Source organism: Bacteroides sp. AM16-24, assembly GCF_003471885.1.
In the GTDB taxonomy this organism is placed as follows: domain Bacteria; phylum Bacteroidota; class Bacteroidia; order Bacteroidales; family Bacteroidaceae; genus Bacteroides.
This window is the reverse complement of the sequence record NZ_QRKI01000024.1, coordinates 1-57,671: the sequence shown is the minus strand read 5'-3', so window position 1 is coordinate 57,671 and position 57,671 is coordinate 1. Positions and strand designations below refer to the sequence as shown.

Here is a 57,671-nt window from a genome sequence, read left to right as displayed (position 1 = left end):
GTGGCGTTGGAGGTAAGAGCCATCTTTTTTGAAGATAGTTTTTGATGCTACCAATTCGCCGTTCATCACCTGATTTGTTATGAAACCATCCTGAGCTTTCACTTCGGAGTTAAGAACACTTGCTATCATAATAGCTACCAATGCGACTGCTTTAAATAAACTTGTAGTTTTCATAATCTTTATTTTTAAATTGTTACTAATTCTATTTGGTTTTCGCTCTTATCTGTTAGACGGAACTACTTGCTGAAAAGTGGCAGTTAATCTTTATTTTTTTGCTGACCGCTTTCGCTTAATAGAAGTCAATTCCTGTGCCAAAGTGATAATGCGTTGATAATCAGTGGTTATTTAAGAGTGCAACCTGTTCATTATCGGACAACTGTCCGCTCATTATCGAACAGTGATCAGAAATAAATCGAAATATTTATTCTTTTTGAAACATGAGTTTAAAACATATAGCATGTAACCAATAACTCTTTATTGGTTACATGCTATATGCTATGAAGGATTTCTATTTGATTACTCCCCGCTCTTTTTCACTATGATTTTCGCTGCATATTGTGTAGCGACATTTTTGCGGAAATCCATGAAGTCTGTATTATCTTCTTTGGGATAATTTCCTTGATGGAACAATAGCCGGTGCACAATAAGAATATTTCCACCTTCTTCTAAGGTGATGGAAGAATGAAATTTGCCGAATTTAGTTTCCATATCTGTAGTTTTAGGTAGTGATTCTATTTCGTATCCTTCCGGTAACCGGATGTTGAGGCTGTCTATATCAAGATAACCGTAATTGATTTGAATATCTTGAGTACGCTCACCTTGATTGCTTGGGCTATAAAAGCCTTTATGGAATATGTTGACGGGGATGAACAGACGCTTTCCGGTTTTATTTCCATACTGGCTGCTTTCGATGGTGTAATGAATATCCAGTTGAGGCTCTTTTTGTTTGGTCTCTTTGAAGCGAATATTATCTACTTTAGCTTGTACAAGACTGATGTCTGAGCGTAGCCAGTCTTTCTGCCGGGCAGGTTCTATGTTTATGATATCTGCTTTATCTTCATATTGAAACAGGCGTGAACTTTGTTTTACTTCGATTTTGGCGCTTCCATCCGGTTGAAGGGAGATGAGAGCGTCGTTGACTTGGGTGCTCAAGGAATCGGCATAGGTCGGTAGTCGGTAAAGTGTTCCGCCATCAGGGCCGATAAGTAAAGCATCATGTCCGGCTATGGAGTGATGTACATAACCCAAGGGCAGAGTAGGGTTAGTGCATTCGATCCAAAGTGTATCGTTAGGTAACGGCACTTGCAGGATGACGTGGTTATTCTGGTTGGCACTGGCAAAATCGGCTAACAGGCGTCTGTTTGTAGTACTGATTACAGTATAGGTAGATGGAATTCCTAACTCTGTAAGCATGGCACGCATATAGTTGGATAGTCCTTTACAATCACCGAATCCGGTACGGTGTACATCGGCAGCGGCAATGGGCTGTAGGCCACCGATACCGAGCTGTATGCTGACATAACGTGTAGTGGATGCAAGATACTGGTATACTGCGGCTATTTTCTCATAAGGGGTATTGCAGTTTGCTGTCCGCCTTTGCAGTTCTTCTTTTAGTGCCGGGGGAATCTGATCTCTGCCGCTTAGTAACTGATATTGCCATGCACCGTATGTTTGCCAGTTATCCATACTTCCTTTAGTTCCTTCAAAGGAGAAATTCCGGGGAGTGAAATAGATGCGTGGCAATAGTTCGGAGAGGGCAGGGCTGTAAGGCTCTTTCTGAATGGCGGGTAGGGACTGAACTTTAACTTCCGTCAGCCAGTTTCCGTCCGTCGTTTGCTTTTGGCTGACCTCTGCCTGCATATTGATTGTACGGTAACGACAGGGATTATCGGCCGGAGTGAGAATGCGATAACTTGCTTGTGCGACGGACTGGTTATAATTCTTTTGTGGTAGGAAACTGGGATAGCCGATGAGACCGTCGCTGTTCTTTATTTCCCATTCATAGGTGATGGTTATAGGGTATCGCGATGGAGTGTATTCAAAGAAATAATAATAATCGTCGCTAACAAGTTCATCCGAGTATTCGGTAACTTTCAGCTCGCTCTTTTTTATCTTACGGATGACGTTGCCGGAGGCATCGCGGACTTCTCCGGAGAATTTCTTTAAAGAGGAAAAGCGGTCGCACATACAGACAAAAGAGGCATCCCCTTTCCCTTTTCCATCCAGTATTTGTATTACGCGTTTCTCTTTCTGAATGGCATCGGTAGGAGAGGTACATACAATATCCGTTACGGCATCCTGTATGATGGAATAAGCATTGGCATGTAAATCTGTTTGGGCGTGCAGACCACTGGAACAAACGGTGGCTTGTAACAGAAATCCGATCAAGAACTTGTTTGTTTTCATAAATCTCTCTATTAGAGTTTCTTTAAAACCATTATTTCATTATTCTTCTTTACTATTATTTCCCATAATTGCTGCAGTTCGGGATAATCGGTATTCAGGAATAATAGCTTTTGCAACCTGAAAAGGTATCTGAGAGTGACCTGATTGTTTTGCTGGGTGATGGTATACCGGCAGAATACTTTCTCATCACCTGTTTGCACCCTTAGACCTTCCGGCTTCTCATCTACTACATATCCCTCTGGGATAGTCAGATTAGCGGTCAGTGACAGATGGTCCGTATAAGGAAATTCTACAGGGAGCTTTCTTTCTGATTGTTTGAAAGGGGATTCGGAAACATGCAGGAATACAAGCGGATTGACGTAAATAAACTGGTCGTTAACTGTAGATTGTTTTTCGAATTCCATTACTTCACGTACTTGTGGTGAGAAGCCGTTTCTTCCTTCTATCCGGAGTGACTTGACCTGGATGTTTTCTTCGGAAGCCAGCTTGTTGACAAAGTCGGTGCTGTCCTTTGCCGTGCGGAACTTATTCCGTAAGCGGGAAGCATACTGACCTGCATAAAGTGTTTCGCGTGTACCAGAAATGGTACCTTCAGGAGAAATGCTGGCAATAACGGCGGATCTCAACTGGTTTGTTCCGAGAGCTTCCAGATTAACCCATTGACTGTGGTTACCCGGAATGATGACCCGGGCGCGGTTGGTCATAAGTAGAGGAGGCAGTACATTGAGGTAGCCGTCTTCTACTGAACTGTCCAGATAAACCAAGGTGGTGTCTGTGTGGGCAATACCTACGATGAAAGTATTTAGTTTCTGAAGGCTGGGGTGGGTCAGGGGGAGTATGCCCATATTCCGCCGGCTCATTACTACCGGATAGGCAGGTATTCCGGCATCTGTCAACATACTGATGAGGATGAAGTTTAAATCAGCATTGCTTCCTGTACCCTCTTTCAGTATTTGCTTTGGGGCTTTACCGTATAAGTTGTATTTCTCATTCCATTTCACCTTATTTTTGAGTAGAGTGTAGATGGCACATATCTTTTCTTCTGTTCCTTTCATCTGTTCAAGATGTAGTGCATTCATCTCTTCTTTAAGAGGATTGCTCATTTTCAGTCTGCCACCGAATTCATTGTCTTTGAGCAATGCTTCATCAATTTGTTCCCAGCTTTTTGTGAACGATTGATAGAGAGAGCCGGGAAAATCAATTCCCAGTAGTTCTAAATTTACCTGTGTACAGTAGTCATCTGCACACCACACGTAACTGTCGTCTTTCAAGGCGGGTAGTTGAGTTCCCCGAAAATTCATGTGTGATCCGGTGCATTGGAAGAACTGTCCCCCGATAGAGAGACTGAGAGAAGTGGATTCGCTTTTTGTCTCCAGACTCTCCATGCCGCGCATGTCTGTATTGAACTTGAAATATTCGGGAATGATTATATCGTATTCAGCATATAAAGTAGGAATGTCACTTTGTGCTTTCCAGCTGTCGATGGTGAAGAAGAAGTCTGATTCTAACCGGTATTCATATTCTATCAAAGTCCCTGCTTTTACTTGCGGGATGGAGAATTTCAGAGTCATCTGGTTTTCGTTAAGGCGCTCTTTGAATACCATATCTTTTTTCATTTTGGTACGTACCATTTTCCCGTTTTCCATATTATAAGCGCTGGCATCCAAACCGATGATATTTTCTTTCATGGTGTTGTTGGCCAATTCATAGTAGGGAATCGTAACATTGGCGTAAGATGTACCTTCCGGTTTGAGTACTTTGATTTTTACTTTATACTCAGAAACGAGGCGGAAGCTTTCAAGCCCCCATTTGTAGCTGACATTGGTCAGTTTACATAGAATAACGGCGGTGGCATTAGAGTCGGGCGCATAGGTAGTCATGGTCAACTCTTCCATGGTAGGTTTTCCAAACTTTAGATTGGGAATAATTGTTTGCTCGTCGGCAAATAGTTGGAGACAGCAAAGATAGCATAGTAAAGTCAATAAAGCGTTTTTCATATAGTTTTGAATTGAGTGTTGTTGTTTCCGCAAATATATGTTTTTTTCATTTAAAACAAGCGTTTATTCCTCTCTTTTATTAAAACTCCTTAAAGAAAGCCCGTAGCGTCACTTTTTATTTGTTATTTTGCACCAAATTCGGGTATAGTGTGGTCTGATTGATTCGGACTGCACTTCATTATTGCATAATGTTCAATGAATAAACTCACCATAAAAGTCTGTCCGGTATGCGGTAGTGCACATATAGAGCGTGCTATGACTTGCATAGACCATTATGCTTCCAGCGAAGCATTCTATCTGTGTCGTTGTCAGGATTGTAGCTTTCTCTTTACGCAGGATTTTCCTGTGGAAGCCGAGATAGGCAGATATTATGAAACTCCCGATTACATTTCCCATTCCGATACGAAAAAAGGCCTTATGAACAGGGTGTACCACTGGGTGCGTAGCTATATGCTGGGCCGTAAGGCGCGCTTGGTGGTTCGCGAAGCACATCGTAAGGAAGGACGTCTGCTGGATATCGGTACGGGAACAGGATATTTTGCCGATGCTATGCAGAAGCGAGGCTGGCAGGTGGAGGCAGTGGAAAGGAATGCGCAGGCACGCGTATTTGCTAAGGAACACTTCAATCTGGATATAAAGCCTGATACCGCATTGCAGGATTTTGCTCCCGGCAGCTTTGATGTCATTACTTTGTGGCACGTTATGGAGCATTTGGAACATTTGAATGAGACGTGGGATACATTGAATGAACTCCTGACGGAAAAGGGTGTACTGATTATTGCAGTGCCTAACTGTTCTTCTTATGATGCTAAGAAGTATGGTGCACATTGGGCTGCTTATGATGTTCCGCGCCATTTGTGGCATTTTACGCCGGGTACCATTCAGAAGTTGGGTGCCAAGCATGAGTTTATATTGGCTGCACGCTATCCGATGCCATTTGATGCATTCTATGTATCGATGTTGAGTGAAAAGTATATGGGACGTTCTCTGTCTTTCTTCCGGGGCATGCTTAGTGGTACGCTGGCATGGTTCAGTGCATTGGGAAGCAAGGAACGGAGCAGTTCGATGATTTATGTATTCAGAAAGAAACAGAAGTAGGGGGATAAGATAAAAGGTGATAGGGTGGTAAAGTGATAGAGTGATAAGAAGGTGATAAAGGAAGAAATGAAGGTATGAAGACGAAAAGCAAAAATAATTCCGTATCCTATTTTGATATGCAGTTCATTACCTCCAGTATCAGTACTACGTTGGTATTGCTGTTGTTGGGGTTGGTGGTGTTTTTCGTGCTGACTGCCCATAATCTGTCTGTGTATGTGAAGGAGAATATCAATTTCTCTATTATCATTAGTGATGATATGAAGGAGGCAGATATTCTGAAGTTGCAAAAGAGGCTGGATAAGGAAGTGTTTGTACGGTCTACGGAGTATATTTCGAAGAAGCAGGCGCTTCGCGAGCAAATTGAAGCAATGGGAACAGACCCGCAAGATTTTCTGGGTTATAATCCGCTTCATGCATCTATCGAAGTGAAGTTGCACTCTGATTATGCGAATACCGACAGTATAGCTAAAATAGAGAAACAGATAAAGAAGAATACCAATGTACAGGAAGTGCGTTACCAGGAAGATCTGATAAACATGGTCAATGAGAATATCCGCAACATAAGCCTGATGTTACTGGGGTTGGCGGTATTATTGGCGTTCATATCCTTTGCATTGATTAATAATACCATCCGGTTGACAATCTATTCCAAGCGCTTTCTCATTCATACAATGAAATTGGTAGGGGCGAGTTGGAGTTTTATCCGCCGTCCGTTCCTGTGGCGTAACTTTTGGATAGGTGTATTGGCTGCTGTCATTGCCGATGGGATTTTGTGGGGCGCTGCCTACTGGTTGGTGGTATATGAGCCGGATCTGATCAGTGTTATTACGCCCAATGTCATGATGCTGGTTTCCGTATCGGTGCTTGTGTTCGGGGTGTGCATTACGTGGTTCTGTGCATACCTGTCCATTAATAAGTTCCTGCGGATGAAGGCAAGTACACTGTATTATATATAATACCGGACAGTATAGTTGCTTCAATCGGAACTATACATAAATGGAAAAATAAGAGACGTTTTGAATGAAGTTAAACCGTAAATAATTAAATCATAAATAAAGAGATGAGTAAACAGAAATTTGCTTTCGATAAAACCAACTTTATCCTGCTTGCAGTTGCAATGGCGGTAGTGATTATCGGCTTTATCCTGATGACCGGTCCGGTGTCTACACCGACGCACTTTGAACCGGATATTTTTAGTGCAAGACGTATTAAAGTTGCTCCGGTGGTTTGCCTTGCGGGCTTCTTACTTATGATATATGCAGTGTTGCGTAAGCCGCGTGACAAGCAAATGGATAATGGGGTAATGAAAGAATGAAATGCTATGTGTGGGAGGATGGCCTTCTATCATAAATTATAAATCATAAATAAACTACATGGAATGGTTTGAGGCGCTCATCCTTGGGATAATCCAAGGTTTGACAGAGTATTTGCCGGTAAGTAGTAGCGGACATTTGGCTATCGGTTCGGCATTATTTGGTATTGAGGGAGAAGAAAATCTGGCATTTACGGTAGTAGTACATGTGGCTACGGTGTTCAGTACGCTGGTAGTTCTGTGGAAAGAGATAGAATGGATTTTCAAAGGGCTGTTTAAGTGGCAGATGAATGAAGAGACGCGCTATGTAATTAATATCTTGATTTCTATGGTACCTATCGGTATTGTAGGCGTGTTCTTTAAAGATGAGGTGGAATCGGTCTTTGGTTCAGGTTTACTGATCGTAGGCTGTATGTTGCTGTTGACGGCTGCTTTATTGTCTTTCTCTTATTATTATAAGCCGAAACAGAAAGAGAATATCTCTATGAAAGATGCATTCATTATCGGTTTGGCTCAGGCTTGTGCTGTACTTCCCGGACTTTCACGTTCCGGAACTACAATTGCTACAGGGTTATTGCTGGGTGATAATAAGGCAAAGTTGGCTCAGTTCTCTTTCCTGATGGTGATGCCACCCATATTGGGTGAAGGCCTGTTGGATGGTATGAAGTTGATGAAAGGCGAAGATATTGCTGGAAGTATTTCAACCTTGTCATTGTTGATAGGCTTCATTGCGGCTTTTGTATCGGGTTGTTTGGCTTGTAAGTGGATGATTAATATTGTGAAAAAGGGGAAACTGATATACTTCGCGGTTTATTGTGCGATTGCCGGTATTGTGACCCTTGTACTTTCACAAATGCAAGGATAGCAGATGAAGTTTAAAGAAGGAGAAGTACTCTATTTCAATAAACCGTTGGGATGGACTTCGTTTAAGGTTGTGGGACATGTGCGTTACCACATCTGCCGACGGATGAAAGTGAAGAAATTGAAAGTAGGCCATGCCGGCACACTCGATCCTTTGGCTACGGGGGTGATGATTGTCTGTACAGGTAAGGCTACGAAGCGAATTGAAGAGTTTCAGTACCATACGAAGGAATATGTTGCCACCATTCAGTTGGGCGCCACCACTCCTTCCTACGATCTGGAACACGAGATAGATGCCACTTACCCTACGGAGCATATTACGCGGGAGTTGGTGGAAGAGACGTTGAAGACATTTATCGGTGAGATACAACAAGTGCCTCCCGCCTTTTCAGCCTGTATGGTGAATGGCAAACGTGCTTATGATCTGGCACGTAAAGGTGAAGAGGTAGAGTTGAAGCCGAAGTTGTTGGTGATTGACGAGATAGAGTTGCTGGAATGTAACTTGCCGGAGATTAAAGTCCGCGTGGTGTGCAGCAAAGGTACGTATATCCGTGCCTTGGCACGTGATATCGGTGAAGCGCTGAATAGTGGTGCTCATCTTACGGCTTTGGAACGTACTCGCGTAGGTGATGTCCGATTGGAAGATTGCCTCGACCCGATGAATTTTAAGGAGTGGATAGATGCTCAGGAGATAGAAATTGAAGAATAACTTAAAGAAAGAATAGATATGAAACTGTCGCAATTTAAATTTAAGCTTCCGGAAGAGAAGATTGCTTTGCACCCTACAAAGTATAGAGATGAATCGCGCCTTATGGTGCTTCACAGAAAGACAGGTGAGATTGAGCACAAAGAATTCAAAGATGTTCTGAACTACTTTGATGACAAAGATGTGTTCATCTTCAATGATACGAAAGTATTCCCTGCCCGCCTGTATGGTAATAAGGAAAAGACCGGTGCCCGTATCGAGGTATTCCTTCTTCGCGAGTTGAACGAAGAACTTCGTTTGTGGGATGTATTGGTAGATCCTGCCCGTAAGATACGTATCGGCAATAAGCTGTATTTCGGTGACGACGATTCTATGGTAGCTGAAGTTATTGACAATACGACTTCGCGCGGTCGTACGCTCCGTTTCCTTTATGACGGTCCGCACGATGAATTCAAGAAAGCTTTGTACGCACTGGGCGAAACCCCACTGCCGCATAGCATTATCAATCGTCCTGTAGAACCGGATGATTCAGAACGTTTCCAGTCTATCTTTGCTCGCAATGAAGGTGCGGTAACGGCTCCTACTGCCAGTCTGCACTTCAGTCGTGAACTGATGAAGCGCTTGGAAATCAAGGGTATCGATTTTGCTTATATTACTCTTCATGCCGGTTTGGGTAATTTCCGCGACATTGATGTGGAAGACCTCACGAAGCATAAGACGGACTCTGAACAAATGGTTGTGAACGAAGAAGCCGTCAGCATTGTGAACCGTGCCAAGGATATGAACAGACAGGTTTGTGCCGTGGGTACTACCGTGATGCGTGCTATCGAGAGCACCGTAAGCACAGACGGACATCTGAAACCGTACGAAGGCTGGACGAACAAGTTCATCTTCCCTCCTTACGACTTTACAGTGGCAAATGCGATGATTTCCAATTTCCACATGCCGCTTTCTACTTTGTTGATGATTGTTGCTGCTTTCGGTGGATACGATCAGGTAATGGAGGCGTATAATGTGGCTCTGAAGGAAGGTTACCGCTTCGGTACGTATGGCGATGCGATGTTGATTACGGATAAGTAATGCACGTCTATTTCAGTTTAGGGACTAACTTAGGCAATAAGGAGCAGAATCTCCGTCTTGCCGTGCAATATATTGAGAAGCGGATAGGGAAAGTGATTTCCCTGTCCGCTTTTTATGCTACTGCCCCGTGGGGGTTCTCCTCGGACAATGCTTTCCTGAATGCTGCTGTCTGTATAGAAACCACGCTTTCTCCCTTAGAGGTACTTTCTGAGTCGCAGTCCATTGAGCGGGAGATGGGACGTATTCATAAATCTGTAAATGGTGTGTACAGTGACCGTGTGATAGATGTCGACTTGTTGTTGTATGATGATCTTATTCTGGATACCCCTACATTGAAACTTCCCCATCCGTTGATGCAAGAACGTGCTTTTGTGATGGAACCATTGGCGGAAATTGCCCCTGATGTGATGCAGCCTGTATTGGGGAAAACCATACAGGAACTTTATAGGACACTTGTGTCTCAGAAATAGAATACTTGTGTTACAAAAATGAAATACTTGTGTTGTAGGAATAGAATGCTTGTGTTATAAAAACAGTATGAAGAATAAATATCGCAACTTGTTCTTGCTTTTTGGCGTGCTGGCTATCGTTCTCATGCTTTGCACGATGGATATGGATTATTCCGATATATGGGAGAATCTGAAGCGCGTGGGTTTTTGGTTTCCTGTGATCATGCTGTTGTGGTTCTTTGTCTATCTGATAAATACATGTTCATGGTATCTGATAATCAGGGATGACCGTAAGTATCGCGTTCCTTTCTGGACGGTCTGCAAACTGTCGATCACCGGTTTTGCCATCAATTATGCCACGCCCGGCGGGCTGATGGGAGGCGAACCGTACCGGATTATGGAGCTGGCTCCCTATGTGGGTGTAAGTAAGGCTACTTCTTCCGTCATTCTGTACGTGATGATGCATATCTTTTCTCACTTCTGGTTTTGGTTTCTTTCCATATTCTTATATATCTTCCTGTATCCTGTGAATACCTTTATGGCGATTTTACTCACTGCAATAGGAGTATTCTGTCTGCTGGCTATCTGTTTCTTTGCCCTTGGATATAAGAATGGAATGACGGTGAAGACTTTCCGGTTTCTGCAGAAGGTACCGTTTATCAAACGGTGGGCACATCGTTTCATTGTGAAACAAAGAGATACTCTGGAGCAGATTGATAGTCAGATAGCCTTGTTGCATAGCCAACATAAGACTACTTTCTACAGTTCGCTGTTGTTGGAGCTTTCGGCACGCATATTCTCCAGCCTTGAAATATACATCATTCTGCGCGTCTTCACCCCGGAAGTGAGTGGATGGGATTGTGTGTTGATATTGGCTTTCTCTTCGTTGTTCAGCAATCTGATATTCTTCTTCCCGATGCAGCTGGGCGCGCGCGAAGGTGGACTGGCACTGGCTGTAGACGGGTTGCACATATCTCCGGTACTGGGTGTTTATGTAGGGTTGATAACTCGGTTGCGCGAATTACTGTGGATAGCTATCGGAATGATTCTGATTAAAATAGGCAATAGAAAGTCGTAGAAATTTTCGTTAATACTTCATTGATTATATGCCATATTCACAGAAAACCTTTATCTTTGCACCCGAAAAATGAATGTGGAAAGATTTGAGTAGCTTGCAACCACAGAAAAAAATGCTAAAACAACATCCTTTTCTGACGGCTCTGTGCTGATGCTTCTACTCACATTTATCTCTACTGCCTTCATTTTCTAATTTTTAATTTCTAATTTTTAATTTGAAATGGGATATTTATTCACATCCGAATCGGTGTCTGAAGGACACCCCGACAAAGTGGCCGATCAAATATCGGACGCTGTGCTTGACAAACTGTTGGCTTATGACCCCAGTTCGAAAGTAGCTTGCGAAACTCTGGTAACTACGGGACAGGTAGTACTGGCTGGAGAAGTGAAAACCAAAGCGTACGTTGACTTACAACTCATTGCGCGCGAAGTAATTCAGAAAATCGGCTATACAAAAGGCGAGTATATGTTCGAAAGTAACTCGTGCGGTGTATTGTCCGCTATTCATGAGCAAAGTCCCGACATTAACCGTGGCGTAGAGCGTCAGGACCCTATGGAACAGGGTGCAGGCGACCAGGGTATGATGTTTGGTTATGCTACTAACGAGACTGAAAATTACATGCCTCTTTCTCTCGACCTGTCACATCGCATTCTGCAAGTGCTGGCCGACATCCGTCGTGAAGGTAAGGAAATGACTTATCTCCGTCCCGATTCTAAGAGTCAGGTAACCATTGAATACGATGATAACGGCACGCCCGTACGCATCGATACGATTGTAGTTTCTACTCAGCATGATGATTTCATCCAGCCGGTTGACGACAGCGAGGCTGCCCAGTTGAAAGCAGATGAAGAAATGCTTGCCACAATTCGTCGGGATGTCATCAATATCCTGATGCCGCGTGTCATAGCTTCCATCCATGCAGAGAAAGTTTTGGCATTGTTTAATGATCATATCACTTATCACGTCAATCCTACCGGAAAGTTTGTTATCGGCGGACCTCATGGAGATACCGGTCTGACAGGGCGTAAGATTATTGTAGATACATATGGTGGCAAGGGTGCTCATGGTGGTGGCGCTTTCTCAGGTAAAGATCCCTCGAAGGTAGACCGTAGTGCTGCTTATGCTGCCCGTCACATTGCTAAGAATCTGGTAGCTGCCGGTGTAGCCGACGAGATGCTGGTACAGGTATCTTATGCTATCGGTGTGGCACGTCCCATCAATATTTACGTTAATACTTATGGACGCGGTCATGTAGCGATGAGTGATGGTGAGATTGCAAAGAAGATTGATGAACTTTTCGATCTTCGTCCGAAAGCCATTGAAGATCGTTTGAAGCTCCGTAATCCGATTTATCAGGAAACTGCAGCTTACGGCCATTTGGGACGTGAACCACAAGTAATCACCAAGCACTTCAAATCTCGTTATGAAGGTGACAAGGATGTAGAGGTAGAGCTCTTCACTTGGGAAAAACTGGATTATGTGGATAAAGTGAAGGCTGCTTTTGGTCTGTAGTATTTTCCTTTCAGTTAGTAATCAGCGTAGCTTTACAAGCTATTTATATAGAAGCCGTTTTTCTTCATTCCGTTTTGCGGGGGGGGGAGAGGACGGCTTTTGCTATTCTTCTTGCTACATTTGCACTTTTTAAAATTATTCTGTTTGACAATGAAACATTTTCTTTGAATAAAGAGTTATTTATATGGTTGCAAAGATATAATTTATTTGTGATTTGTCATTATCTTTGTAGGTATTGGAATAATGCCAGCGGTATTATTAAATAATTGAAGATACACTTTTGAACTGATTAAGAATGAGCAATATCTTTAAAAAAATATTCTCTTTAACGAGAGATAATGAAAGCAAACCGGATTTTCAGACTTGCTGCACTCCTATGGAAGTATTTGATGAACAGAAAGTAAAAGCTATTGTAAAACACTGGCTTTTGTCCATTGATGAGTATGAGACTATCCCGGATGATATCGTTGCATTGAACTTCAATCTTTGGGAAGCTGTTGAGGAGGATGGTGAGAGTTGCTATACGCTTGAGTTGACGGGTGCCAAACAGTATGATGCAGAAGATGATGACTGGGCATGCGAAGAGGATTTTGATCCAAGACTAAGAAACTGTGATACATTGCAACTTTCAAGTGCAATCCCATGGGAGGATATATTGAAAGGGCTGGTAGAAGTCTTGAAAGAACTGAAGGCTGAGTTAGCGGAGATAAATCTCTTTCAGGTGGAGCATATAACTGTTGGATTTACGGAAGGGGATCTGGAAGTTATAAAATAATGCATAAATGTTACTCAATGGTTATATTATCCTTCCGACGTCTCCAACATATCGATCAGTTGTACCCGCTGTATAGAGAAGCTATTGCTTTCTTTTTGTACATACTTGAGCAGTGCAAGTCCATCCTGGCGAAGTTTGGATTTTCGAAGAAGATCATCTGTTCCCATATCGTCGGATATCTTCAGCATGGTCATAGCGGCAAGCTCCGTCTTCCCCATTTCATTGGGGTCGCCCTTGTACCGATCAATTAATTCCTCTATATTCATTCCCAGCAAATTTTCGGAAGGGAAACCCAGTATTTGTCTGGTCAGATCGTCATATTCAGTCCATTCACTCCAGCGGTATTTCTTCTTCTGGAGCAGGGCGTTCACAATTAAAGAAATGATTTCCTGGATCATTCGTATCAGATAATCTTGTTTAATCATATATTCCTCCTTTTAATAGTGTTAGTTGAAAAGAATGAGAACAGGTTACAAAGTTAGTGATATTTTTAAGATATCGCTGAAAATCTTTACCTTTGCACTCACTAATGATATAAGGTATAGCAATTTCCATGAATAAGATAACTTCCGTATGTGTATATTGTGCTTCGAGCACTAAAATCGATTCCGCCTATTTTGAAGCAGCCCGTGAACTGGGTACTCTGTTGGGGCAACGTCGTATCCGACTGATAAATGGTGCTGGTGGTATCGGACTGATGAGTACTACTTCTGACGCCGTGTTGGCAGCAGATGGAGAGGTGACTGGTGTTATTCCTCATTTTATGGTGGAACAAGGATGGCAGCATAAAGGGTTGACAGAGATGATAGAAGTGGAAAACATGCACCAGCGTAAGCAGAAAATGGCAGATTTAAGCGATGCTATTATTGCTTTGCCCGGTGGATGCGGTACATTGGAAGAACTGCTGGAAATTATTACTTGGAAGCAATTAGGTTTGTATCTGAATCCTATTGTTATCCTAAATACCAATGGATATTTTGATCCCTTGTTAACCATGTTGCAGCGTGCCGTGGATGAAAACTTTATGCGCGAGCAACACGGTGCTATCTGGCATGTGGCAAGTACACCGCAGGAAGCCATTGATTTGATACATACCACTCCCATCTGGGATAGTTCCATACGTAAGTTTGCGGCAATATGATCGGGCTACTGCTGACATGGATTGCGGGATTCGAGGGAATGCCTATTCCCTATTCTCCTAAATTGGATGACGGAATCACTATGCTCCTGTTGTGCTGCTTTTTCATATCTGCCTATGTCTTATCTCGTAGTCGTAAGTTTCTGGTGCAGCTGGTGAAAGACTTTCTGCTCAACCGTGAGCGGACCAGTATCTTTGCAGCCACCACGGCGGCGGATATGCGTTATATGTTGCTGTTGATCTTGCAGACTTGTGTATTGGGAGCTGTCTGTACCTTCAACTATATTCTAGATGTCCGGCCGGAACTGGGAGAACGCATTCCTCCTTATATCCTGCTTGGAGTATATCTTGCAATAGCTTTACTTTATCTTTTCTGGAAGTGGGTGACTTACTCTTTCCTGGGTTGGATTTTTTTTGACGGAAACCGCACAAGCCTCTGGATGGAGTCTTATTCTACACTGCTTTATTACCTTGGATTTGCCCTTTTTCCCTTTGCTTTGTTCCTTGTTTACTTCGATTTGAGTTTATTTGCAACTGTGATAATTGGTTTATTTCTGATGTTTTTTACTAAAATATTGATGTTGTATAAGTGGGTAAAGCTTTTTTGTAACAATTTATATGGCGTTTTGCTTTTAATTTTGTACTTTTGTGCCCTTGAAATCATACCTTGTTTCATTATATATCGAGGTGTGTTACAACTAAATGATTATTTGATAATAAATTTTTAGGACGTTGAAAATTAAGAAAGTACTTGTGTCGCAGCCGAAACCGGCATCAGAGAAATCTCCTTACTACGACATCGCCCAGAAGTACGGCGTGAAAATTGATTTTCGCCCGTTTATCAAGGTGGAAAGTCTGTCTGCTAAAGAATTCAGACAGCAAAAAGTGTCAATCCTGGATCATACCGCTGTTATCTTTACATCGCGTCATGCCATCGACCACTTCTTTCACCTGTGTACAGAATTACGCGTTTCCATTCCGGAAACTATGAAGTATTTCTGTGTGACAGAGGCTGTTGCATTGTATATCCAAAAGTATATTCAATACCGTAAGCGTAAGATCTTCTTTGGTAATACAGGAAAGTTTGAAGACTTGTTGCCTTCTATCATCAAGCATAAAACTGAGAAGTATCTGGTTCCGATGTCTGATGTGCACACAGACGAGATCAAAAATCTCTTGGAAAAAAGCAAGATACAGCATACGGAGACTGTTATGTATCGTACAGTAAGTAATGACTTTACTGCGGAAGAAGAATTTGATTATGACATGCTTGTATTCTTTAGTCCTGCAGGAGTAACTTCTCTGAAGAAGAATTTCCCGGACTTCCAACAGAAAGAAATCAAGATTGGTACCTTTGGCTCCACTACAGCACAAGCTGTACGCGATGCCGGACTCCGTCTCGATCTGGAAGCTCCCAGTGTACAAGCTCCGTCTATGACGGCAGCGCTGGATATGTTTATCAAAGAGAACAATAAAGGAAAATAAATTTAGAGTTACGAGCTACAAGCTACAGGCTACGAGTGCCATGCGGAATAGCATGCCATTTATAGCTTAAACTTGTAGCTCGTAACTTGTTTACTGCGGAGCTACTTGTAGCTTGTAGCCCGTAACTCGTAGTTAAGAATGCTTAATACCCTGCATAAGACCGAAAGGCTGGATAAGAAGAAAGTCATCGATAAGATGTTTTCAGGCGGTGCGCGCTCGTTCTCCGTCTTCCCTTTGCGTGTGGTATATTTGCCGGTGGAGGAGTTGGAAGCTCCTGTTTCCATACTTGTCAGTGTATCAAAACGCCGTTTTAAGCGGGCGGTAAAGCGTAATCGTGTGAAACGTCAGATACGTGAAGCGTATCGGAAAAACAAGCACGGACTATTGCAGGCGCTTCAGGATAAGGAGCAGCAACTTGCTGTGGCTTTCATTTATCTTTCCGACCGGTTGACTGACTCGATGGAAATTGAAGAAAGGATGAAGATTGCCTTGGCTCGTATCACGGAGAAAGTAGCCTCCTTATGAAAAAGCTGCTTTCATACCTGTTGTTGCTCCCTATTTATTTTTATCAGAAGTGCATTTCACCCCTGACTTCTCCTTCGTGCCGCTTCACTCCCACATGTTCGCAATATGCCGTTGAGGCGATTAAGAAACATGGCCCTTTCAAGGGATTGTATTTGGCAATCAGGCGCATACTGCGTTGTCATCCCTGGGGAGGTTCCGGATATGATCCTGTTCCATAAAGACATAATATCTTTGCTGTATGATAATCCCTGCCGATATACACACTCATCGCCAACCGGAAGTGCCTGGAGAAGCTATTGTGAATTGCTTTCCCGAAACATTTGTTCCGCAACAGGGAGGGTGGTATTCTGTAGGAATACATCCGTGGTATATAGCTTCTTCTACTGTATCTCTGGCTGATAAAAAGAGATGTTTGGAGGAGCTATTGTATCATCCTCAGGTTTTGGCTATAGGTGAAGTAGGACTGGATAAATTGGCTGATGCTTCTCTGCCTTTACAGGGGGAAGTTTTCGAATATCAGGCACGGCTGGCTGAAGAAACTGATAAGCCGCTGGTTATTCATCTGGTGAAGGCTGTAGATGAACTCTTAAAATTGAAACAGAAGATACGTCCGGTGGAACCGTGGATTATTCATGGGTTTCGCGGAAAAGCAGTGCTGGCAGAAGAATATCTCCGACACGGTTTTTTTCTTTCTTTCGGGGAAAAGTATCAGGAAGAAGCACTGCGAATCGTACCATCTGACAGGTTGTTCATAGAGACAGATGAGAGTATGGCTTCTATTGACGCGCTCTATGAGAGGGCGGCTATGATTCGTAAGGTTCCCTCTTGGGAACTTCGGGAAACGATTCGGAAGAATGTGGAGGGAATCTTTTTTAGGCGATAAGAGTTGTTTGTTCAGATAAAGAGTCGTACTTTTGCAATTACAAAGTATATCAAATATTTAAATAGTTAATCATTCGATGAATTTTGTAGAAGAATTGAAATGGCGTGGCATGCTCCACGATATGATGCCTGGTACGGAAGAACTTCTGGCTAAGGAACAAGTGACCGCATACATAGGTTTTGACCCTACAGCGGACTCATTGCACATTGGACACCTCTGCAGTGTAATGATACTGCGTCATTTCCAACGTTGCGGACATAAGCCAATGGCATTGATTGGTGGTGCTACGGGTATGATTGGTGACCCTTCCGGCAAGTCGGCAGAGCGCAATCTGCTCACAGAAGAGATTCTGCAACGCAACATGGATGGTATGAAGAAGCAGTTGAGCAAGTTCCTGGATTTTGAATCTGATGCTCCCAACCGTGCAGAACTGGTGAACAACTACGACTGGATGAAGAACTTCACATTCCTTGACTTTGCTCGCGAAGTAGGCAAGCATATCACCGTAAACTATATGATGGCGAAAGATTCTGTAAAGAAGCGCCTGAATGGTGAAGCTCGTGATGGTTTGTCTTTCACTGAGTTTACTTATCAGTTATTACAAGGTTATGACTTCCTGCATCTGTATGAAACCAAAGGTTGCAAACTGCAAATGGGCGGTTCCGATCAATGGGGTAACATTACAACAGGTGCCGAGTTAATTCGTCGTACAAACGGTGGTGAGGTATTTGCACTGACCAGTCCTCTGATTACGAAGGCTGACGGCGGTAAGTTCGGTAAGACTGAGTCCGGTAACATCTGGCTTGATCCTCGCTATACTTCTCCGTATAAATTCTATCAATTCTGGTTGAATGTGAGCGATGCTGATGCTGCACGTTACATTAAGATATTTACTTCTTTGAGCAAAGAAGAAATAGATGCTCTGATAGTAGAACATGAAGCTGCACCGCATCTGCGTATTCTTCAGAAGCGTCTGGCAAAAGAAGTGACTATTATGGTTCATTCTGAAGAAGATTATAATGCAGCAGTAGATGCATCCAATATATTATTCGGTAATGCAACTTCTGATGCTTTGAAGAAATTGGATGAAGATACTCTGTTGGCTGTATTCGAAGGTGTGCCTCAGTTCGAAGTGTCTAAGGATGCTGTGGCGGCTGGAGTGAAAGCAGTCGATCTGTTCACTGAGAACGCGGCTATCTTTGCTTCCAAAGGTGAGATGCGTAAACTGGTGCAGGGTGGTGGTGTTTCTCTTAACAAAGAGAAGCTGGAAGCCTTTGACCGAGTGATTACTTCTGCTGATCTTTTGGATGAAAAATATCTGCTTGTACAGCGCGGGAAGAAGAATTACTATCTGATTATTGCCAAATAAACGGTTAATTAATAACAGATATGAAAAAATGCCCCGAAATATTTGGATATTTCGGGGCATACTTCTATCTTTGCACCGCTTTTTAACAGAAAGCGCATAAGTTTGGACTATGGTGTAATGGTAGCACAACAGGTTTTGGTTCTGTTTGTCCAAGTTCGAATCTTGGTAGTCCAACCAAAGAAGGCCCTGAAAGAGAAATCTTTCGGGGCTTTTTATTTAGAATTACTCTGATGGCTCTCTCTATTGTATTATTTTCTGTTAAAGATTTCCTATTTTTATCCATTTGAACAATAATACTACATAATTGGGACAAAAACACAATGTTTTGACGTTTTCTTTTGCTACATTTGCATCGTGTACGTAAACGAAGTATGCCAATAACCGATTATTATAAACTTTAAAACGTAATAGGATTATGAAAACGAACTATGAAATTCGCTATGCAGCGCATCCCGAAGATGCAAAAAGTTACGATACCAAACGCATCCGTCGTGATTTCCTCATTGAGAAAGTATTTTCTGCTAACGAAGTAAATATGGTATATTCCATGTACGACCGTATGGTTGTGGGTGGTGCAATGCCGGTAGGCGAAGTGTTGAAGCTGGAAGCTATCGATCCGCTGAAAGCTCCGTTCTTCCTGACTCGTCGTGAAATGGGTATCTATAACGTAGGTGGTCCTGGTGTAGTAAAAGCCGGAGACGCTGTATTCGAATTGAATTATAAAGAAGCTCTTTATTTGGGCTCAGGTGACCGTGAAGTGACCTTTGAAAGCAAGGACGAAAAGAATCCTGCTAAATTCTATTTCAACTCACTGACTGCTCACCGTAACTATCCTGATAAGAAAGTGACGAAAGCTGATGCAGTAGTTGCTGAAATGGGTAGCTTGGAAGGTTCCAACCACCGTAATATTAATAAGATGTTGGTTAATCAGGTATTGCCGACCTGCCAGTTACAGATGGGTATGACAGAACTTGCTCCGGGTAGTGTATGGAATACAATGCCGGCACACGTTCATAGCCGTCGTATGGAAGCTTATTTCTATTTTGAAGTGCCCGAAGACCATGCAGTTTGCCATTTCATGGGTGAAGTTGATGAAACCCGCCATGTATGGATGAAGGGCGATCAGGCTGTATTGTCTCCTGAATGGTCTATTCACTCTGCTGCCGCTACTCACAACTATACCTTTATTTGGGGTATGGGCGGTGAAAACCTGGATTATGGAGATCAGGATTTCTCTTTGATTACCGACCTGAAGTAATATATTGAGTAAATCACGACTCTGAATCGTAAATTAGAAACAAATAACTATTAAACCTAAGTAAATAAATTATGGTAAACTTTTCATTAGAAGGCAAAGTAGCACTTGTAACCGGTGCTTCTTATGGAATTGGTTTCGCTTTGGCAACTGCTTACGCACAAGCCGGTGCCAAAATCGTGTTCAACGACATTAAACAAGAATTAGTAGACAAAGGTTTGGCTGCTTACAAAGCTGAAGGTATCGACGCTAAAGGTTATGTATGCGACGTAACGAATGAAGAGCAGGTGAATGCTATGGTTGCCCAGATTGAGAAAGAAGTGGGCGTGATTGATATTCTGGTAAACAACGCAGGTATCATCAAGCGTATTCCGATGCACGAAATGTCTGCTGCTGAATTCCGTCAGGTGATCGATGTAGACTTGAATGCTCCGTTTATCGTATCAAAAGCCGTTATTCCTTCTATGATAAAGAAAGGTCACGGCAAGATTATCAATATCTGCTCTATGATGAGTGAGTTGGGCCGTGAGACTGTATCTGCTTATGCTGCTGCTAAGGGTGGCTTGAAGATGCTGACTCGTAACATCGCTTCTGAGTACGGTGAATACAACATCCAGTGTAATGGTATTGGTCCGGGGTACATTGCTACTCCGCAGACTGCACCGCTTCGCGAACCGCAAGCTGATGGTTCTCGTCATCCGTTTGATGCATTTATCGTTGCTAAGACTCCGGCTGCACGTTGGGGTACTCCTGAAGATTTGATGGGTCCTGCCGTATTCCTGGCTTCCGACGCTTCTGACTTCGTAAACGGTCACGTACTCTACGTTGACGGTGGTATCCTGGCTTACATTGGCAAACAGCCTAAATAAGTATATGAATAGATAATGGGAAATGGATAATTGATGCTGTCAGTTATCCATTTTTCCCATTATCTATATCTTCATTATCCGTTTTCAATTATCAATTGATTAAGCAATATGAAAAAGTTATTCCTTTTACTGGCAACAGCATTTGTATGTTTTGCCTGCACCAACACTAAGGATGTGGTTACTGTAACGGTAAGTAATCCTTTAGCAATGGAGCGTTCCAATGAAATGGTTGAAGTGGCTATGAGTGATATCTCTAACCAACTGAAACTGGCTGACACAGCTCAGATTGTAGTTCTGAATGCTGACGGACAACAGGTCCCCTATCAGATTACTTACGATGAAAAAGTAATTTTTCCTGCAAGCGTAGCTGCGAATGGCACAGCTGTCTATACTATCCAGGCAGGTACACCTGAGAATTTCGCTGTAAAGGCTTGTGGTAGATATTATCCTGAACGTGTGGATGACGTAGCTTGGGAAAATGACTTGGTTGCTTTCCGTACCTATGGTCCTGCTTTGCAAAAGAGTGGTGAACGTGCCTTCGGTTATGATGTTTGGACAAAGTACAATACTACTGAACCAGTTGTAGAAGCTCGTTATGCAAGCGAATTGAACCCGGAGACCAAAGCTAAGATTGCTGAACTGAAGAAGACTGACCCGAAAGCTGCACAGGAATTGTATAAATCAGTTTCTTATCACGTAGATCATGGAAACGGCCTGGACTGTTATAAAGTAGGTCCTACACTGGGTGGTGGTACTGCTGCTCTGATGCCCGATGGTGAAATCGTATATCCTTATTGCTATGCAACACAGGATATTCTGGACAATGGTCCGTTGCGTTTCACTGTGAAGCTGGTATATAATCCGCTGAACATCAAGGGGGACTCTACAGTAGTTGAAACACGTGTTATTACGTTAGATGCAGGTTCCCATTTGAATAAAACAGTTGTGGTTTATGATAACCTGAAAGAAACGACTCCGGTAGTTGCTGGTATCGTATTGCACGAACCGGATGGTGCTGTAGTAGCTGATGCTGCTAACGGTTATATCACCTATGTAGATCCTACAGATAATGTGAATAACAACAACGGTAAGATTTTTGTAGGTGCTGCTTTCCCGGCTACTGTAAAAGAAGCTAAATCATTGCTTTTCCCTGAAAAGGAGAAGAATGAACTGCGTGGTGGTGCCGATGGTCATGTACTGGCTATCAGCGATTACGAGCCGGGTTCAGAATATGTTTACTACTGGGGTGCAGCTTGGGACAAGGCTGACATCAAGACTCCGGAAGCATGGAATGCATATATGGCAAATTATGCTCAGCAAGTACGCAATCCGTTGACGGTGGCAATTAAGTAATCGATACTGTATAGAATAAAAATGCCCTCTGAATATTTTCTATTCGGAGGGCATTTTTCTATATAACTATGTAATTAGGATTACAATAACTTAAACTCGTATCCTTCTTCTTCCAGAAAATCAAGTGCCCGTGGCAATGCATATTGCAGGTTTCCGTTATTCCAGGATTTTAATGAATCATGGAAAGTGATAATAGAGCCATTTCTTGCATATCTCATCACATTGGCAAGTACTTGCGGACCACGTAACTTCTTACTGTAATCACGGGTTACCAAATCCCACATTACGATTTTATAGCGTCTTTTTAATACGAAATATTGCCCCCAACGCATATGCCCGTGTGGTGGGCGGAAGAGGTCTGTTTTCATTAGTTCATTTGCTTTGTCTGTATTGGCAAGGTAATTATCAGACAAATACTCAAATCCGCGAATATGATTGAAAGTATGGTTGCCAATGCGGTGTCCTCGGTCTATTACCATCTGAAATACATCAGGATGCTTACGTATATTGTCTCCCACCATGAAGAAGGTGGCTTTAATATTGTGTTTATCCAATAATTCAAGTACCCAAGGGGTTACTTCGGGAATAGGGCCATCATCAAAAGTCAGGTAGACGGCTTTTTCGTTAGGGTCCATTCGCCAGATGGCACCGGGATATAACTTTCGGACAAACTCAGGAGGTTGTTCTATAAACACGATTGTTAGTAGTTAGGGATTTATATGATTAGTGATTAGCGATTAGCGGTGGGGGCTATAGTCGCTAATCACTAATCACTATCTGCTAATAACTTTATTTCATCCGGTCAACACACATTTGATATAGCTCGTTCAGCTTGCTGTCGTATACGGGAGCCAATTCTGAGTTATACTTTTGCATGAGCTTAACTTCTGTGCTGAGGATAGGCAATTGATAGTCAACAACTTCATGGCTGGACATTGCAAAGCGTTGGTCATCCAGGCTCAGATACCATGTGAGGTATTCCACAGCTTTATCGGCAAGTGCCTTCATGATGTTGTCGCCTTTCTCTATTTCACCCAACTGATAGTATGCTTCTGCCATTTGCATAGCACCGTTCTGCCAGTCATAAGGTACATTATAGGCAGGAATCATCTTCTCGGCGTACTCCAAGGCTGCTTTGGCCTTATCCGTCTTGCCTTCGCGTATCAACTGGCCAATGAGTTGCGAGAAGATACGGCGGTGAGAATAACACATACGCATAGCATTCTCATCAATATAGATACCTTCCTTGTCGATGCCACCGAATTTGAACTTGTTCATCAGGTTGTCGTACATCTTTTCGCTATCCAATTTGACACCTGTCTTTTCAGTGTCAAACGGAGTGAAGCGATAAGTCAGACCTTCCTGAACGAAGTGGTTGCCCATACCAAGGTGGTTTTCCGTACCTACGCTGACTGCCATGTAGATAGGACGTTCCCAATTGGCTTCCGCCAGCATTTCAAGCATCATTAGTTCGCTCTTATAGAGGGCGCGTTTACCTTTCAGTGAAATGTGCATATAGTCGGGGATACTGTCACCTGGTATCATCATACCGCTGCGGCGTACTGCTTCCTTGTCCACCTTCATCACGATGCTGTCTGTAGGAATCACCTTAAGGTCATCATTCTTGCTGCGTACCCAGTATTTCAGGATGTTCTGAAGTTCGTACGGATTTTCTCCGAATTCTTTCTTCACATTCACCAATGCTTCAGGATTACCGTTCAGTGCCTGCTTTTCAGCCTCAGCATAGAGGGCGTCGATGCTCTTTTTATAATCAGGCTGTACAGAGATGTATTCATTGGTTCCTTCTACATACTCCATACGGTCCCAAGTGATGGGCAGCGACGGGGAGTCGTAGGCAGGACGTTTCATCTGGTCGATGTACCAGTCCGTTTGCAAGTAGCTGAGGTTACAGGTACGTGCATCGGTACGGAAACCTTCTGTCTCCTGATTGTACCATAAGGGGAATGTATCGTTATCACCGTTAGTGAAGATAATCGGATTGCCGGTTTCTTGCAGAGACATCAGGTAGTTCTGACCAAAGTCACGTGCTAGGTAACGATCGCTGCGATCGTGGTCATCCCATGTCTGGCTTGCCATCTGTATGGGGACAAGCAGGCAGGCAACAGATACCAGTGTTGCGGCGGGAAGTTCTTTCATCTTGGCATAATGCTGCAACAGACGGACAATACCTGCCACACCCATACCTATCCAGATGGCAAAGGCATAGAACGACCCGGCATATGCATAATCACGTTCACGCGGCTGACTCGGTGTCTGGTTCAGGTAGAGCACAATGGCGATACCCGTCATAAAGAATAGGAAGAACACCACCCAGAATTGCTGGATGCCCTTTTGACCACGGTATGCCTGCCATAACAGACCAATGATACCGAGCAACAAAGGCAGACAGTAGAAGACGTTGTGTCCCTTATTGTTTTGCAACTCCTGTGGCAACAGGCTTTGATCGCCTACCAGGAAGTTATCGATGAACGGAATACCTGTGATCCAGTTACCGTGTTCTATTTCTCCACTACCCTGCAGATCGTTCTGGCGTCCGGCAAAGTTCCACATGAAATAGCGCCAGTACATCCAGTTGAGCTGATAGGTGAAGAAGAACTTGATATTTTCCCACTGTGTGGGCATATTCACCATCACCATTTGTCCGCATTGGTCGTAAGGAATGTCATTACCTTTTATGTCTACCCAAGCTTGATATTCCCTGGCGTGCTGACTGCTGTACATGCGCGGGAAAAGCATGTTCTGGGCATATTCGTATTCAATACGTCCGGGAATTTCGATATAGCTATCCTTTTCATCGGGCGTAGCTTTTTCTTTGCGGATAAATTTGGTACCACTATATGAAACGCGCGGTTCGCAATAACCGTCTTTCACATCAAGGGCAACTTTAGAAGAGAATGCTTGTCCGTAGAACAGCGGACGGGTTCCGTATTGTTCACGTCCCAGATACTCACCCAGCGTGAAGATATCCTCAGGTGAGTTTTGGTCCATCGGTGTATTGGCTGTAGAGCGGATCACGATGATGGCGTAAGAAGAATATCCGATGACGATCATCATTGTACAAAGCAATGATGTGTTCAGCGTACGTGCGGAAATGCGGTATTTCTCTTTCATGCTTGCCTGCATCTTCGGGCTGAGATAGAAGAACAGGAAAGCGATAACTATAATGCCTATTACTACAGCACTTGTTCCGTGCCCGTAGAATGGGATACCCAACAGGGCGATAGTCAGCACGAAGGAGATGGCCATGCGCATCTTGTTTTTCTCCGTGTAGCTTTCGTATATACCCCAGATAATGGAACCTGCCAGCACAATGATATAAACCATTACACCGCTGTTGAAGGACATTCCTAATGTATTTACGAAGAACAGTTCGAACCAGCCGCCTACTTTTACAATACCCGGTACCATACCATAGAGTACGACAGCCACTAAAATGCCGGAAGCAAGCAATGCCAGCAATGAGCCTTTGGCATTTGCGTTTGGCACTTTTTTGTAGTAGTAAACCAGTACGATGGCGGGTAAACAAAGCAAGTTCAGCAAGTGTACACCAATACTCAATCCGGTCAGATATGCGATCAAGATAAGCCAACGGTCGCTGTGCGGTTCGTTAGCCACATCTTCCCATTTCAGTATCAGCCAGAATACAACGGCTGTGAAGAGAGAAGAGAATGCATAAACTTCACCTTCAACGGCACTGAACCAGAAAGTATCACTGAATGTATATGCCAGTGCACCTACCAGGCCGCTACCCATGATGGTAATCAACTGTCCTTTAGTAATATTATTTTCATCTGTAGCCACAAGTTTGCGTACCAGATGCGTGATGCTCCAGAACAGGAACAGAATACAAGCGCCACTCATCAGTGCACTCATATAATTCACCATTTTAGCAACGGTGCTCGGATCTGAAGCAAATTGTGAAAAGAGGTTGGCTACCAGCATGAAGAAAGGTGCTCCGGGTGGGTGTCCTACTTCCAGTTTGTAGCCGGTAGTGATAAACTCCGGGCAGTCCCAAAAGCTTGCAGTCGGTTCTATAGTCATGCAGTAGACCGTGGCTGCAATGATGAAAGTAATCCAACCTACGAGGTTGTTTATGGTTCTGTACTGTTTCATTCGGAAATAATTCGTTATGTTTTTAAGTTATATCTCTGTATTTTAGCGTATACGGGCGCAAATATAGTGATTTAACTGCTAAAACTGTGGAAGTAATGCATATTTATTAGGATAGGTTAAAAGATATACATTGATTTTTGGTAGATAAAAGTTTCATGAAAATTCAGTTTACCCCAAATGGTAACTTTGTTCACTCCACACGGTAACTCCATTTACATACCGCGGTAAAGACCGTTACATGCCGCGGTAAAGGTCGTTACAATAAGGAGTAAAAGCCGTTACATACGGCGGTAAATGCTTTTACATTTTACAATAAACAGTCGGTAAATGCTATTTGTTGATTATCAGTAAATTAATAAAAAACTATCAGCGATCTTTAGTTCATTTCTGTGCGGATAGGAATGAAATGATGATTTATCAGTTCGCTTTTGATAGTACCGCTTAATCATTTGCTCCATTTCTTATCCATAATGAGCATAATTCAAGGCTTGATTCCAAAGATAAATATACAAATTATACATTCATGTATAATACATCTATGTATAACTTTGTTTGAAATATGTGCAAAACACTACTTTTTGTACCTGTTCTGGTAATGATTTGTATCCTTCCCTGCTTTTTCAATGTTTGCAGTTACAACATCCACATTCATCTCCGTGCTTATGTTCCGCCAATATGCGATGCGGCAGAGCTCCATGTCCCAGCAGTTCTATCGGGCAATTGAAGTTCCGTTCCAGCCATTCTTCGCTTATACCCGTATCGGGATGGTAATCTAGCGTCTCATTCACGCAGGCGATGGATTTCACCTGTTGCAGCACTGTGCCGATGTCATGGCTGACAAGAATGATAGCGCAATCATGGTTAATCTCAGCCAGCAATTCGTAAAGCCGGGCTTCGAAGCGCTTGTCTATATACGTACTGGGCTCGTCGAGGACAACAAGTGCAGGATCGGAAATGATGGCACGTCCTAGTAGGGCACGTTGTAATTGTCCGCCACTCAATGCACCGATAGCACGTTTTTCCAGACCTTCCAATCCCATGCGGGCAATCACTTGCCGGGCTTTTTCCCGATGCGTCGCAGTGAAGCGTGAAATCAGTGACTTTTGTGAACTGAGTCCTGAAAGAATCACTTCTTCCACTGTTATAGGAAATTTACGGTCAATGCTATTGTATTGAGGCAAATACCCCATTTTTAGAACGGAGCGATTGGCTGTCAGTGCCGGGCGTTGCGCTGCGCTTCCCTGCTTGTCACTTGTCACGAATCGCTTATCACTATATAAAATTTCTCCTGCTGTAGGTTTCAGCAGGCCGAGAATACACTTGATGAGCGTTGTTTTTCCACCACCGTTGGGGCCGATGATACCCAGAAAATCCCGGTCGTAAACGGTGAGGTTTACATTACGCAGCACTGTACGGCTATCATAACCGGCGCTGAGATTTTTTATTTCGATAAGTGGCGTATTCATTTCTTTACTCTATTTACAGTCTCCGATTACTTCTTAACGACCAGTTCTCTGGCAATGTTCAACATCTCTTCTTCCCAATCGTAAGAAAGCGGATTGATAGGAACTACCTTCGTACCTGTTTGTTTTGCTATGATTTCTGCATTGCGACGGTCGAATTCGGGTTGTACGAAGATGACGCGTACCTTCTCCTCCTTGCAGGTGTCTATCAGGTTTTTGAGATGGGAGGGAGAGGGCTCTTTTCCATCTTCTTCAATAGAAATCTGATGTAAACCGTAGTCGCGCGCAAAGTAGGACAATGCCGGATGATAAATCATAAAGGCACGGTCCGCATTGGGGGCAGAGAGCATGTGGCAGATAAGGCTGTCGGTATGTTCTATTTGATTGCAGAGGTTTTTATAACGCTCCATGTAGGTTTCTTCATTATTCTTGTCGATGGTACACAGGGCATTTACAATGTTTCCGGCAATAATTTGCGCATTGTAAGCGGAACTCCAGATATGTGGCTCTACGCCGAGAATGTGGTGTTCATCTTTCTGGATAGAATCGTGGGCATGCGCTTTGTCGTCGCCGTGATGGTGGTGGACGTGAGAGGAATCAAAAATCAAATCGATACCGCGGGAAGTGTCGAAGAACTGCAAATGTGGCGCATTATCTGTCAGCTTATCCATCCAGGTTTGTTCAAAACCGATATAGCCGATGCGGAAGTAAGCTTTACTCTTGGCAAGATCGACAAGTTGCTGCGGAGTAGGGTCATACGTTTCCGGACTGCTACCTTTGGGTACCATGCTGACAACGTTGAAGTTATCTCCTGCGATGGCTTCGGTGAAGTAGCGTAACGGTTCGATGGTAACAGTGATGACAGGTTTATCGTCTTCATTCTTATTTTGAACGCTGTTATTCTTGCAAGACATGGCAAGCAAAGCAGCGAGGATGTACAGGAATGTTCGTTTCATTTCTTTCTTTATTATATTTATGGTTTCCAATATTTCGTTATAACTTAGTTGTTTGTTCCCTTGGTTGCTCTCAGTATTTCCCGTTTTCCGCCCGGAGGCCCCGGAAGACGCTCCACAAGAAAACCGACAGCTTGCAACATACGGCGGATAACACCTTTGGCGCAATACGTCGTTAATATGCCCCCTGCATTCATAGATACGTAAAGTGAGTGAAATAGCTGCTCGTTCCACATTTCAGGTTGCTTTTCGGGGGCGAAGGCATCGAAATAAACGAGATCGGGATTTAATGATAAGGTACTCACTGTATTTGCATCTGCCTGTATTTTTCGCAGAGTGAAGTACGGGGATATCTTCACATTTTCTTCCCATGGTGCAGTATGTAACTGCTTAAACAACGGGTTGTCGCTATATCCCAATGCGTCGACTTCTTTCCAGGCAAGAGGATAAAGTTCAATGCCGGTATAGTGTACGAGACGCTTTTCTTGTTCGGCAGTCTCCAATGTAAGCAGGGCATTCAGCCCGGTACCGAAACCTATTTCCAGAACATGCGGCTGGGGCGCAGCCGAAGCTTTCAGCCCCATATCTATAAAGATGTGTTGCGATTCTGTACGTGCTCCTTTTACCGAATGGTAATGTTCATTCAGTTCCGGTACAAACAGCGTTGCACTTCCATCTTCCGTATGTTCTATGATTCGTTTCATAACTCTTAAAACATTGATATTACTCCTTGCAATGCCAACAGCATCAAGATGTATCGCACCAGCTTTCCGGCAAACATGGATGAGGTAGTCAGCCATACATTGCTGCGCATGAAACCCAGCGCAATGGCTATTGCCTCGCCCACAAAAGGCAGGAATGCAAAGAAAGCCATCAGAGCACCTTTTCCTTGCAGGAAAGCTTGCATCTTGTCTACTTTCTCCTTTTTTACTTTAAAATATTTCTCTATCCAGTCTATCTTACCTAAACGCCCCATGTAGTAGCACGTCATACCGCCTATTGTGTTCCCCAATGTAGCAGAGAGGACACACATGGCAGGATTCAGCCCCACTTTCACCAATGCTATCATTACCAGCTCTGAACTGAACGGAATGATGCTTCCCGCCAGTAAAGCGGAGATGAAAAGGCCGAAATAGCCCCAGTCTATCAGGAGTTGAACCAGTGAATCTACAAAAGCGTCCATATATTAAATCCGAATAAAAGTACAAGCCCTGCGAGGGCACAAATGAAAAACACATTGGAAGCCCGACTGTTCGTCAGCACCACGAAATGTCCTGTCAAGATACTGACACTTATCAGCAGCAGAGGCAGGAGATGAACCGTCAAAACCGGTTGCAACAGGATATAGGCAAAGATGCAGAAGCTCAGAAAAATAAGAAAATGCAGATAACTGCGGGTACGTATCTTATCTTCGTAACCTGCCACCAGGCAGTGGATGGAACTGACTAGGTATAATACGAACAGATAGCCCAATGTAGCTATTTCCCACAAGGGGAAGTCCCAGAGATTAATAGGGTGGAATGTTGCCAGTTCGATGAAAGGCTGGTAAAATAAGCCCATTTCATCGTAGAAGTAAGCATGTCCCAATAGAAACCAGTAGGGTAAAGCCCAACCGACCAGACTGCCGAAAAAGCTCTTTGGAGTGAGTGCCTGAAAACTGTGTGCACCTATCCAGTAGAGGGGAATAAACAGTGTCAGTTGTGGGAAGAACAGACTACCCAACCCGATAAAGAGGAACGAATAGAACATGGTGCCTGCCGGACGGGGATGTTGGTAGCCCTTGAACAGGAAGAACAGGGATATAAGAAATGCTATCGAGGCAAAGTCCCCGGCATAAACTGGATGCAGGGCCGGACAAACGGATATAAACAGGAAATAAATGGCCGTTTGTACGGATGCCCGCATACGGATGATGGCAAAAGTATTGTTTAGTTCTATCAGGAAGTAACCGACGATGCCATAGAAGATGAAACTTAAAGGTGTACTTGCCCATGCCGGAATATATCCATCTATGATAGTATCCCACAGGAGATAACTACTTTTTATTACCGGAACTTCAGGCAATAGAATAGAGGTCAGTATCCAGCAGAATAGTGACAAGAGGATGGCAACGGGCAGTGTGAAACGTCCCGCTGTGATCCGGTTCTGTAGTCGTTTACTTCGTATCATAATATTAATTGTGGTAAGGTGATAGGGTGATAAAGTGATAATATCACCCTATCACTCTTTTAAAGGTCGAAGCCGATATCACGGCGGAAATACTTCTTGTCGAATTGAATCATTTCCGCAACTTTATAACTCTTGGCAAGGGCTTCTTCTTTGGTTTCACCATACGAACATACGGCAATTACGCGTCCGCCGTTTGTTACCACTTGGCCGTTTTTCATTGCTGTTCCGGCATGGAAGAGGATGCTGTCTGTAACGGTAGCTTCTTCAAATCCGGTCATTACTTTACCTTTCTCGTAAGCTTCGGGATATCCGCCGCTGACGAGCATGACGCAAGCAGCCGTACGCGGATCCATTGTCAATGTCTTTGTATCGAGGTTCACGTCGCGTACACCTTCCAGAAGTTCCACGAAGTCGCTCTGTACACGTAGCATGACGCTTTCTGTTTCGGGGTCTCCCATGCGGACATTATATTCTATGACCATCGGTTCGCCTTTCACACGGATCAGTCCGAGGAAGATGAAACCTTTATAAAGGATGTCTTCTTCTTGCAGTCCGCGGATGGTGGGCTCAATGATACGGGTACGCACTTTTTCCATAAATACCTCGTCGACAAAAGGAACGGGAGTCACGCTTCCCATACCACCGGTATTCAGACCTTTGTCACCTTCGCCGATGCGTTTGTAATCTTTGGCAACGGGCAACACTTTATAGTTTTTGCTGTCTGTCAGCACAAATACGGAGCACTCGATGCCGCTGAGGAATTCTTCGATAACTACCGTGGCACTGGCCTGACCGAACATACCACCAAGCATTTCTTTCAGTTCCTTTTTGGCTTCTTCGAGTGTAGGAAGGATCAGTACGCCTTTTCCTGCGCAAAGACCGTCGGCTTTCAGCACATAGGGTGCTTCAAGGGTTTCAAGGAAAGCGAGTCCTTCTTCCAGATTTTCGGCATTGATGCTTTTGTAGCGGGCGGTGGGGATGCCATGACGTTCCATGAAACCCTTGGCAAACTCCTTGCTGCCTTCCAATTGGGCACCCTTGGCAGTAGGGCCAATGATGGCGATATGTTGTGTGGCGGCGTCTCCGGTAAAGCTGTCGTAGATACCTTCTACCAACGGATCTTCGGGGCCTACCACGATCATGTCTACTTTTTCTTTCAGGGCGAAAGCTTTCAGGGCAGGGAAGTCGGTAGCTTTGATAGCTACATTCTCGCCTACTGCACTGGTACCGGCATTACCGGGGGCGATAAAAAGTTTCTCTACTTTCGGGCTTTGGGCTATTTTCCATGCCAGAGCGTGCTCGCGGCCGCCACTTCCTAATAATAATATCTTCATCTTTATATTTCGTTTAATTTATTGCTTCTATTTTATTTTATAAATTGTCTTCAAAATATCTTGTTATCTTCTCATGCAGATGTACTCGGTCACGTCCTATGACATTGTGCTTATGCGTGGGATAAATGAATAAATCGGGATACGTGCGTGCATCCACACAGGCTTTTATGAACGAAAGTGTGTGTTGTGGCACACAGGTATCGTCATGGTCATCGTGAATCAGTAATAGATGTCCTTTCAGGTTGCCTGCCAGATTCTTCAGGTTGCATTGTTCATAACCTTCCGGATTGCTTTGCGGCGTATCCATGTAGCGTTCTCCGTACATAATTTCATAATATCCCCAGTCAATAACCGGCCCGCCTGCAACACCTACTTTGAATATCTCCGGATAGCGGAGCATCAGGGCTGTAGTCATGTGTCCGCCAAAGCTCCATCCGTGTACACCGATGCGGTTACCGTCTACGTAAGGCAGGCTTTTCAGGAATTCCACACCTTTCACCTGGTCTTTTCCTTCTTCGATGCCGAGATGGCGGAAGGTGACATTTTCAAATTCAAGACCACGGTTATCGCTTCCGCGATTATCAAGGGTGAACATGATATAACCTTTGTTTGCCATGTAGATGTCCCAGCCGCGTGCACCGTTTTGCCAGCCACCGGTGACCATCTGTGCGTGCGGACCGCCATATACATAGATGATGGTGGGGTATTTCTTTGCCGGGTCGAAGTCTGCGGGTTTCACAAGGCGGTAGTAGAGGTCGGTCACGCCGTCGGCCGCCTTGATGGTACCGGTTTCTATATTTGGCATAGTGAAGCCCTTGAACGGATCTTCTGCTGTAAGCAGTGTATATTCCCGATGTTTTTTCGGGTTGGCAGACATTATCTTTATGCTACGGGGGCAAGTGGGCGAAGAAGATTTGTCAATGAGATACGTACCCATAAAGCCGGATAGCTGTGCCGAATGAATTCCTTCAGAGTTTCCTAAAAGGCTTCGTTTACAGTCCTTCAGACTGACAGAGTAAATATTGCTTTGTAGAGGAGAAGTTTCGGTACTCTGAATAATGACGTGCTGCGTCTGCCGGTTGAATCCTAATACTTGTTGTACCAACCATTCGCCTTGGGTCAGTTGCTTCAGCAATTCTCCTTTTACATTGTATAGATAGAGATGATTGAATCCGTCACGCTGGCTTTGGTAGATAAACTTGTTGTTGTCCCATGGCAGGAATACGATGGGGTGTTGAGGTTCTACGTATTTGGGATGCGTTTCCTCAAAGAGAGTAGCCATTAATTCACCGGTCTCGGTGTTGTATTGGCATAGTTTGGCATGATTCTGGTCGCGGTTCAATTCGATAAGATAGATGCTTTTGGCATCCGGAGCCCAACTGATATTGGTGAAATAACGGTCTGTGGGATCACCTGTGTTCAGATAGACCGTTTTCTGTGTTTCGGTGTTATAGATGCCTACCGTTACTTTATGGCTTGTCATGCCTGCCATAGGGTAACGTACATTATTCAGTTCACCTATGCGTGCTGTGATGTCTACCAATGGATATTGTGTTACCATGCTCTCATCCATCCGGTAGAAAGCGAGCAGGTTTCCCTGGGGACTCCAATAGGTACCTTTGTTGATACCAAATTCATTGCGGTGTACGCTTTGGCCGCATACGATACCTTCAGCTTCGGTGGTTACCTGACGAGTTTGTCCGTCATTGGTCATTACGTAGAGATTGTTGTTGAGTGTATAGGCCAAGTGGCGGCTCACTTCGTTCCAATCTTCATTGGCAGCTTGGGCGGGACACGGTTGGTTCCAAATTAACTCTTTCTTTTTCCAGTCGATAAGTACGCGGTATTTACCGGTGTTCAGCAAAAGGAGTGGGTCTACTTGGAGCAGAATTCCAATAACAGCACTGTGGGGAGTATTGATGGTCTTTGCGGAGTAGAAGTTACGCAACTTTCCTAACTCTTTTTCTGCCAATAGCTTATTGGCCTCTTTCAGGGTAATGACTGTGAAATTTTCTCCTGCTTTTGCTCCTACTCCATTTACTGCCCAAATGCCTTTTATACTGTCGATACCCAATTCTAAGCATGCGGCATCACCATACCACTGATACCATTTGTTTTCAGCAATGCGATACGTTTCTCCGCCAGGAAGTAAATCTTCCAGCGTTGGTTTCTTTAAATCTTGTGCCATAACGTTTGTTGCAAAGAGAGTGGGTAACGCCAATAGCGCTATTCCCATCCATTTACAGATTATCTTCATGTTCATAGTCATTTATTGTCATTCTCTTTTCTGAATCCTTTTATTTCTATTCTGCCCATCGGAGTGCTTTTCACTTGTATTGCAGCACTCAGCTTTGCGAAGGCGGAGAAGAGCTCGTCGAATTGTTTCTCGTAACTGTCTCTGTCGGAGGTGACGTCTTCTTCCAGGTATTCAATGCGTTCTCTTAGTTCGTCAAGTTCTTTCTTTGGGGCGTGGGAGAGAAGATATTGTCGCATACGGACGAAGGCGCGCATGATGTTGATGTTGACTTCGATGGCTTTGGGACTCCGGAGGATGCCGGAAAGCATGGCGACGCCTTGTTCGGTGAAGGCGAAAGGGGAGTAGCGGGTACCGCCTTTGTTTGAGGTTGCAATTTGCAACCTCAAACTGGAAATCAGACAGTTAACTTCTTCGTTTGATAATTGGAACATAAAATCTTCAGGAAATCGCTCTGCATTTCTTCTTACCATTTGTTTGAGGTATTTTGTTTCTACCTCATACATCTCCGCCAAATCAAAGTCCAGCATCACCTTCTGACCTCTGATTTCGTATATCTTATTCTCTATAATAATTAGATCATCCATTTATGCCTTGTCCTTTTAAGGTCGCAAATTGCGACCTTATATTGTCTACCAATAAGTTATCTTCTACTTCCCTGACTTGAACTCCCAATTTGGAATATCAAGTTGATACTTGTAACTTATCTCTTTTATGTTTTGTCAGTTTGAGGTCACAAATTGTGACCTCAAACTGTTTATCAGCAACTTACTCCCCGTCTTCCCTCTTTCTCGGCTTAAACTCCCTTTTCGGCTTAAACTCTCCGCTTCCTCCCGGACGGCGTTCCCTGTCGAACGGTTTCCGTTCCCGGTCTCCATCCTTGCGGAACTCCCTCGGCTTGAACTCACCTCTCGGCCTATCTTCTTTTGAACCAAACTCACGGGGTTTGCTGTCTCTTGGTCTGAACTCCCTCGGTCTGTCGTCTCTGGATTTGAATTCGCCCGGTTTACGAGATTCTCTTGGTTTGAAATCCCGTCCTTCTCCCCTCGGTTTGAATTCTCTCGGTTCTCTAGACTTGAAGCCGGATTCTTCGTTTTCGCCTTCGCCCTCACCTTCCTGCTTCTTGAACTCCTTATACTTTCCGTCGAAAATCTCGTATTTACGGAATTCACATTCCAGTGCACCGTTGAACAAAGGTATCTTGGCGGTCGGTTTCAGTCCTATCTGGTCGAAGCACTCTTCACGGTAAGAAAGCACCCATGCCGTGTTTCCGATGAAAGCATGTTTCAGGCGTTCGCCTATCATCTGATACAATCCCAGCAGGTTGTTGGTAGAGATACGTTCTCCATAAGGCGGGTTGGTGATGATCATTGATTTCTCCGCGGGTTGCTCAAATTGCTGGAACGGCTGTAACTTCAAGACAATATCTTTCGATACACCTGCCGCTTTCACATTGTGTGTAGCTATTTCATTAGCTTGCGGGTTATTGTCGTAGCCATATATCTTATGCGTAAATTCGCGTTCTTGACTATCGTCATTGTAAATCATGTCGAACAAATCCTGATCGAAGTCATTCCACTTCTCAAAAGCGAATTCCTTGCGGAACACTCCCGGAGCAATGTTGCGTGCAATCAGTGCCGCTTCAATGGGAATTGTACCCGAACCACACATCGGGTCTATTAAGTCACATTCCCCTTTCCATCCTGTCATCAATATCATTCCGGCAGCCAGTACCTCGTTTAGCGGAGCTTCTACCGCTTCCTGGCGATACCCGCGGCGGTGCAGTGACTCGCCCGATGAGTCGAGAGAGAGCGTACAAGTGGTCTGTGCAATGTGTATATTCAGCAATACATCCGGTTTGTTGATGCGTACGGACGGGCGTTTGTTAAACTTATCACGGAAATAGTCCACAATGGCATCTTTTACTTTGTAAGAAACGAACTTGGAATGGCGGAACTCTTCGCTGAATACAACGGCATCTACGGCAAAGGTTTTTTCTACATTCAGGATCTCTTCCCAGCAGATAGCTTTGATTTGGTCATACACTTCATCGGCGTTCTTGGCAGTGAAGCTTTTGATTGGTTTTAGAATACGTATTGCTGTACGCAGGCAGAAGTTTGCTTTGTACATCATTTCCTTGTCTCCACTGAAAGACACCATGCGTCGGCCTATTTCTATGTCGTTTGCTCCTAATGCAGTCAGTTCTTGTGCCAGTACTTCTTCCAGTCCTTGGAAGGTTTTGGCAATCATTTGAAAGGATTCCATTTATTTGTTTTTGATTTTACGATTTACAATTTGATGGCTGAAGTTGTTGCAACTTCTTCTATCTTGTTGTTTTTCTTTATAATTATATATTCAATTTCTCTCTCTTCTGAAACACTTGTACTTTCCGTATGCAACACTTGTGTGGCTTTTCTGAAATACTTGTGTCGTTCTGCCGGAACACTTGTGTCCTGCAAACGGGTTGCTTTGACCTGCGCGGCGGTTATTTTTTTGCTTTAGTCTGTACAATTCTCGCTCCTGGCGGCACATTTTCCGTTACCCAGATATTACCGCCTACTGTGGCACCCTGTCCGATGGTGATGCGTCCCAGGATGGTGGCATTGGAATAGACGATAACATTGTCTTCCAATATCGGATGGCGTGGAATACCTTTGATCGGCTTGCCGTCAGCATCCAGTGGGAAACTCTTGGCACCCAGCGTCACTCCCTGATACAGTTTCACATTATTGCCGATAATGCATGTTTCACCAATTACCACACCTGTTCCGTGGTCTATGGTGAAGTGGCTGCCGATGACGGCACCCGGGTGGATATCTATTCCCGTCTCGCTATGGGCCATTTCGGTGATAATGCGGGGAATGAGAGGAACACCGAGCCTCAGCAGTTCGTGCGCAATACGGTAATTGCTGATGGCGCGTATGGCTGGGTAGCAACTGATTACTTCTCCGAAACTATGTGCGGCAGGGTCTCCATTGTAAGCAGCCGCTACATCCGTAGCCAGTACACGGCGCATTTCCGGCAGGTGGCTGATGAACTTGGCGGCAATCAGCGCAGCTTCTTCACGTTGGAGTTCGGTGCAGCAACTGCATTCGCCGTCGCCGGTAAAGCAAAGACCTGCAAGCACTTGCTCGGTCAGTAAGTCGAACAAACGTTCAACATTCACTCCGATGTGGTACTTTACGGTACGACTGTTGACTGTGGAATTACCGAAATAACCGGGGAAAAGTATGGCACGCGACAGCTCTACGATGTCATGCAACGCTTTGGCCGAAGGCAATGGATTACCGTCCGTGTGCTGATGAAACAGTCCTCTGTAAGACGAACTTTCCGATAGTTCATCGACTGCCTGTGTCAAAATGTGAGTAAAGTTCAATGGACTCATTGGGATATCCTTTTATAATAAGGTGGGCACAAAGGTAACTATTCTCAGCGAAAATCCCTCATTTATAGTATGAAAATCCCACAAATATGGTATTTCTTGTGAACCGTTATCTCGCTATCTTTGTACTTTATAAAGAAGAGTATAAATTAAAACCCAATAAGTTATGAAAAAGATAGCAAAACAGCTCACTGATCTTGTGGGCAACACTCCCTTGCTGGAGCTGAGCAATTACAATAAAGCGGAAGGTTTAAAAGCCCGTCTGATCGTGAAACTGGAGTCATTTAACCCTGCCGGAAGTGTGAAAGACCGCGTGGCATTGGCGATGATTGAAGATGCGGAAGCTTCAGGTTTACTGAACCCCGGAGCCACTATTATAGAACCTACGAGTGGAAACACCGGAATCGGGCTTGCATTTGTAGCTGCTGCAAAAGGTTATAAACTGATTCTTACGATGCCCGACACCATGAGTGTAGAACGCCGTAACCTGCTGAAAGCCCTTGGTGCCGAACTGGTGCTTACACCGGGTGCCAATGGTATGAAGGGTGCCATAGTCCGTGCTGAAGAACTGAAAGCTGCTACTCCGGGTGCGGTAATTCTTCAGCAGTTTGATAACCCTGCAAACCCTGCCATGCACGAACGTACTACGGGACAGGAAATCTGGAGGGATACGGAAGGTGTTGTTGATATTTTTGTAGCCGGTGTCGGTACCGGTGGAACCGTTAGCGGTGTAGGTGCCGCCCTGAAGAAGCATAATCCGGGGGTGAAGGTGGTGGCAGTGGAACCTACCGATTCTCCCGTACTTTCGGGAGGTGCACCGGGAGCACATAAGATACAGGGGATCGGTGCCGGTTTTGTTCCTAAGAACTACAATCCGGCAGTAGTAGATGAAATTCTGCAGGTGACGAATGATGATGCTATTCGTGCGGGTCGTGAATTGGCTAAGTTGGAAGGTTTGTTGGTAGGAATTTCGTCCGGAGCAGCAGTCAGTGCAGCTACCCGTCTGGCACTTCTTCCTGAAAACGTAGGAAAAACAATAGTCGTATTATTGCCGGATACAGGCGAACGTTATCTTTCGACGTTGCTGTATGCGTTCGAAGAATATCCGCTGTAAGATGTCTGACGGATTCTTTTAATGAAAATCTGTTGGATATTTGTTATCGGATTTCGGAGTGAAGAAGTATTCTGATTGAAAATGTCGTACAGACTGAATTTGGAATGGTATAGATAAATATTTCTTTTATGTCCTTTAGAAGTGCCTGTGGCCCTACTTTGGTAGGGCTACACCTTTTACCCCGGATAGCTACACCATTTCGTGGTGATGGCTACACCTTTAGGACGAAAGGGTGTAGCCCTGCTGGAGGGATTGTTCTGGAGGGTAGAATGGAATGATTATTATTTGACAATAAGGCTTTCTATCTTGGTGAGCTAGAACCAGACATTATATGGATAGTCTGATTGAAGACCCGAACGGGAATTCCGTTTGTTGTTCTTTAAATGTTCGGAGCATCAAGATTGATAAATAATCTCCACTTCTACTAAATATTTAAGTAAGAGGTAGGGATATATTTAGAACCGTGGATTGAAAACACTATGATTAGGTTTAGCCGAATCTACTTCATAGTGTATTATCTGCTCTCATTGCAGGAGTATCTGTTATATTTTAAGCGTATTATTAATTTACTAACGATGTTTTTTTTATTATAAATAGCAGTGATGAAATAGTAATAACTTCTGCAATTATATTAGGTAAAAAAATGAAGCTAAACATTGTGTCATAATGTGGATTCCAGATAATATGAATAATAGATGTTATTATTATAGAAGATATAATTTGCAAAATAGCATATAACAATATTTTTATTTTTTTTCAATCTCAGTTTTTGTAATATCATAATAAAGAAAAGCGTACCAATTATAAAGGATATTGATCCCAAATATAATTCAAGTGAAATTAATTCTGTTATTGAAATATTATGTTCCATAATCTTTATTTAGTTGGTTCATATCTAATAGTGCTAAATTTATTTTGATATTCTTTTACTATACTATTGGGTCTAGGGTCAATGATTGTGGGTGATTTCTTTTTGACTTCTGGGTCTTGTTTTAGTACATCTGTAGCAAAAGTACCACAATTATTGCTTGTTAACGAATATTTTTCTCTCTTAGGGTTGGAATTTTCCTTTTTCTTTGATTCCGTATAATTTTTCATTTCTTGAAATTTATCGCTTTTGATGTAGGCTCCTTCAATTTTTCCACCATGACCAGCTTTATCAGAGATTACCCTTAAAGTATTATTTAAGGATTTTTCTGTTGGAGTTCCATCTTTTCCAATTACTATATCCGGAATGGGAATAGTTCTTACAGTACCTCTCCCTTCTGGATCATATCTCCCATATTCGTAATATTTTGTAACGCCTTGTTTGTTGATTAATAAAACTCCGGCATGGCCTAAATTTCCAATTTTCCCTATTGGAGTAGATATTTTGTAATCAGGAAAAGCAATGTATACACCATCTTTGCCATCTGGATCGATTACATTGATCGGGTTATCAAAACAATAGGTGTATAATGAAATATTAAAATGTTTCTCCGCCAGCGGATCAACCCATGCCATCTTCCCAGCGCCGCATCATACATCCTCGCCCCATAATCATGCGATGTATCTGGTGTCATTTTGCATTGACGGCGACGAATACTTGTCAGTGAAGTATGTGAACCGTTCCGATGTGGAAGGTTGCATCAAGCTGGTGAGCTACAATCCGCATCATGACCCGATGGATATTCCACTCGCATCCATACAGGCGATGGCGATTGTCAAGTTTTCCATCAGAAGGAATATGATGATGTAAGTGCGCGCGGGTGTTCGCGTGCGTACGAGAGGGGCGTAAACCTATACTTCGCTAGGTCGAAGCCCGAAGGATCTGCAAGTCATCTTGTCTACCTTGATCTCCCATATTTTCACATTGCGCACGGCAGGTTCGCTATACTTGAACTCGTAGTCGACGTATTGCTGCATGATGATGTCGAGTATACGTCGCTTTTCATCCATATCCTCTATGAAACGGACGTTTCCGTGGCACATCACGCTACGCGACTTCATGCTGTAACTGCATGCCACTTGGCGATGCATATATACCAGTTCGTGCCCTTCGCAGAAGGTGATACAAACGCGCGGGTGGTGTTCTGCCATCGTCACTTTGCCGCCTTCGGGACCGGAATGCAGATAGATGATACCGTCCCGGTAAGCAAAGTTCATGGGGATTACATAGGGATTGCCTTCCGAATCGGTGATACCTACCGTACAGTAAGGGCATTTGCGGATAATTGCTTCAATCTCAGCTGGGTCGGTGATTGCGATTGTCTTCATAGGGCTGAATAAGTGTTTTTTATTTGGTGCAAAGATATAAAAACTGCTCTACAATGGAAAATCATTTTCCGTTGTAGAGCAGAGTTATTATATTATCGGCTTTGTTGGAATTACCAACCCGAATTTTGTTCTATTACAGCTCCGGTGTTCGTATCGATCACTGTCTGTGGTATCGGGAAGAGGTTCCACTTCGTAACTTGAGCTTTGTCCGATTTGAAATATCCGCCCCAGAAAGGCTGGTCTGCAATATACATTGCATGGTTGTTAAGACTCTCGATTCCTTCATTTCCCATGCGGAGTAAAGTTGCCCATCTTCTTTCTTCACCGAATAACTCACGCACCCGTTCATCGAGGATGTATTGCAGTGTTATTTCGTCTGCTGTAGCCAGTTTTGTACATTGTGCACGGTTTCTCAGTTTGTTGATGTCGGTAGCAGCGGCGCCTTTGTCACCTGCACGCAAATTGGCTTCGGCGCGTAGCAGCAGAGTTTCTGCCGAACGGTGTGCATACTGGTCGCAATACATGTTAGAGCGGTTACCGCCGTCGGCCAGATCATCATATCCCCAGTCGTCGATTGGAGCAAGTTTAGTCCAGACAGGGAAGAACTCTGTTATCTTCTGAGTATTGTAATCCAGCATTTCGTAAGGAACCGGTTTACCGTACATGCTATGCTTCGTATCCATGCACACAAACTGGCGGCGGATGTTGCAGGGTGCATTGCGTATATCATCTTCGTAATCGCCTTCCCAAACGTCACTAATAACATAAGTAGTAGGAGCCATATTGGCTACACCGCGTCCACCTACGTAGGCTGATACGTTTCCGCCCGGATATACGCTTTCGTCGATATTGCCAGCCCACGGTCCGGCTGCTGCACCGTTTTCGGCATATTCAGTCTTCCACACTACGTCACGAAGAACGGGAGACATTTCACGGGGATAACCTACAAAGTTGTTTCCGCCATATTCGTGATACACCGTATAATCGTTCTGCAAAGTCCACAGTGCTTCCGTATTTCCTTCAGCATAATCGTAGTTTCCTTGCTGGAAGAGGTCGAAGAATACATTACCATCTTCATAGTAGGCAGCTATGCCATTTTTCGTTGTTCCCCCTCCCGGGATGCTGCGTGTACCGAAACGCTCTGTCATCAACGGATGTAGTGCCATTACTTTGTCGGCATATTCGATGGATTTCCGTAGGCATTCGGTGTCATTGCTCTTGATGGTAGCCAGTGCCAGATAGGCTTCGGCCAGGAAATGGTAAGCGACTCCCTTTGACACGCGTCCGGCTTCCGATGGATAGTCGGGCAGTGCTGCTGCCGCAGCTTCCAGGTCGGTAATAGCGAAGTTATACGTCTCTTCGCGGCTGGAACGTACAAAGTCCAGTTTCAATGTCTGATAGAATTGATCTACCAGGGGAACTCCACCAAACAACTCACCCATTGTCAGGTAACCGTAGCCACGGAAGAACATGATTTCACCATAGGCTTCACTACGCTGTGCTTCACTCTCCCAGGGCATACCTTCTTTATTGTAACCTTCCAGTGATTGGTTGGCATAATTCACCATTTGGAACATGGCATCATAAATTTTATTGGAACTGCTGTTGGTGCTCGACCAGTTGGCGAAGTTACAGTAACCGTTACCCGTGCTGCGGAAATAGGGGGTATCCAGCACATCAGTACCCAGTCCTTTCAGGAAGTAGTCTTGTTGATACCAGTAGCGGATGTGGATGTACAAGTTAGTGATACAAGCCTTCACCTGGTCAATCGTTTCGTACGAGTTGTCGGTGGTGTAGATTGTCTTCGGCTTTTCCGTTAGGAAGCCTTCATCGTCACAAGACGTCGTCATGCCAAGCATGGAAGCTGCGGCAGCTATGAATATGTATTTTTTTGTTTTCATCTTTAGTGTTTTTAATAGAGTTAGAACGTTAAATTCAGACCAAACGAAACGGTACGCGACAACGGGTATCCGTAAGTGTAACCGCTACCTAATGTTTGTTGAACTTCAGGGTCACCGCCTTCCCATCCGGAGATGGTGAAAAGGTTCTTGCAAGCCATGTAAACCTTCAGATTCCCGATACCTGCTTTCTGTACCCAAGGCTGGCGGAAAGTATAGGACAGGCTGAGGTCTTGCAGACGCACGAAGCCATATCCTTGTAGCGGAGTGTAGCGTCCGTCGGTATAGTTGATACGCGGATATTTGTTACTCTTGTTTTCGGGAGTCCACCAGCCGTGGTTGAAGTTATTGTCACCCTGTACGTCGGAAGAAGTACGGAAAGCGTAGTAGTTTACAGCTTGTCCGTAGCCGTTTCCACCGAAGATGCCGGTGAACAACATATAAAGTTCGAAGTCCTTGTAGCGGAATGTATTGCCAAAGCTCATGCGGAAGTTTTCTTTTTTGTATCCCAGGATGGTACGGTCGTCGGCTGTAATTTTACCGTCTTCGCTACCGTCCAGGTTGGCAAACTTCACGTCACCCGGTTCTGCACCGTTGGCTGCCATATATTCTGTATCTTCTTCTTGTACAATACCAATGTTCTTGTAACCATAGATAGCACCCAATGACTTACCCAGGAACAGGGAGTTCGTAATATCGTCCTGACCGTCTCCGTAGAGTTCTTTCAGCTTGTTGCGGTTCATATAGAAAGTCAGTGTGGAACCCCAGTTGAAGTCTTTTGTCTGGATGTTGGTAGTATTCAGGTTAACTTCGATACCCCAGTTGTTTACCTGTCCCATGGTGGCTTTCATGCTGGTCAGACCATTGATCATAACCGGAATGTTACGGTTGAATATCTGGTTGGTGGTCTTGGAGAAGTATCCGTCGAATTCCAGGCGGATGCGGTTGTCGATTAATCCCAGGTCGAAGCCGTAGTTGAATGATTCGGTTTCTTCCCATCCCAGGTCGGAGTTACCCATCGAGGTGATGCGCTGTCCCCAGCTTACTAATGAAGTGTTACCGAACGGATAGCTGTAACCTCCTGACTGTCCCAATGTGATTTTGGAAAGTGTTTCGTAAGGAGAAAGGCTTTGGTTACCATTCTTACCCCAGGATGCTTTCAACTTCAGGTAGCTGATGGCTTTAATATTCTTCATGAAAGCCTCGTTGGATGCTGTCCATGCCAGACCTACTGCCGGGAAAGTACCCCATTTGTGGTTTGCACCGAAGACACTGGAACCGTCACGGCGTACGGAAATACTCAGGTGGTATGTATCGTTGTAGTTGTAGTTGGCACGTCCCAGATAACCTACGTTGGTGTGGCGTGTATAGTTCAGACCGTTGATCTTCTGTGTGGTTGCCAGGTTCAGTCCGTCGTAACTGAGGTTGGTGTTACCCAGTGCGGCAAAGTCGGAACCGTCGAAACGACGGTAGCTGTACTCGTAAGAGTCACGCGTATATACATAAGTCAGGTCTACATAGTGCTTACCGAATTGGCGCTGCCAGTTTACTATATTGTCTAATACCCATGATGTGTTCTTTGTGCGTGCGCTGTAACCGTTTGCTGAGGCCAAGTAATTGGCTACAGTAGAGGCGGAATAGCGGTCGTCGCTGGAACCTTCTTTTACGTAATATCCTTCATGCGTAAAGTAATCGCGTTCGATGTTTTCTACGGAATAGCTACCGTTCAGGCGGTAAGTCAAACCTTCTACCCAGGGACATTTCACCAATACGTGTCCTTTCATGGAGGTAGTGGCATACGTGTCATGGTCGTCGATAGTACCGCTCTCTACATTCCACATCGGATTGATACGGTAAATACCCTCATTACAGGGGAATTTCTCCAATCCACCGCCATCGGCACGTTCGGCACGACCGTAAGGGCTCAGACGGATGGCTTGGTAGAGGTCGTATACGCTGGTTCCGGAATAGTCGTTGTAGGTGTAGTTTACCTGTCCGCCTAATTGCAACCAGTCTGTGATGTCCGATTGCAAGCGTGCTGTCAGGGCGGTGCGGTCGTAATCGTCTCCTTTCACAACTCCTTGCTGGTCGGTGTATGTACCGGACAGATAGTAATTAATCTTCTCCGTAGCTCCCGAAACAGAAGCTGAGTAGTTCTGCATCAATCCGGTGCGGGTACAATAGTCGTACCAGTCGATGGTATTTCCGTTTTTGTAGTTTTCGTATTCGAACTCTCGCATCCATGTAGGATCGGCGTCCTCTGCCAGACCACTCAACAGGTTTACTTTCTTTACATAATCTTCGGGACTTAACAAGTCCGGTTTTGCTGCTGCTGTAGAGAAAGCCCAGGAAGTATTGACGTTGATGACGGGTTTACCCAACTTTCCTTTCTTGGTAGTGATCATAATTACACCATTGGCAGCTTGCGAACCGTAAGCTGCGAGTGAAGTAGCATCTTTCAGGATACTCATGCTTTCGATAGTTGTCGGATCGATGTCGCGGAAGCTTCCCATATAGATCACACCGTCCATTACGATCAGCGGAGTAGAACCACCATTTACTGATTTCTGACCACGAACCTGCAATGAAGGTGCCTGTCCGGCTCCTTGTTGCTGCGATACCGTGATACCGGTAGCCGTACCACGCAGAATGTCCATTGCATTGGAGGTAGGCATCAGTGCCAGCGGAGTTTCCGAGGCTTTTACGGTAGAAACCGAACCTGTAAAGTTCTTGCGCTTGGTAGTACCATAACCTACCACTACTACTTCATCCAGCATCTCGGCATCTTCTTTCAGTTGTATGTCCATTACTTTTCCGGCAACAACAGGTAATTCCTGTGTCTGATAACCGATGTACGAAATAACTAATGTTGCGTTGGGAGTGACACTTAGGGTGAATTTACCATCCAAATCAGTGATTGTGCCGTTCGATGTGCCTTTTTCCAATACGCTGGCACCGATAATGGCTTCTCCTGTTGCATCCTTGATAATACCTGTGACGGTTTGTTTCTGTTGCTGAACTGCATGTACGGAAGTTACACTGTCTTCAGCCATTACTGCGAGGGGCTGAGCTGCGATGAAACCAGTGCAAAGCAATAAGGCTGTGAGGACCTTCCGGTTTCTTTTGAACGAGTTTTCTTTCATCGTTTTTCTTTTTTTATTAGACCAAATAAGGTGATTAAATTAGTAATCCGGATAAATCGGCTCCTTCAATGAGAGGCCGGTTACCTAAAAAACTTGGAGAATTTCTTCTTTTCATTAATATTAGATTTTTTAGTTTTTATACTTTTGTCATTGCAAAATTAGATGCTAAATGGAAAGCCATAGATAGAAAAATAGGCAAGTAGAATACAAAAATCGTTCAAGACGAATTATTGGTTGGTTTATGTTGAATTTTTAGTGCATCTTTGGGACTACTTCGTAAGGAACTATATACAGGTTCCAGGCTATTACTTTTAAAATAAAACAGATTCAAATGAAGAACACTCTACTATTTCTGGGGCTGATTATTCTTTTGGTTGCAAAATCAGAAGCACAACCCTATACGATTAAAAGACTGGGGGTAGAAGACGGGCTGTCCAGTAATTACGTGGTGGGGATTACCCAGGATAAACAAGGATGCATGTGGTTTGCCACCGAGGGCGGGCTGAATAAATTCGATGGCAGGCAGTTTACGGTTTATAAAAAATATACCTCGAAGCTGAGTGCCAATGAACTGAACTGTGTGTGTGCCGATCCGCGCGACAATAAAGTGTGGATAGGTACCCAACGTGAAGGCCTGTGTGTGTTCGATTGTGATGCGGATACGTTCACTGTATACAGGGCGGGAGATGGCACTATTGCAACCAATGATATTACCAATATCATCCCTTCCTTCGACAAAAAAGGGTTGTGGATTACCACCTATCATGTAGGTATCCATTATTATGATATCGAAACCGGGAAATTCACTCATTACTATGAACACAATGTGAAAGGACTGGGCGGATTGAAAAACTATATAGCCTGTGATGACGGTCGGGGAAATCTGTATGTCGGGCATGATGGCAAGGGGATGAGTGTCATTTCATTAAAGGATCATACAATAAAAAGGTATCAGCACGTTTCCGATGATCCGGATAGCCTTCCGGGAGGACTTGTCGTTGCCTTGTGTGTAGATGAACAAAGAAATATATGGGTAGGTACGAATAAAGGACTCTCCATCTTTAATCCTGCAACCGAAAAGTTCACCACTTTCAGGCATATTCCGGGCGATGAGAACTCGTTGCTTTCCAATCAGGTGCTGGATATAAAACAGATGAGGGACGGACGGTTGTGGATCTGTACCAATATGGGTGGTGTCAGTATACTTGATATGCAACAGAATGCATTTACTTCACCAACCCATATACATTTTCAGAATATACCTGCTACCAATGATGTGCACGGCTTGTCGGGACCTAATGCCAGATGTGCTTTTCAAGATAGCTTCGGGAATATTTGGCTGGGGAATTACCGGGGAGGAGTCGATTTTATAAGTTATGCACAGCCCATTTTTAATATGTTGCCCTACACAGTGGAAAGAGACGGTAAACAGAGTAGTAAACAAGTTTGGGGATTGTTTGCAAAAGATGATAAAGTATTGGTTGGGGGCGAAGGTGAGTTTGCTGTTTTTCAGAAGAATAAGCTGATAGATACTTTCTTATTGCGTTCTTATCAGACTCAATCCAATACTCATATTAATATTATATACAAAGATTCTCAGGACCGGTTGTGGATGGGGACTTATCTGAACGGTATTCTTCTGTATGATCTGCAAAACAAGAAAATGACCCGTATCGGTAAAACGTCTCACGAGGAAACCCTGAATGTTCATTGTTTCTATGAAGATAAAAACGGGAGTATCTGGGTTGGGACGGAGAGCGGACTTTATATCTATGAAAACGGAAAGCTGGAAGTGGCAGGTTTCATTCAAAGTCAGCTGCCGGATACAAAGATACATGGTATCTTGAGGGATAAAGAAGATAAACTGTGGATAGGAACATTCGGCAAAGGTGTTTCGGTATTCGATCCGAACAATAAGCTTATATATAATTTCGTAGTTGAAAATGGTTTCTGTTCGAATGCCGTCAACCATATGATGCAGGATTCCCGACAAAGGATATTAGTTGCTACGCGTGAGGGAGTGGCAATTTTCCATGATACGGCCAATCCGGACGAGTATGAAGTCTTTAAAGAACGGAATGGCTTGGAAAACAGTCAGGTGCGTGCTATTACTGAGGATAAGCTTCATCAAATATGGATCAGTACGAATGGTGGAGTCTCCCGACTGGATGAGGCGAAGAAGGTATTTTATAATTATAGCCATCACGACGGAGTACCTATGGGTGATTTTATGAATGGATCTACCTGCATGACTTCTGATGGCACCATGTATTTTGGTTCACAGAATGGTGCGTGTTATTTTAATCCCAAGGATATTCCTACTAACCGTGAGGTATCTTCTATTGTCATTACCCGTTTTTGTACGTATCACCGTATGAAAGAGAGTCATGACGAGGAATTGCCGATGCCTATTGCTGATGGGGAGATAAATTTACCGTATAATCAGAATACATTCAAGATATCTTTCAATGTGCTGGACTATACCCAAAGCCCGCAAGTAGAATTTACTTATATGCTGGAGGGGTTAGAAAAAGCCTGGTATAACACGCAAGGAGAGAATCAGGTAACTTTTCGTAATATTTCTCCCGGTACGTATGTCTTTAAAGTAAAGACACGTATTCGCAACCAGGAATGGGATGAGAAAGAGGCTTCGCTGGTGATTCATATACAGCCACCGTTTTGGCTCACATGGTATGCCAAACTGGTTTATGTATTGCTCTTTGTCCTGGCTCTCTATGGATTACTTCATTTCTATAAGCATAAGATAGACTTGGAAAGTTCATTGGATCTGGAACGCAGAAAAAGTCAGAATGACTTGGAACTGAACAATGAAAGGCTGCGTTTCTATACTAATATTACGCACGAGTTGCGTACACCGCTAACGCTGATTCTGGGACCATTGGAAGATCTGTTGAGTGATGGTACCCTATCTCCCAAGCATGCCAATAAGATCAGTATCATCCACGATAGTGCTACCCGCCTGCTGAATCTAATCAATCGTATTCTGGAGTTCCGTAAAACAGAGACTCAAAACCGGAAACTGGCAGTGGCAAGGGGAAATCTGGCACAACTGGTACAGGAAATCGGGCTGCGTTATAAAGAGCTGAATCCCAACAATAAGGTGGCTTATCATATTCATATTGAAACCGAAGATGCCGAGCTGTTCTATGATGCGGATATGGTCACTATCATATTGGATAATCTATTGAGTAATGCCGTCAAATATACTTCGGAAGGAGAGATAACACTGACCTTGCGTTCGGTAGAGGAAATGCAGATAAAATATACGGAAATCAGTGTGAAAGATACCGGGCATGGTATCGAGCCGGAAGCATTACCGCATATCTTCGACCGTTATTATCAGGCTAAAAGTAAGTTTCAGGCATCAGGTTCAGGTATTGGTCTGGCACTGGTGAAAGGACTTACCGATTTGCACGAAGGTATGCTGAAGGTGGGAAGTACACCAGAAGTGGGAACCACATTTATCTTGCGTTTGTTGACGGAGAATACTTATCCTAATGCAATTCATGTGGAGAGCAAGGTGAAAAAACTGCCCATTCCAACGGAGGATATGGGCGGAATGGATCCTGCTTTGGACGGATGTCCCATTGTGCTCGTGGTGGAGGATAACTCTGATATTCGTGAGTATATAAAAAGTTCGTTTGCTGATATTTATGAAGTGATTACTGCCAAAGATGGACAAGAAGGTTGGGAATTGACACAAGCGCGGATTCCGAATGTTATAGTATCGGACATCATGATGCCGATTATGGATGGAGTGGAACTTTGTAAGAAAGTAAAAGAGGATATGCGTACCAGTCATATTCCGGTTATCCTGCTGACGGCCAAGGATTCTTTGCATGACAAGGAGGAAGGCTATGCCTCGGGTGCGGATGCTTATCTGACGAAACCATTCAGTGCAAAACTGCTGCATAGCTGTATCAATAACTTGCTGGAAACACGCAAGAAGATTGCTTCGCAATTATTACTGGCCGATGTAAAGCCTGCTCAGGAACAAGCTGTAAGTTCACTGAACAGGCTGGATAATGAGTTTATGCAGAAAATTACGCAGATCATCGAGGAGAACATAGAGATGGAGAAGATGGATGTGGCTTTCATTGCAGATAAGATGTGTATGAGTCATTCTACCCTATATCGGAAGATTAAAGGTTTGGCAGATATGTCGGCCAATGAGTTTATTCGTAAGGTAAAGATGCGTAAAAGTGTGGAGATGTTGATATCTGGTGAATATACAATTTCAGAGATTTCCTATATGACGGGATTTAGTAGCGTGGCTTATTTCCGGCAATGTTTCAAGAATGAGTATGGGGTTTCACCTTCCGGATATGTAAAGCAGAAACAATAATAATGTATGAAGGCACGGATTCCGCACCTTCATACATTATTTAGATTATTTAGTCTACCAAAGCAAAGTCCAGTTGCTTCTTCTCCAGGTTGGCGCGTGCCACTTTAATCGTAATTGCATCTCCCAGACTATACGTGCGGTGCTTGCGGCGTCCACACAGACAGTAGTTCTTTTCGTCGAACTCATAGTAATCATCATCGAGGTCACGGATAGGTATCATACCTTCACATTTGTTTTCGTTCAACTCTACGTACAGCCCCCACTCCGTTACACCGGAGATTACACCGTCGAATATCTGTCCCAGACGTTCCGTCATAAACTCTACCTGTTTGTACTTCACAGAAGCACGTTCGGCATTGGCTGCAATTTGCTCCATGTTGCTGGAATGGTCGCAGAGATCTTCGTACTTAGTTTCGGAAACACTGCGTCCGCCAGCTAGGTATTTGGTGAGCAGGCGGTGTACCATCATATCCGGGAACCGGCGGATGGGGGAGGTGAAATGCGTATAGTAATCGAATGCCAATCCGTAGTGCCCGATGTTATGCGTGGAATAACGCGCTTTCTGCATGGCACGGATGGATACGGTTTCGATAAGGTTCTCTTCTTTCTTCCCTTGAATATCATCCAGTAAGTGGTTGATGGACTTGGATACATCCGTCTTCGTACCGCTGGTACGTAGCTTGTAACCGAATCGGGCAATGAATTGCGCCAGGTTATCTAGCTTTTCCGGGTCCGGAAGATCGTGGATACGATAAGGGAATACCTTTGCTTTCTTGTTTTTCGGTACGCGGCCGATCTTCTCGGCTACGGTACGGTTGGCAAGCAGCATGAACTCCTCTACCAACTTATTGGCATCTTGGGACACTTTGAAGTAAACGCTGATGGGTTTGCCTTTTGCGTCTATCTCGAATTTCACTTCGTAGCGGTCGAAGTTGATGGCTCCGGAGACGAAACGTTTTTGACGTAATGCCTTGGCAATGGTATCTAGCATCAGGATTTCTTCCTTGAAGTCACCTTCTTTAGTCTCAATCACCTGTTGTGCTTCCTCGTAAGTAAAGCGGCGGTCAGACTTGATTACCGTATGTACCACGCGTGCATCCTTCACATCTCCTTTTTCATTGATCTCAAAGATGACCGAGTATGCCAGTTTCTCTTCATCGGGACGCAGGGAACAGATGAAGTTACAGAGGCGTTCGGGAAGCATCGGGATGGTACGGTCTACCAGATAAACAGATGTGGCACGCTTTTCAGCTTCCTTATCGATGATGCTGCCCTCGGTGACGTAGTGGGTGACATCAGCAATGTGTACACCTACTTCCCACAAGCCATCCTTTATTTTACGGATAGAGAGAGCATCGTCGAAGTCCTTGGCATCTTTCGGGTCGATGGTGAAAGTAGTTACATTCCGGAAGTCCTCGCGCTTGGCAATCTCTTCGACGGAAATCTCGGCTGGGATTCTGTCTGCAGCTTTTTCTACGGAAGAAGGGTAAACGTAAGGTAAACCAAACTCGGCGAGGATAGCGTGCATCTCCGTGGTATTGTCACCTGCTTTACCCAGGATGTCGATGACTTGCCCGATGGGGTTTTTGGCTTTGTCAGGCCATTCCACCACTTTCACGATGGCCTTATCACCTGTTTTCCCGCCTTTCAGCTTCTCTTTCGGGATAAAGATATCGTTGGCAAGTGTACGGTTTTCCGTTACGAGGAAAGCGTATGAACTGCCTACTTCCAATGTACCGACAAAGGTATCGTTGGCACGTTCCAGTATTTCGATAACTTCCCCTTCGGCTTCACGTCCACGACGTTTGGCATAGAAGGAGATGCGTACTTTGTCATTGTTCATAGCGTGTGCCGAGTTACGTTCGGCAACGAATATCGGATCGCCGCCACCTTCAGGAATGAAAGAGTTCTTTCCGTTGCTTTTACGTTGGAAAGTACCCACCATTTCTACGCCGTGGTTGTTCAGCTTATACTTGCTTTTATCCACTTCAGTGATATAGTCGTCCAACAACAGGTCACTCAGGATATCCCTGCATAACATCTTCAGGGGATGCGTGGTGAGATGAAGTTGTTCAAATATGTATTTCAGAGACAGTACTTCGTCGGGTTTTGAATGGAAAAAATCCATTAGCGCGGCGATGAGTTCTTTTTTCTTCATCCGTTTGCCGGCTTTCTTTTCTTTGTTCTTAGCCATATATTTAAAAGTTTTTAGTTACGAGCTACAGGTTACAAGTATAAAAACTGCTACATAAGCATCGAGCCGCATGGCAATTGTAGCCCGTAGCTTGTAACTTGTAGCTAACTCACGCCTACAAAGTAAACAAATAATTGTTATCACTCGTTCAATCTATCCCCAAAATATTCTTTGTTGGTAGAAAATAACCGGTAAATTGCAGAAACAAACGGATTTATGTACTATATTTGCAACGATTTATAAAAAAACGGCTGGATAATGGAACAAGCGTTGGACAAGCAAAACACTGAACGGGAAAAAGGAATTTACCGGGTGACTGTGATGGGTAGTATTGTAAATTTCCTCTTGCTTGTATTCAAATTCTTTGCCGCTTTCTTCGGTCATAGTGCTGCTATGCTGGCAGATGCGGTTCATTCATTGTCGGACTTTGTCACTGATATTATAGTGATTCTGTTTGTGCGTATATCTGCCAAGCCCGAGGATGAAAGCCACGATTACGGGCACGGAAAGTACGAGACATTGGCTACGGCTATTATCGGTATTCTGTTGCTGTTTGTGGGATTTGGTATTCTTTGGAGCGGTGTATCGTCCATTTATCGTTTCTTGCAGGGAGGTTCTTTGCAGGAACCGGGTATTCTGGCACTGGCAGCAGCGTTGATATCCATTGTTTCAAAGGAAGTTATTTATCGCTATACAGTATTTAAGGGAAAGAAATTGAACTCACAGGCAGTGATTGCCAATGCGTGGCATCACCGGAGTGATGCACTTTCTTCCATTGGCACAGCTATCGGTATTGGTGGCGCAATTTTGTTGGGTCCCCATTGGCGGGTACTCGATCCGATAGCGGCAGTGATAGTAAGCTTCTTTATTATGAAAGTCTCTATCCGGTTGCTCATACCTTGTGTAGATGAACTACTGGAGAAATCGTTGCCTGTCGAGGTGGAAAATCAGATACAGGAGACCATTCTGTCATTTCCCGGTGTCAGTTCACCGCATCATTTGCGTACACGTCGTATTGGGAGTTATTGTGCCATTGAAGTACATGTGCGTATGGATGGCAAGATTCCTTTGGAAGAGGCACACCGGACAGCGACGGAAATAGAGAACAAGCTAAAAGAGATGTTCGGTAGGGGTACACATGTGGGTATTCATGTCGAACCGTTGAAATAGTGATTCCTAATCGCACTAAATACATTTGTTTAACGTAAAGAGTGACAGGTGGAAAGTATATTAATTACAGGAGCCAGCGGATTTATCGGAAGTTTCATCGTGGAAGAAGCGTTGAAGCGGAAGTTTGGTGTGTGGGCGGGAATCCGTTCAAGCAGTAGCCGGAAGTATTTGCGAAACCGCAAAATACATATCCTTGAACTGGACTTTGCACATCCCAATGAACTGCGTGCCCAACTTTCCGGACACAAAGGAACGTATAATAAGTTTGATTATATCATCCATTGTGCCGGGGTAACCAAGTGCACCGATAAACGGGAATTCGACCGGGTGAATTATTTGCAGACGAAATATTTCGTTGATACTCTTCGCGAGCTGAACATGATACCGAAACAGTTTATTTATATCAGTACGCTGAGTGTGTTCGGTCCTGTTCATGAGAAAACTTACCAACCGATTACAGAGGAAGATTCGCCCCTGCCCAACACCGCTTACGGATTGAGCAAACTCAAAGCCGAGCTTTATTTACAAAGTATTCCCGGATTCCCCTATGTTATTTATCGCCCCACAGGAGTATATGGCCCGCGTGAAAAAGATTATTACCTGATGGCTAAGTCTATCAAGCAACATACGGATTTTGCGGTCGGTTTCCGCCGTCAGGATCTGACATTTATTTATGTGAAAGATATTGTGCAGGCTGTGTTCCTTGGTATCGAGAAGCGGGCATGTCGCCGTGCCTATTTCCTGGCAGACGGTCAGGTGTATCGTAGCCGTGCTTTTTCTGACTTGATCCGGAAAGAATTGGGTAATCCGTTTGTAATTCGGGTGATATGTCCGTTAATTGTGTTGAAAGTTGTATCTTTGCTCGCTGAATCCTGGGCAAAGTGGAACAAGATACCAAGTACGCTCAATTCTGATAAGTATAACATAATGAAACAACGCAATTGGCAATGTGACATTACCCCGGCTGTAAAAGAGTTGGGTTTTGCGCCCCAGTATAATCTGGAACAAGGCGTAAAGGAGACCGTTGCCTGGTATAAGAACGAGGGATGGCTTTAGATTTATTTAAAAAGGTAGAAACCCGGAAAGGGTTGTTTGCAGTCGAGAAGATAACACTTATATATAATCTGTTGACTTCTATTTTGATCTTGTTTCTTTTCCAGGAAATGGATCATCCTGTACAGATGTTGATTGATCGTGCTATGATTGCCGGCATGACATTCCTGTTGATGTATCTTTACCGGCTGGCACCCTGTAAGTTCTCTGCTTTTGTGCGTATTGCCATCCAGATGTCTCTGCTTTCATATTGGTACCCCGATACATTTGAGTTTAACCGGATATTCCCGAACCTCGACCATGTTTTTGCTTCGGCCGAACAGTGGCTGTTCAACGGACAACCGGCAGTATGGTTCTGTCTTCGTTTTCCGCAGATGTGGGTGAGTGAGCCGTTTAATATGGGGTATTTCTTCTACTATCCGATGATTCTGATTGTGGTGCTTTGGTACTTTATCTACCGTTTTCAGTATTTCGAAAAGTTATCATTCGTGCTGGTCACTTCGTTCTTTATCTATTATCTGATTTATATCTTTGTTCCGGTGGCAGGCCCGCAATTCTATTTTCCGGCTATCGGAGATGATAATGTGGCGCAAGGGGTGTTCCCTTCCATTGGAGATTACTTCAACCATAATCAGGAGTTGCTGCCCGGACCGGGATACGATCATGGGTTCTTCTACAATTTGGTAGAGGGGTCACAGCAAATTGGTGAGCGTCCTACGGCGGCTTTTCCCAGTTCACATGTGGGTATCTCCACGCTCTTGATGATTATGGCATGGCGTGGCAGTCGCCGGCTGTTTGCATGTCTGTTCCCATTCTATATACTGCTTTGCTGTGCCACGGTGTATATCCAGGCACATTATCTCATCGACTCGATTGTAGGGTTCATCTCAGCCTTCGGTCTGTATGTGGTGGTGACATGGATGTTTAAGAGATGGTTCGCACAGCCAATGTTCAAATAGTGCAAACAATATTTTTGCTATCTTTTTCTTACATCCTGCATTAATGCCTGTCGGGTGATACACTTTTCCGGATTGGAGCTGACCTGTACGTCGCCACGGTTATCCGTAGTCCGGTACCACCTGCATGACAATTCACCATCGGCTGTATTGCTGAGATACTCGGTCTTCACACGTTTGCCATTGTCGTGCCACTCCTCTCCCGGACCGTACTGTTCCAATACACGCTCTAGGGGCGAAGCCTTGTAAACAGGTTTTGAATACGCTTTGCCGTCGCCATAATTGGACGACAATCGGGAACGGGATTGGACGGTGCCATTGAAGAAGAATTTGAAAAAGACGACATCGTACAGATCATCGGCTTCGAAGGAAATCCAGAGGAATGGGCAAAGCAAACTGCGACTCTACACAGGCCAGAGAAACAATGGGAAAAAATGGCAAGAAACCGGTAGTACATTACGATTATCTATATATAGAATATAGAAAAAGAAAACAAACAATCCCTGTCTCTACAGTTATTTCAGAGAGACAGGGAAAATTTACGCCAATGAATATTAAATTCACCTTATATTAATTCCAGAATAATCATCATGACTACCATGGAATAACAATGTTATTTCGATGATAAATATCCATAAGTTCTTTTATATAAGAAAGTTTTTCTGAATCTGAAAAACAGCAACTACTCTTTTCAAAGAAAGAATATACAGATTTTAATGTCTGATACAAATCAGTATGACAATTCAGAAAAGTCTTAGTTTTCTTATCTAATAATAACAAATATGTATAACTATGTGATGCATATACTCCTATTCGATATATTCCACAACTGTCAGAATCGTTTAATGCATCTAATTTTAGCAATTCATAAGCATAATAAGAACATTTATCACCATCCCGCATTTCACCTGTACTAACCAAAAAGTCCTTTATTTCTTTATTTTCAAAGTCTTGTGCGAACAGATTATTTCCAATTGGAACAATCAGCGCAAGTAATATTGTTACAAATTTTATCATATACATTATTTTAGAATTTATTATGTTGATTGAATAATTCACGCAATGTATTGTTTTCAACTTCATTAGGAGTTTTTTCAATATCATGTGAGGTATTCTTTGTTACATTTTCTTTACTTTCTTTTATATTCTGTTCATCAGTAGCATGTACAGACTCATGTATAGCAATAGCACCTATAGCTTCATTATTGTTCTTTGTCGCCACTTTATACTTCTTAGATTTAGAAGTATTTGCAGTGAAAAATTCATTCAATGTTCCTTCAAAAATGACAATATCAACAGACTTTAATTTATCACCAACAAAATATTTCTTAGAGGTTCCCAATCTATATCTGTTTCTATTATTAGCTCTTTCTATTTTACTCTCAGAACTAATACTTAAGGTTATATTATGGTCTGCATTTACCATTTTCTCAAACTGTATCATTCCGGTTCGAGTTTGCATCATAGCATTACCAATTCGTAAAGCATCTTGAGATGCATTTGGAAGCCAACCATCGTCTTTAGTATATATAACATTGCCTTTGGCATCAACTATTTTCCTTCCATCAGGATCAACATATCTCACCGGATTATTCCCGCAATACGCATACGGACTCACCCCATAATACTTCTCCGCCAACGGATCCATCGTCGTAAACCTTCCCAACGCAGCATCATAATG

At 43.8% G+C, this 57,671-nt stretch carries 48 protein-coding genes, 1 tRNA gene and 3 pseudogenes (1 of these 52 running past the window's edge); 28 read left to right on the top strand and 24 right to left on the bottom strand.

Annotation, left to right across the window (positions count from 1 at the left end):
• The 3 genes from DW182_RS20455 to DW182_RS20445 all read right to left on the bottom strand — a co-directional run.
• Positions 1-174, bottom strand: the 5' portion of a protein-coding gene (locus DW182_RS20455; RefSeq protein WP_007661033.1) for a DUF3836 domain-containing protein. The gene continues 324 nt to the left of window position 1, outside the view; the window shows 174 of its 498 coding nt (coding positions 1-174); it begins with the start codon at positions 172-174; its stop codon lies off the left edge, out of view.
• 342 nt (positions 175-516) lie between these two features.
• On the bottom strand, positions 517-2,406 hold the full coding sequence (locus DW182_RS20450; protein WP_117692695.1) for a DUF3857 domain-containing protein: 1,890 nt from the start codon (positions 2,404-2,406) through the stop codon (positions 517-519).
• Between the two features lie 11 nt (positions 2,407-2,417).
• Positions 2,418-4,403 carry a DUF3857 domain-containing protein gene (locus tag DW182_RS20445; RefSeq protein WP_007661031.1) on the bottom strand — a complete coding sequence of 662 codons (1,986 nt, stop codon included), beginning with the start codon at positions 4,401-4,403 and terminating at the stop codon, positions 2,418-2,420.
• 195 nt (positions 4,404-4,598) lie between these two features.
• Between DW182_RS20445 and DW182_RS20440 the strand changes: the two genes are divergently transcribed.
• The 10 genes from DW182_RS20440 (at position 4,599) to DW182_RS20395 (ending at position 13,274) form a co-directional block, all read left to right on the top strand.
• The gene (locus tag DW182_RS20440) at positions 4,599-5,501 is read left to right on the top strand and encodes a bifunctional 2-polyprenyl-6-hydroxyphenol methylase/3-demethylubiquinol 3-O-methyltransferase UbiG (protein WP_118296644.1); all 903 of its coding nucleotides are present in this window, start codon (positions 4,599-4,601) and stop codon (positions 5,499-5,501) included.
• Positions 5,502-5,575: 74 nt separating this feature from the next.
• Positions 5,576-6,457 carry an ABC transporter permease gene (locus DW182_RS20435; RefSeq protein WP_007661027.1) on the top strand — a complete coding sequence of 294 codons (882 nt, stop codon included), beginning with the start codon at positions 5,576-5,578 and terminating at the stop codon, positions 6,455-6,457.
• Between the two features lie 104 nt (positions 6,458-6,561).
• On the top strand, positions 6,562-6,816 hold the full coding sequence (locus DW182_RS20430) for a DUF3098 domain-containing protein (RefSeq protein WP_118296643.1): 255 nt from the start codon (positions 6,562-6,564) through the stop codon (positions 6,814-6,816).
• A 58-nt stretch (positions 6,817-6,874) separates the two neighbouring features.
• Positions 6,875-7,678 carry an undecaprenyl-diphosphate phosphatase gene (locus tag DW182_RS20425; protein ID WP_118296642.1) on the top strand — a complete coding sequence of 268 codons (804 nt, stop codon included), beginning with the start codon at positions 6,875-6,877 and terminating at the stop codon, positions 7,676-7,678.
• Positions 7,679-7,681: 3 nt separating this feature from the next.
• Positions 7,682-8,383 (top strand): tRNA pseudouridine(55) synthase TruB, encoded by a 702-nt coding sequence (truB, locus tag DW182_RS20420; RefSeq protein ID WP_118296641.1) that lies wholly within the window; start codon positions 7,682-7,684, stop codon positions 8,381-8,383.
• Positions 8,384-8,401: 18 nt separating this feature from the next.
• Positions 8,402-9,460 carry a tRNA preQ1(34) S-adenosylmethionine ribosyltransferase-isomerase QueA gene (gene queA, locus DW182_RS20415; protein WP_007661017.1) on the top strand — a complete coding sequence of 353 codons (1,059 nt, stop codon included), beginning with the start codon at positions 8,402-8,404 and terminating at the stop codon, positions 9,458-9,460.
• Positions 9,460-9,930 (top strand): 2-amino-4-hydroxy-6-hydroxymethyldihydropteridine diphosphokinase, encoded by a 471-nt coding sequence (folK, locus tag DW182_RS20410; RefSeq protein WP_118296640.1) that lies wholly within the window; start codon positions 9,460-9,462, stop codon positions 9,928-9,930. The genes queA and folK overlap by 1 nt, the downstream gene beginning before the upstream one ends.
• Positions 9,931-9,997: 67 nt before the next feature.
• Positions 9,998-10,987, top strand: a complete 990-nt coding sequence (locus DW182_RS20405; protein ID WP_118296639.1) for a lysylphosphatidylglycerol synthase transmembrane domain-containing protein — start codon at positions 9,998-10,000, stop codon at positions 10,985-10,987.
• A 219-nt stretch (positions 10,988-11,206) separates the two neighbouring features.
• Complete coding sequence (metK, locus tag DW182_RS20400) at positions 11,207-12,499, top strand: methionine adenosyltransferase (RefSeq protein WP_118296638.1); 1,293 nt, start codon at positions 11,207-11,209, stop codon at positions 12,497-12,499.
• Between the two features lie 295 nt (positions 12,500-12,794).
• On the top strand, positions 12,795-13,274 hold the full coding sequence (locus tag DW182_RS20395) for a hypothetical protein (RefSeq protein WP_118296637.1): 480 nt from the start codon (positions 12,795-12,797) through the stop codon (positions 13,272-13,274).
• A gap of 26 nt (positions 13,275-13,300) precedes the next feature.
• On the opposite strand, the gene DW182_RS20390 is transcribed toward DW182_RS20395, so the two are convergent.
• Complete coding sequence (locus DW182_RS20390; RefSeq protein WP_118296636.1) at positions 13,301-13,699, bottom strand: hypothetical protein; 399 nt, start codon at positions 13,697-13,699, stop codon at positions 13,301-13,303.
• A gap of 128 nt (positions 13,700-13,827) precedes the next feature.
• Between DW182_RS20390 and DW182_RS20385 the strand changes: the two genes are divergently transcribed.
• The 11 genes from DW182_RS20385 (at position 13,828) to DW182_RS20335 (ending at position 22,151) form a co-directional block, all read left to right on the top strand.
• Positions 13,828-14,415 (top strand): TIGR00730 family Rossman fold protein, encoded by a 588-nt coding sequence (locus DW182_RS20385; protein WP_118296635.1) that lies wholly within the window; start codon positions 13,828-13,830, stop codon positions 14,413-14,415.
• A complete protein-coding gene (locus tag DW182_RS20380) occupies positions 14,412-15,140 on the top strand; it encodes a DUF4271 domain-containing protein (protein ID WP_118296634.1) in 729 nt (242 codons plus the stop codon). Before DW182_RS20385 ends, DW182_RS20380 begins: the two co-directional genes overlap by 4 nt.
• Positions 15,141-15,144: 4 nt before the next feature.
• Positions 15,145-15,897, top strand: coding sequence for a uroporphyrinogen-III synthase (locus DW182_RS20375; protein ID WP_007660987.1), 753 nt, complete (start codon positions 15,145-15,147; stop codon positions 15,895-15,897).
• A 138-nt stretch (positions 15,898-16,035) separates the two neighbouring features.
• Complete coding sequence (gene rnpA, locus DW182_RS20370) at positions 16,036-16,422, top strand: ribonuclease P protein component (protein ID WP_007660986.1); 387 nt, start codon at positions 16,036-16,038, stop codon at positions 16,420-16,422.
• Positions 16,419-16,640, top strand: coding sequence for a membrane protein insertion efficiency factor YidD (gene yidD / locus DW182_RS20365; RefSeq protein ID WP_007219099.1), 222 nt, complete (start codon positions 16,419-16,421; stop codon positions 16,638-16,640). The genes rnpA and yidD overlap by 4 nt, the downstream gene beginning before the upstream one ends.
• A 20-nt stretch (positions 16,641-16,660) precedes the next feature.
• Positions 16,661-17,305, top strand: a complete 645-nt coding sequence (locus DW182_RS20360; RefSeq protein WP_118296633.1) for a TatD family hydrolase — start codon at positions 16,661-16,663, stop codon at positions 17,303-17,305.
• Between the two features lie 76 nt (positions 17,306-17,381).
• The gene (tyrS, locus tag DW182_RS20355; RefSeq protein WP_118296632.1) at positions 17,382-18,674 is read left to right on the top strand and encodes a tyrosine--tRNA ligase; all 1,293 of its coding nucleotides are present in this window, start codon (positions 17,382-17,384) and stop codon (positions 18,672-18,674) included.
• A 103-nt stretch (positions 18,675-18,777) separates the two neighbouring features.
• A tRNA-Gln gene (locus tag DW182_RS20350) sits at positions 18,778-18,851 on the top strand.
• 238 nt (positions 18,852-19,089) lie between these two features.
• Positions 19,090-19,932, top strand: a complete 843-nt coding sequence (gene kduI, locus DW182_RS20345; protein ID WP_007660981.1) for a 5-dehydro-4-deoxy-D-glucuronate isomerase — start codon at positions 19,090-19,092, stop codon at positions 19,930-19,932.
• Positions 19,933-20,003: 71 nt separating this feature from the next.
• Entirely contained in the window at positions 20,004-20,798 is a 795-nt protein-coding gene (locus tag DW182_RS20340; RefSeq protein ID WP_007211540.1) for a gluconate 5-dehydrogenase, read from the top strand.
• Between the two features lie 108 nt (positions 20,799-20,906).
• On the top strand, positions 20,907-22,151 hold the full coding sequence (locus DW182_RS20335; protein WP_118296631.1) for a DUF4861 domain-containing protein: 1,245 nt from the start codon (positions 20,907-20,909) through the stop codon (positions 22,149-22,151).
• Between the two features lie 80 nt (positions 22,152-22,231).
• On the opposite strand, the gene DW182_RS20330 is transcribed toward DW182_RS20335, so the two are convergent.
• The 12 genes from DW182_RS20330 to epsC all read right to left on the bottom strand — a co-directional run bounded on the left by DW182_RS20330 (position 22,232) and on the right by epsC (position 37,843).
• Positions 22,232-22,846 carry a polysaccharide deacetylase family protein gene (locus DW182_RS20330; RefSeq protein ID WP_022393111.1) on the bottom strand — a complete coding sequence of 205 codons (615 nt, stop codon included), beginning with the start codon at positions 22,844-22,846 and terminating at the stop codon, positions 22,232-22,234.
• Positions 22,847-22,940: 94 nt separating this feature from the next.
• Positions 22,941-26,285, bottom strand: a complete 3,345-nt coding sequence (locus DW182_RS20325; protein WP_118296630.1) for a protein O-mannosyl-transferase family — start codon at positions 26,283-26,285, stop codon at positions 22,941-22,943.
• Positions 26,286-26,905: 620 nt separating this feature from the next.
• Complete coding sequence (locus tag DW182_RS20320; RefSeq protein ID WP_118296629.1) at positions 26,906-27,751, bottom strand: metal ABC transporter ATP-binding protein; 846 nt, start codon at positions 27,749-27,751, stop codon at positions 26,906-26,908.
• A 26-nt stretch (positions 27,752-27,777) separates the two neighbouring features.
• Positions 27,778-28,704, bottom strand: coding sequence for a metal ABC transporter solute-binding protein, Zn/Mn family (locus DW182_RS20315; protein WP_118296647.1), 927 nt, complete (start codon positions 28,702-28,704; stop codon positions 27,778-27,780).
• A 44-nt stretch (positions 28,705-28,748) separates the two neighbouring features.
• A complete protein-coding gene (gene mnmD, locus DW182_RS20310) occupies positions 28,749-29,405 on the bottom strand; it encodes a tRNA (5-methylaminomethyl-2-thiouridine)(34)-methyltransferase MnmD (RefSeq protein WP_118296628.1) in 657 nt (218 codons plus the stop codon).
• Positions 29,406-29,410: 5 nt separating this feature from the next.
• Positions 29,411-29,884: a YqaA family protein gene (locus DW182_RS20305; protein ID WP_007660966.1), complete on the bottom strand. Its 474-nt coding sequence runs from the start codon at positions 29,882-29,884 to the stop codon at positions 29,411-29,413.
• Complete coding sequence (locus tag DW182_RS20300) at positions 29,869-30,867, bottom strand: hypothetical protein (RefSeq protein ID WP_199678637.1); 999 nt, start codon at positions 30,865-30,867, stop codon at positions 29,869-29,871. Before DW182_RS20300 ends, DW182_RS20305 begins: the two co-directional genes overlap by 16 nt.
• Positions 30,868-30,929: 62 nt before the next feature.
• Positions 30,930-32,204 (bottom strand): phosphoribosylamine--glycine ligase, encoded by a 1,275-nt coding sequence (gene purD / locus DW182_RS20295; protein ID WP_118296626.1) that lies wholly within the window; start codon positions 32,202-32,204, stop codon positions 30,930-30,932.
• A 37-nt stretch (positions 32,205-32,241) separates the two neighbouring features.
• Positions 32,242-34,467: a DPP IV N-terminal domain-containing protein gene (locus tag DW182_RS20290; RefSeq protein WP_118296646.1), complete on the bottom strand. Its 2,226-nt coding sequence runs from the start codon at positions 34,465-34,467 to the stop codon at positions 32,242-32,244.
• Positions 34,468-34,469: 2 nt separating this feature from the next.
• Positions 34,470-35,045: an ORF6N domain-containing protein gene (locus DW182_RS20285; RefSeq protein WP_044534307.1), complete on the bottom strand. Its 576-nt coding sequence runs from the start codon at positions 35,043-35,045 to the stop codon at positions 34,470-34,472.
• 181 nt (positions 35,046-35,226) lie between these two features.
• A complete protein-coding gene (locus DW182_RS20280) occupies positions 35,227-36,723 on the bottom strand; it encodes a class I SAM-dependent RNA methyltransferase (RefSeq protein WP_117706166.1) in 1,497 nt (498 codons plus the stop codon).
• Between the two features lie 220 nt (positions 36,724-36,943).
• On the bottom strand, positions 36,944-37,843 hold the full coding sequence (epsC, locus tag DW182_RS20275; RefSeq protein ID WP_007660959.1) for a serine O-acetyltransferase EpsC: 900 nt from the start codon (positions 37,841-37,843) through the stop codon (positions 36,944-36,946).
• A gap of 163 nt (positions 37,844-38,006) precedes the next feature.
• On the opposite strand from epsC, the gene cysK reads away from it, so the two are divergent.
• Positions 38,007-38,954 (top strand): cysteine synthase A, encoded by a 948-nt coding sequence (gene cysK / locus DW182_RS20270; protein ID WP_118296625.1) that lies wholly within the window; start codon positions 38,007-38,009, stop codon positions 38,952-38,954.
• Positions 38,955-40,355: 1,401 nt separating this feature from the next.
• On the opposite strand, the pseudogene DW182_RS22830 reads toward cysK, so the two are convergent.
• A pseudogene (locus DW182_RS22830) lies at positions 40,356-40,498 on the bottom strand (RHS repeat-associated core domain-containing protein); the annotation flags it as partial.
• Between the two features lie 2 nt (positions 40,499-40,500).
• On the opposite strand from DW182_RS22830, the pseudogene DW182_RS20255 reads away from it, so the two are divergent.
• A pseudogene (locus DW182_RS20255) lies at positions 40,501-40,692 on the top strand (S24 family peptidase); the annotation flags it as partial.
• Positions 40,693-40,733: 41 nt separating this feature from the next.
• Here DW182_RS20255 and DW182_RS20250 read toward each other — a convergent pair.
• From DW182_RS20250 to DW182_RS20240, 3 genes are all read right to left on the bottom strand, one after another.
• Positions 40,734-41,210 carry a pyridoxamine 5'-phosphate oxidase family protein gene (locus DW182_RS20250; protein WP_007660944.1) on the bottom strand — a complete coding sequence of 159 codons (477 nt, stop codon included), beginning with the start codon at positions 41,208-41,210 and terminating at the stop codon, positions 40,734-40,736.
• A 110-nt stretch (positions 41,211-41,320) separates the two neighbouring features.
• A complete protein-coding gene (locus DW182_RS20245; protein ID WP_118296623.1) occupies positions 41,321-43,111 on the bottom strand; it encodes a RagB/SusD family nutrient uptake outer membrane protein in 1,791 nt (596 codons plus the stop codon).
• Positions 43,112-43,131: 20 nt separating this feature from the next.
• Complete coding sequence (locus DW182_RS20240; RefSeq protein WP_118296622.1) at positions 43,132-46,251, bottom strand: TonB-dependent receptor; 3,120 nt, start codon at positions 46,249-46,251, stop codon at positions 43,132-43,134.
• Positions 46,252-46,582: 331 nt separating this feature from the next.
• Here DW182_RS20240 and DW182_RS20235 point away from each other — a divergent pair, with 331 nt between their 5' ends.
• Complete coding sequence (locus tag DW182_RS20235) at positions 46,583-50,617, top strand: two-component regulator propeller domain-containing protein (RefSeq protein ID WP_118296621.1); 4,035 nt, start codon at positions 46,583-46,585, stop codon at positions 50,615-50,617.
• Between the two features lie 49 nt (positions 50,618-50,666).
• Here the strand turns inward: DW182_RS20235 and rnr are convergent, their stop codons facing one another.
• Entirely contained in the window at positions 50,667-52,811 is a 2,145-nt protein-coding gene (gene rnr, locus DW182_RS20230; RefSeq protein ID WP_118296620.1) for a ribonuclease R, read from the bottom strand.
• A 258-nt stretch (positions 52,812-53,069) separates the two neighbouring features.
• Between rnr and DW182_RS20225 the strand changes: the two genes are divergently transcribed.
• Genes DW182_RS20225 through DW182_RS20215 form a run of 3 tightly spaced genes read left to right on the top strand, consistent with a single transcriptional unit; the run spans position 53,070 to position 55,993 of the window.
• The gene (locus DW182_RS20225; RefSeq protein ID WP_007660929.1) at positions 53,070-53,981 is read left to right on the top strand and encodes a cation diffusion facilitator family transporter; all 912 of its coding nucleotides are present in this window, start codon (positions 53,070-53,072) and stop codon (positions 53,979-53,981) included.
• 48 nt (positions 53,982-54,029) lie between these two features.
• On the top strand, positions 54,030-55,037 hold the full coding sequence (locus DW182_RS20220; protein WP_007660928.1) for an NAD(P)-dependent oxidoreductase: 1,008 nt from the start codon (positions 54,030-54,032) through the stop codon (positions 55,035-55,037).
• Positions 55,028-55,993 carry a phosphatase PAP2 family protein gene (locus DW182_RS20215; RefSeq protein ID WP_007660927.1) on the top strand — a complete coding sequence of 322 codons (966 nt, stop codon included), beginning with the start codon at positions 55,028-55,030 and terminating at the stop codon, positions 55,991-55,993. Before DW182_RS20220 ends, DW182_RS20215 begins: the two co-directional genes overlap by 10 nt.
• Before the next feature lie 17 nt (positions 55,994-56,010).
• On the opposite strand, the gene DW182_RS20210 is transcribed toward DW182_RS20215, so the two are convergent.
• Positions 56,011-56,283 carry a hypothetical protein gene (locus tag DW182_RS20210; RefSeq protein WP_147400144.1) on the bottom strand — a complete coding sequence of 91 codons (273 nt, stop codon included), beginning with the start codon at positions 56,281-56,283 and terminating at the stop codon, positions 56,011-56,013.
• A gap of 24 nt (positions 56,284-56,307) precedes the next feature.
• On the opposite strand from DW182_RS20210, the pseudogene DW182_RS20205 reads away from it, so the two are divergent.
• Positions 56,308-56,468, top strand: a pseudogene (locus DW182_RS20205) (PUA domain-containing protein); the annotation flags it as partial.
• 116 nt (positions 56,469-56,584) lie between these two features.
• Here the strand turns inward: DW182_RS20205 and DW182_RS20200 are convergent.
• Positions 56,585-57,007, bottom strand: coding sequence for a hypothetical protein (locus DW182_RS20200; protein WP_147400143.1), 423 nt, complete (start codon positions 57,005-57,007; stop codon positions 56,585-56,587).
• A gap of 10 nt (positions 57,008-57,017) precedes the next feature.
• On the bottom strand, positions 57,018-57,671 hold a 654-nt coding region (locus DW182_RS20195; RefSeq protein WP_147400142.1), incomplete at its 5' end, for an RHS repeat-associated core domain-containing protein.

What these genes read in the sequence shown, in the direction of transcription:
- DW182_RS20280 (WP_117706166.1), bottom strand. Translation starts at nt 36,723, where the DNA reads ATGGAATCCTTTCAAATGATTGCCAAAACCTTCCAAGGACTGGAAGAA.
- DW182_RS20395 (WP_118296637.1), top strand. Translation starts at nt 12,795, where the DNA reads ATGAGCAATATCTTTAAAAAAATATTCTCTTTAACGAGAGATAATGAA.
- DW182_RS20285 (WP_044534307.1), bottom strand. Translation starts at nt 35,045, where the DNA reads ATGGATGATCTAATTATTATAGAGAATAAGATATACGAAATCAGAGGT.
- kduI (WP_007660981.1), top strand. Translation starts at nt 19,090, where the DNA reads ATGAAAACGAACTATGAAATTCGCTATGCAGCGCATCCCGAAGATGCA.
- rnr (WP_118296620.1), bottom strand. Translation starts at nt 52,811, where the DNA reads ATGGCTAAGAACAAAGAAAAGAAAGCCGGCAAACGGATGAAGAAAAAA.
- DW182_RS20435 (WP_007661027.1), top strand. Translation starts at nt 5,576, where the DNA reads ATGAAGACGAAAAGCAAAAATAATTCCGTATCCTATTTTGATATGCAG.
- DW182_RS20235 (WP_118296621.1), top strand. Translation starts at nt 46,583, where the DNA reads ATGAAGAACACTCTACTATTTCTGGGGCTGATTATTCTTTTGGTTGCA.
- metK (WP_118296638.1), top strand. Translation starts at nt 11,207, where the DNA reads ATGGGATATTTATTCACATCCGAATCGGTGTCTGAAGGACACCCCGAC.
- DW182_RS20440 (WP_118296644.1), top strand. Translation starts at nt 4,599, where the DNA reads ATGAATAAACTCACCATAAAAGTCTGTCCGGTATGCGGTAGTGCACAT.
- DW182_RS20320 (WP_118296629.1), bottom strand. Translation starts at nt 27,751, where the DNA reads ATGAATACGCCACTTATCGAAATAAAAAATCTCAGCGCCGGTTATGAT.
- DW182_RS20225 (WP_007660929.1), top strand. Translation starts at nt 53,070, where the DNA reads ATGGAACAAGCGTTGGACAAGCAAAACACTGAACGGGAAAAAGGAATT.
- DW182_RS20215 (WP_007660927.1), top strand. Translation starts at nt 55,028, where the DNA reads ATGGCTTTAGATTTATTTAAAAAGGTAGAAACCCGGAAAGGGTTGTTT.
- DW182_RS20325 (WP_118296630.1), bottom strand. Translation starts at nt 26,285, where the DNA reads ATGAAACAGTACAGAACCATAAACAACCTCGTAGGTTGGATTACTTTC.
- purD (WP_118296626.1), bottom strand. Translation starts at nt 32,204, where the DNA reads ATGAAGATATTATTATTAGGAAGTGGCGGCCGCGAGCACGCTCTGGCA.
- rnpA (WP_007660986.1), top strand. Translation starts at nt 16,036, where the DNA reads ATGCTTAATACCCTGCATAAGACCGAAAGGCTGGATAAGAAGAAAGTC.
- DW182_RS20250 (WP_007660944.1), bottom strand. Translation starts at nt 41,210, where the DNA reads ATGAAGACAATCGCAATCACCGACCCAGCTGAGATTGAAGCAATTATC.
- DW182_RS20305 (WP_007660966.1), bottom strand. Translation starts at nt 29,884, where the DNA reads ATGGACGCTTTTGTAGATTCACTGGTTCAACTCCTGATAGACTGGGGC.
- DW182_RS20445 (WP_007661031.1), bottom strand. Translation starts at nt 4,403, where the DNA reads ATGAAAAACGCTTTATTGACTTTACTATGCTATCTTTGCTGTCTCCAA.
- truB (WP_118296641.1), top strand. Translation starts at nt 7,682, where the DNA reads ATGAAGTTTAAAGAAGGAGAAGTACTCTATTTCAATAAACCGTTGGGA.
- mnmD (WP_118296628.1), bottom strand. Translation starts at nt 29,405, where the DNA reads ATGAAACGAATCATAGAACATACGGAAGATGGAAGTGCAACGCTGTTT.
- DW182_RS20430 (WP_118296643.1), top strand. Translation starts at nt 6,562, where the DNA reads ATGAGTAAACAGAAATTTGCTTTCGATAAAACCAACTTTATCCTGCTT.
- DW182_RS20385 (WP_118296635.1), top strand. Translation starts at nt 13,828, where the DNA reads ATGAATAAGATAACTTCCGTATGTGTATATTGTGCTTCGAGCACTAAA.
- epsC (WP_007660959.1), bottom strand. Translation starts at nt 37,843, where the DNA reads ATGAGTCCATTGAACTTTACTCACATTTTGACACAGGCAGTCGATGAA.
- DW182_RS20390 (WP_118296636.1), bottom strand. Translation starts at nt 13,699, where the DNA reads ATGATTAAACAAGATTATCTGATACGAATGATCCAGGAAATCATTTCT.
- DW182_RS20200 (WP_147400143.1), bottom strand. Translation starts at nt 57,007, where the DNA reads ATGATAAAATTTGTAACAATATTACTTGCGCTGATTGTTCCAATTGGA.
- folK (WP_118296640.1), top strand. Translation starts at nt 9,460, where the DNA reads ATGCACGTCTATTTCAGTTTAGGGACTAACTTAGGCAATAAGGAGCAG.
- DW182_RS20315 (WP_118296647.1), bottom strand. Translation starts at nt 28,704, where the DNA reads ATGAAACGAACATTCCTGTACATCCTCGCTGCTTTGCTTGCCATGTCT.
- DW182_RS20380 (WP_118296634.1), top strand. Translation starts at nt 14,412, where the DNA reads ATGATCGGGCTACTGCTGACATGGATTGCGGGATTCGAGGGAATGCCT.
- DW182_RS20340 (WP_007211540.1), top strand. Translation starts at nt 20,004, where the DNA reads ATGGTAAACTTTTCATTAGAAGGCAAAGTAGCACTTGTAACCGGTGCT.
- queA (WP_007661017.1), top strand. Translation starts at nt 8,402, where the DNA reads ATGAAACTGTCGCAATTTAAATTTAAGCTTCCGGAAGAGAAGATTGCT.
- DW182_RS20425 (WP_118296642.1), top strand. Translation starts at nt 6,875, where the DNA reads ATGGAATGGTTTGAGGCGCTCATCCTTGGGATAATCCAAGGTTTGACA.
- yidD (WP_007219099.1), top strand. Translation starts at nt 16,419, where the DNA reads ATGAAAAAGCTGCTTTCATACCTGTTGTTGCTCCCTATTTATTTTTAT.
- tyrS (WP_118296632.1), top strand. Translation starts at nt 17,382, where the DNA reads ATGAATTTTGTAGAAGAATTGAAATGGCGTGGCATGCTCCACGATATG.
- DW182_RS20335 (WP_118296631.1), top strand. Translation starts at nt 20,907, where the DNA reads ATGAAAAAGTTATTCCTTTTACTGGCAACAGCATTTGTATGTTTTGCC.
- DW182_RS20290 (WP_118296646.1), bottom strand. Translation starts at nt 34,467, where the DNA reads ATGAACATGAAGATAATCTGTAAATGGATGGGAATAGCGCTATTGGCG.
- DW182_RS20240 (WP_118296622.1), bottom strand. Translation starts at nt 46,251, where the DNA reads ATGAAAGAAAACTCGTTCAAAAGAAACCGGAAGGTCCTCACAGCCTTA.
- cysK (WP_118296625.1), top strand. Translation starts at nt 38,007, where the DNA reads ATGAAAAAGATAGCAAAACAGCTCACTGATCTTGTGGGCAACACTCCC.
- DW182_RS20245 (WP_118296623.1), bottom strand. Translation starts at nt 43,111, where the DNA reads ATGAAAACAAAAAAATACATATTCATAGCTGCCGCAGCTTCCATGCTT.
- DW182_RS20360 (WP_118296633.1), top strand. Translation starts at nt 16,661, where the DNA reads ATGATAATCCCTGCCGATATACACACTCATCGCCAACCGGAAGTGCCT.
- DW182_RS20405 (WP_118296639.1), top strand. Translation starts at nt 9,998, where the DNA reads ATGAAGAATAAATATCGCAACTTGTTCTTGCTTTTTGGCGTGCTGGCT.
- DW182_RS20450 (WP_117692695.1), bottom strand. Translation starts at nt 2,406, where the DNA reads ATGAAAACAAACAAGTTCTTGATCGGATTTCTGTTACAAGCCACCGTT.